Raw genomic sequence first — 57,671 nt, 5'->3', positions numbered from 1 at the left:
TCTTGACATAAACCTGCAGCCGTAGCCCGGCCTGTTGCAGGTGCGCGAAGGCGGCCTTGCCCATGAGACGGATGCCCATCAGACGCCCGGCAATGCGCACCTCGACCCTGCCGGCCTCGAGTGCCTCTGCCGTCTTCGCCGAGTATTCCGTGACGATGCCGGGGATGGCGTGCGTGGTGGTGAACTTGTGCGGGTACGCCGGCTGGCCGAGGGCTTCGATCTGGGCCAGTTTGTCGCGGCGGAGCTGGTAGATTTTTTCGTCGAGTGCCAAGGCGGTTCAACCTTCTGCGCAGGAAACAACGATTATAAAGGAAGGCCGTGGTCGCCCCCTTTCTCAGGATGTCACATGCGCGCCTGATGCATGGGCAGGGAATCACCTCACGATGAAAACAACCCACATCTGCCAAAGGCGGGCAGATGTGGGGCACCGCGGAATGGCGAACATCGCCAGCGTTTATCGGTCACAAATTGCTGGGACCGCTGCGCGCCTCGCTTGTCCGGCGGCGCAAACGGCTGTAGTATGTTGTGTTTTCCAGAACTGAAAAGTACGCCAGGTGGGTCCAGGGAATCATGCCGCAAAATTACGTCCCAATTTTTCTGTTCGTTGCCCTTGTCGCCATTGCCATCCCGGCGACGCTCATGGTCGCCAAGCTGGTGCGGCCGAATAACCCGGAAAAAGCCAAGCTGATGCCCTACGAGTGCGGCATTGACCCGGTGGACAACGCCCGCGGGCGCTACACGGTGCGGTTTTACATCGTCGCCATCCTGTTCGTGGTCTTCGACGTGGAGACCATTTTCCTGTTTCCGTGGGCGGTACAGTACCGGGCGCTGGGACTGTTTGGGCTGGTGGAGATGCTGGTGTTCCTGGCCATCCTGATCGTGGGATACGTGTGGATCTGGAAAAAGGGCGCGCTGGAGTGGGTGTAGGCGCCGCCGCTGGATGTCCCGCCGTCTGCCGCTTGTCCATAGGGTAAACCTTGCAGGCGCGAGGTAGCGCACCGGGCATGGTTTGCGCGGAGGCGGTTCCAGCCGGAAAGTGATTTTGGTCACAACTTGATGTGAGCGGTGCACGTTGCAGGGCCGCTGCCGGACTGTTACAAGAAAGTCTTCCAGCAAATTGCAAGCGCACCGGTGAGGACTGAGCAGGGAAATTCATGGCCGACGAGACAACCCCCAAAGACTCGCCCAAGCCGCCGGAGACCAAGCCGGCGGCAGAAAAGCCCGCGGCGCCACCACCGGCGGCAGCCGCCAAGCCGCCCGCGGCCGCGCCGCCACCGGCGGCCAAGCCCGCAGCTGCCACTCCGGCGGCGCCACCGAAGCCGGCCGGCCCGACCCCACAGCCGTGGGAATCGGAGATGGTGGCCAAGTTCAAGGCGCGCTTCGGCTCCGGCGTGCGCGAGGCCAGCACCTACGTGGGCCAGCCGTACATGGTGGTGGACGCCTCGGTGGTCTACCAGGTCCTGCAGGTCCTGCATGACGATGAGGGCTTCGACTACTGCGTGGACATCACCGCGGTCCACTACCCCAAGCGCGAGGAGCAGTTCGACATTGTCTGGATCCTTTATTCCTTCCCGCACAACCAGCGCATTCGCGTGAAGACGCTGCTCAAGGACGGCGCATCAGCCCCGACGGTGACCGCGCTATGGTCCACGGCGAACTGGCTGGAGAGGGAAGTGTTCGACATGTTCGGCATCGGCTTCGAAGGTCATCCCGACCTGCGGCGCATCCTGCTCCCGGACGGCTGGAAGGGCTACCCGCTGCGCAAGGACTACCCGATCCTGCAGCAGGATACGGAGTGGGTGAAGATCAACCTCGGCATTGAGAGCGGCCAATGACGGATTCGACCAAATCAGGTTTTTACGAGGAAACCGCCCCTGGCAAGGACCAGACCTTCCTCGACGCAAACGAGCTGGTGCTCAACATGGGCCCGCAACACCCGTCCACGCACGGCGTGTTGCGCGTCATTCTCAAGCTGGATGGCGAAAAGGTGCTGGGCACGGAGTGCGTGATCGGCTACCTGCATCGCGGCGTGGAGAAGATCGCCGAGAACCGCACCTACGCGATGTTCAATCCGTATGTGGACCGCATGGATTACGTCGCCGCGGTGTCCAACGGGCTGGGCTATTGTCTGGCCGTCGAGAAGCTGCTGAACGTGGAAGCGCCGCCGCGCGCCGCCTACATCCGGGTGATCCTTGCCGAGCTGAACCGGATGGCGAGCCACCAGCTCTGGCTGGGCACGCACGCGCTCGACATCGGCGCCATGACGCCGCTGTTCTATACCTTCCGCGACCGCGAAGAGATCCTGAAAATCTTCGAAAAGTATTGTGGCGCCCGCCTGACCACGCACGCCTTTCGCATCGGCGGCACGCAGTACGAGACCTACGAAGGTTTTGAGCAAGAGGTCAACAACTTCGTGAAGTTCGTCACGCCGAAGATCGTCGAATACGAAGAGCTGCTGACCACCAACCGCATCTGGGTGGAGCGCACCAAGGGCGTCGGCATTCTGAGCGGGCCGGATTGCAAAGACTTCGGCGTCACCGGGCCAGTGTTGCGCGCCAGCGGCGTGAAGTGGGACCTGCGCAAAGCGCAGCCGTACTCGATGTACGAGAAGTTCGATTTCGAAATTCCCACCGGCGAAAACGGCGACACCTACGACCGATATATCGTGCGCATCGCGGAGATGCGCCAGTCGCTGCGCATCATTGACCAGGCGGTGAACTCGATTCCCGAAGGGCCGATCATGGCCAAAGTGCCGAAAGTGATGAAGCCGCCGGTCGGCGAGGTTTATGTTTCCATCGAGGCGCCCAAGGGCGAACTCGGCTACTTCGTGGTGAGCGACGGTTCGACGCAGCCCTACCGCGTGCGCGTGCGTCCGCCCTCGTTCGTCAATCTGCAGGCGCTGGACAAGATGGTGCGCGGCTCGCTGGTTGCCGACGTGGTCGCCGTCATCGGAACTCTGGACATCGTTTTGGGCGAGGTGGACCGCTAATGCTGGATTACGTCACCTCTTATCTGCATTCGAGCGTTACGCCGGGCCAGGCGGGCAATTGGCTGTGGGCCCTGATTTACATTCTGCTGATTTTCGCGGGCGTCTCCGGCATCGTCATCGTAATGAACTGGGGCGAGCGCAAGGCGCTGGCGCACATGCAGGTGCGGCTGGGCCCGATGCGCGTGGGCCCGCACGGCCTGATGCAACCCATCGCCGATGCCATCAAGCTGCTCACCAAAGAAGACATCATGCCCTCGGAAGCGGACAAGCCCATCTTCTGGATGGCGCCGGTTTGGGTGGTGATGATCGCCTTCAGCGTGTTCATCGTGGTGCCTTTCGGCCCGACGCACGCCGTCACCGACATGAACATCGGCATCCTGTTCATGCTCGGCGTATCGTCGCTGGGCGTGCTTGGAGTGGTGATGGCGGGCTGGGCATCGAACTCGCACTTTCCGCTGATGGGCGCGCTGCGCTCCAGCGCGCAGATGGTGAGTTACGAAATCGCCATGGGACTGGCGGTGATTTCGGCGGTGGTGATGACCGGCTTCACCGGCCTGGGAGCGTACGGCATCGGCGACGCCTCGGCCAGCGGCACGCTGAGCATGATCGGCATCGTGCAGGCGCAGGCGCAACAGCACGTGTGGTTCATCTTCAAGTTCTTCCCGGTCGGTCTGGTGGCATTCTTCATTTTCGCCGTGGCGATGGTCGCGGAGACCAACCGCGCGCCTTTCGACCTACCGGAAGCGGAGTCGGAACTGGTCGCCGGTTTCCACACCGAGTACAGCGGGCTGCGCTGGTCCTTATTCATGCTCGGCGAATATGCGGCGATGGTGGCGGTCAGTTCCATCGCAATCACGCTCTGGCTCGGCGGCTGGCTGCGGCCCTTCCCCAGCGTGCACGGCCCGGCAATCAACATCCCATTTTTCTGGGAGCATCCGGAACTCGGCGCCGTTGACTTCGTGTTCTCCTTCGCGCCGGCGATGGTGCTGTTCGCGCTCGCCTTCTTCTGCTTTTTTAATGCGGTGCGCATGCCGAAACACCCACTGCTGAAAATCCAAACCATGGGCCTGTACGGGTTCGGCCTGGTGCTGGGCGGAGTTGGCCTGATCCTGCTGGCGCCGCCGGTGCGCGACCGCATCCAGGACATTTTCTGGTTCGTGTTCAAGATCGCCTGCTTCATGTACATGTACATCTGGTACCGCGCCACCTGGCCGCGCTACCGCTTCGACCAGTTGATGAAGGTCGGCTGGAAAGTTCTTCTGCCGCTGGGACTTGGCGTCCTGCTGGTGACCGGAATCATCGGCCTGGGCCCGGAGATTCTCGCGTGGCTGAAAGGGGTGGTGTAGTGAGCATCGCTCCCCTGCTGAATAAGGTCTTCATGATGGATTTGATCAAGGGCCTGAAGGTCACGTTCAAATACCAGAACCCGAACGAGGTTTACACGGAGCAGTACCCGCTGGAGCGTCCGGCGATCGCGGAACGCTACCGCGGGCTGCCGCGCCTGAACGTGAACCCGGACACCGGCGAGACGCTGTGCATCGCGTGCAACCTGTGCGCCACCGCCTGCCCCGAGCACCTGATCGTGGTGCAGAGCGAGCGCAACCCGGTGACCAAGCGCAAGGAAATGACCAGCTTCTCTTACGACGTCAGCCGCTGCATGTTCTGCGGCTTGTGCGTCGAGGCCTGCTCTACCGATTGCCTGGAGCTGAGCCAGGACTATGAAATGGCTCTCTACAGCCGCGAGGGCCTGGTGCTCGATCGCGCGAGGCTGGAACGCGGCTCGGAACCGACGGTGTACACACGATGACGCCTGTAGCCCCAACATTTTTCTTCTATATGCTGTCGGCGGTGGCGGTGGTGAGCGCCATCCTGGTGATCACCCGGAAAAACCCGGTGCACTCGGCCATTTCGCTGATCTTTACCCTGCTGGCGCTCGCCGGGCTGTACCTGATGCTGTACGCGCCGTTCGTGGCCGGCGTGCAGATCATCCTTTACGCCGGCGGCATCATGGTGCTGTTCCTGTTCGTGATCATGCTGGTGAACATCGAGCGGGCACAGCGCGAGGAGCAGTTCAACCATCAATGGCACATCGGCATCGTGGCCAGCCTGGCGCTGGGGTTCCTGTTCCTGTTCGTGTACAAGCGCGGCAGCTCGATTTTCCCGGTGAATCCGGTCAGCATGCCCGAGCCGATGAACACGCAGCAGGTGGGAATGGCGCTGTTCCGCAATTACCTGTTGCCGTTTGAAATCGCGTCGCTGCTGCTGCTGGTGGCCATCGTGGGCGCGGTGGTGATGGCCAAGAAACGCATCTAGCGGTCTACGGTCGACGGTCTACGGCCGGCGGCCGCCAAGGCAAGGATTTTGAAGTCGACCGTCGACTGTCGACCGTCGACAAATGAGAAAAAGATGGCTCCTATTGGCACTTTGCATTACTTGGTAGTCGCGGCGGCGCTGTTCGTCATCGGCACCATCGGCGTGGTCACGCGCCGCAACGTGGTCATCATCCTGATGTCCATCGAGCTGATCCTGAACGCGGTGAACCTGAACCTGGTGGCGTTCTCGCGCCTGTGGAACCTGAACGGGCAGATCTTCTCGATTTTCGTGATTACCGACGCTGCCGCCGAGGCCGCCGTCGGGCTGGGCATTTTGATCGCCTTCTTCCGCAATAAGGAGACGGTCAACGTGGACGAGGTGGATTTGCTGAAGTGGTAATCGGTCGACGGTCGACGGTCGGCAGTCGACGGCCGAAAGCTGATAGCTGATAGCTGAGAGCTAAAATGTTCTTTCTCGATCACATCTGGGTCATTCCGCTGCTGCCGATCTTCAGCGCGGCGGTGATGTTCTTCGTCGGCCGCAAGCTGGACAAGAAAGCGGTGAACGCTTTCTGCGTCGGCACGGTCGTGATCGCCTTCGCCTGGTCGTGCCTGGCGGTATGGCAGTACACGCAGACCTGGCAGCCGGCGCACAATAACGGGCCGTACCAAACCATCCTCTACACCTGGCTCGGCAGCGGCGATGCGCAGCACCCAATCCTGCTGCCCGGCGCGCATGGGCCATTCCAGTTCAACGCCGACGCCGGCTTCCTGCTCGACCCGCTCTCCGCCATCTGGCTGCTGTTTGTGACCGGCGTGGGCATGCTGATCCACATCTACTCCATCGGCTACATGGCCCACGAAGGCGGCTACTACCGCTTCTTCGGCTACATGAACCTGTTCATGTTCTCCATGCTCACGCTCGTCCTGGGGAACAACTACACGATGCTGTTCGTCGGGTGGGAAGGCGTGGGCCTATGCTCGTACCTGCTGATCGGGTTCTGGTTCAAGAAACATTCCGCTTCGACCGCCGCCAACAAGGCATTCATCGTCAACCGCATCGGCGACGCCGGGTTCCTGATGGGCATGCTGACCCTGGCCTGGTACTTCGGCTCGGTGCGCTTCACCGACATCACGCACACGCTGCAGACCAGCCACTTCGCGGTGGGCGATCCGGTGATTACTTTCGCCACTCTGATGCTGTTCATCGGCGCCTGCGGCAAATCGGCGCAGTTTCCTCTTTATGTCTGGCTGCCCGATGCCATGGAAGGCCCAACGCCGGTTTCCGCGCTCATCCACGCGGCCACGATGGTGACCGCGGGCGTGTACATGGTGGCGCGTTCCAACGCGCTGTTCATGCTGGCGCCGACCAGCATGAAGACCGTGGCCATCATCGGCGCGCTGACCGCCATCTTCGCCGCCTCCATCGGCCTGGTGCAGAACGACATCAAGCGCGTGCTCGCCTACTCCACCGTGTCGCAGCTCGGATACATGTTCCTGGCGCTGGGCGTGGGTGCGTTTGCCGCCGGCGTGTTCCACGTGTTCACGCACGCCTTCTTCAAGGCGCTGCTGTTCCTCGGTTCCGGCTCGGTGATCCACGCGCTCAGCGGCGAGCAGGACATGCGCAACATGGGCGACCTGTCGAAGCGCATTCCGACGACGTACAAAACCATGCTCATCGGAACGCTGGCCATTGCCGGCATTCCGCCGCTGGCGGGCTTCTTCTCGAAAGACGAAATTCTGTGGCAGGCGTACTCGTCGCACGGCGGCGGCTTCCGCGCGCTGTGGTATGTCGGCTTTTTCGCCGCGCTGATGACCGCGTTCTACATGTTCCGGCTGATTTACCTGACGTTCTGGAGCCCCAGCCGGATGACCCACGAGGTCGAGCACCACGTGCACGAGTCGCCGAAAACCATGACCGTGCCACTGATCATCCTCGCCATCGGCTCCGTTACCGCGGGGTGGCTCGGGGTCCCCAAGGCGCTGGGCGGAACCAACGCCTTCGAGCGTTTCCTGGAGCCGGTGTTCGCAACCGAAAGCGTCACCGCCGAAGCCGGGCATGCACTTCCTGCGCTGAGCGAGCATGCCGAGCAGGCCGGCGCGCGCACAGCCGAGACCGCCGCTGCCATGCCCAAACCCGAAGGCAAGGAAGAAAAGACCGAGGCAATCGAGTACATCCTGATGGCGCTTTCGGTGGCGCTCGGATTCATTGGGTGGGGGGTCGCGAAGTACTTTTACAAGAAGGCTGAGAAGGGATTTGTCGAGCCCATCAACGCGGTCGCTCCGCCGGCGTATGCGCTGTTGCTGAACAAGTATTACGTGGACGAAGCCTACGATTATGCCTTCACCGGCCGCCGTCCGATCGGGCCCATACGCCTGGGCGCGATGGGTCTCGGGGAGGCGTCATTCAAGTTCGACGCCAACGTGATTGACGGCGGCGTCAACGGCGCGGGCTGGCTGACGCGCGCCATGGGGACAGTTTCGAAGTGGTGGGACACATGGATCATTGACGGCTTGCTGGTCAACGGCCCGGCGATCTTGACGCGACTGCTTTCCTACCCGGTGCGCCTGGTGCAATGGGGCCTGGTGCAGTGGTACGCGCTGGTCATGGTCGGCGGCGTTGTCGGTTTCGTGATTTATTACGTCGCCCGCTGATTGGCGGCGGGCAACGATGAAGTCAACGGCTGAAGGCTGGTAGCTGATAGCTGAGAGCTAAAAAGAAATGTTTAACGACCACATCCTCTCCATCATTCTGTTCACGCCCGCGGTGGGCGCCGTCGTTCTCCTGTTCATGCCTAAGGAGAACAAGAATGCCATCCGCTGGGTGGCGAATATCTTCGCGCTGGCCGGGCTGGCGGTGTCCATTCCGCTGATCCCGATGTTCTGGGCGGTCAAAGACCAGCCGGGGTTCAAGTTCATCGAGGGCGCGGCCAACACCTGGATTCCGTCCATCGGCGCCGGCTATTACCTGGGCATCGACGGCATCAGCTTCCTGCTGATCATCCTGACCACGCTGCTGGGATGGATTTCCATCCTGTCTTCGTGGGAAGCGATTCAGGACCGGGTGAAGGAATACTACATCTGGTTCCTGTTGCTGCAGACGGGCATGCTCGGCGTCTTCATGGCGCTGGACATGTTCCTGTTCTTCGTCTTCTGGGAAGCGATGCTGGTCCCGATGTACCTGCTGATCGGCATCTGGGGCGGCCCGCGCAAGCTCTACGCGGCGATCAAGTTCTTTTTGTACACGTTGTTCGGCTCGGTGCTGATGCTGTTGGGCATCCTGTTCCTCTACTTCCACCACCACACCGTCACCGGCGTGTACACCTTTGCCATTCCTGAGCTGTACAAGACGGCGCCGCAGATCACGGGTACGGCCGCCATCGTACTGTTCTTCGCCTTCTTCGTCGGCTTCGCCATTAAGGTGCCGATGTTCCCCTTCCATACCTGGCTTCCGGACGCGCACGTGGAGGCGCCCACCGCGGGCTCGGTGATCCTGGCGGGCGTCCTGCTGAAGATGGGAACGTACGGCTTCATCCGCTTCTCGCTGCCGTTCTTCCCCGGCGTCGCCATGCAACCCAAGGTGCGAAGCTTTGTGATTGGGCTGTCGATCGTGGGCATCATCTACGGCGCGCTCGTCTCCCTGATGCAGAAAGACATGAAGAAGCTGGTGGCGTACAGCTCGGTGAGCCACCTCGGTTTCTGCACGCTGGGAATTTTCGTGGTGAACCAGGCGGGGCTGGCCGGGTCGGTGATTCAGCAGATCAATCACGGCATCTCGACCGGCGCGCTGTTCTTGATCGTCGGCATTCTTTACGAGCGGCGCCACACCCGCGAGATCTCGGAGTACGGCGGCATTTCCAACGTCATGCCGGTGTACGCCACCATCACCATGATCATGTTCCTGTCCTCGATGGGCCTGCCGCTGCTCAACGGGTTCATCGGCGAGTTCACCATCCTGCAAGGAACGTTTATCGAGAGCAAGGCGTGGGCGGCGTGGGCGGTGCCGGGCGTGATCCTGGCGGCCGCGTACCTGCTCTGGCTGTACCAGCGCGTCTTCTTCGGAGCGGTGACGAATCCGAAAAACGAGAAGCTGCAGGACCTGACGCCGCGCGAAATCCTGACGTTCGCTCCGCTGATCGCCGCCGCGCTGTTTATCGGAATTTATCCCAAGCCGATGTTCCAGATCCTGCAGCAGCCGGTGGCGCAACTGGTGCAGACGGTTCGTCCGGATGAGATGAAGCCGGTGCTGGCGGTCCAACCGGCTCCGGCAAAAATTGAGCCAGCTCCGGCAAGCAAGCCGGCCGCTCCGGCGACAACCAGCTCCAAGCCCCTGCCCCCCGCGATTGCGGCGGTCAGGACGAATTAGGGGAAGCAAGAGTGCCTACCTCATTCTTTACCGGCACCGACTACGCGCTGTCGCTGCCCATGATTTTGCTCTCGCTGTTCGGCCTCGGCGTGCTGATCATCGACCTCATGCTGCCCGCCGAGTGGAAGCGCTGGAACGCCATCACCGCGCTGCTCGGCATCGGCTTCTCGACCGCGGCGGTGATTCGCATTCACCTTGGCCACTTCGCCGACGGACGTTCGCTGGTCGGCAGCTTCGCTTACCTGTCCAACGTGGGCGGCCAGGTGGTCGGATCGGTGCTGATGGACGGCTTCGCCATTTATTTCTTCTACCTGTTCCTGGTGGGCGCCGCGATCGCCATCCTGATGTCGGCGCATTACCTGGAAATCGAGCACGAGCACCACGGCGAGTTCTACGCGCTCATCCTGTTCTCCGTGGTCGGCATGATGTGCATGGCCAGCGGCTACGACGTGGTGCTGCTGTTCATCGGCCTGGAACTGATGGCCATCTCCACCTACGTTCTGGTCGGATTCCTGCGCCGCGACAAGCGGTCCAATGAAGCCGCGCTGAAGTACCTGCTGCTGGGCGCGTTCTCCAGCGGCATCTTCGCCTACGGGCTCTCGCTGCTCTACGGGCTTTCCGGCAGCACCAACCTGCACGTGATCGCGCAGGCGCTGCAGCGGCACTACAACGTGAATCCCAGGGACCCGATCGCCATCGTCGCCATGATTACCACCGCGACCGGGCTGCTGTTCAAGATCGCCGCTGTCCCGTTCCATCAATGGGCGCCCGACGCCTATGAAGGGGCGCCCACCAGCGTCACCGGCTACATGTCCGTGGCGGTGAAGGCGGCGGCCTGGGCGATGCTGCTGCGGATTTTCCTTTGGGGACTGTATCCGCTGCGCCCGGTGTACCTGCCGCTGCTGGTGTTTGTCGCCATCGCCACCATGACCGGCGGCAACTTCGCCGCGCTCACCCAGACCAACCTCAAGCGCCTGCTCGCCTACAGCTCCATCTCGCACGTCGGCTACATGCTGCTCGGCCTGATCGCCAGCGACAACATCACCAACAAGACCGGCATCCAGGGCATCCTGGTGTACCTGCTGGTGTACACGTTCATGAACCTGGGCGCGTTCGCGGTGGTTACATCGCTGCGGCGTCGCGCCATCATCGGCGACGAGATTGACGACATCGCCGGCCTCTACTTCAAGGCGCCCACAGAAGCCGTGCTCATGCTGCTGTTCCTGCTGTCGCTGGCCGGAATCCCGCCGCTGGCGGGCTTCTACGGCAAGTACTTCATCTTCCTCAGCCTGATCCAGACGCAGCATTATGTGCTCGCCAGCCTGGCCGTGCTGTACGCGGTGCTCGGGCTCTATTACTACATGCGGATCGCAAACGCGATGTTCATGCGCCCGGCGACCGATGCCGAGCCGGTGGTGATCAGCCCGGGCATGCAAGTCGCGCTCGCCGTGACTGCCATCGGCACCGTCGGCATCGGAATATTCCCGGAATTTTTCATCCGCGCCGCCGGCTGGTCGCTCGGAATCCAGCAGGTGGGAACGGGGTTGCTCGGCTTCCTGCGGTAGTTTTTTGCCACAGAGGACACAGAGGAATAAGAAGGCGCAAGACCCCGGTGCAAAGCCGGGGTTTTCGTTTTCCGCTGGAAACGGGAAAGCGGAAACTGGAAACTGGATTCGGCATGGCCAACGACAAACGACCAACGACTAACGACGACGGCACGGCCAACGACCAACGACCAGCGACTAATGACGACCGCGCGGGCAAGAGAAGTTTCTTCATTGCTGTTGCCCGCTACAGCCAGCTTGCCTTCGTGCTGCCGGCGTGCACGGTGGTCGGATGGCTGGCCGGGGTGGCGCTGGACCACTGGCTGCACACGACCTGGATTTACCTGGTGGGCCTGATCGCCGGCATCGCCGCGGGATTTGTTGAGCTGATTCGCACGGTCATGTCGTCGGAATCGAAGCAGTGAAGTCTGATTTGCTGCCATCTTCGAGGAGAAGTACGGCATAACAGGGATTTAGTAATTTGGTAAATTCGTAATTTGGTAATTTGAAAACCCAAGGCGAGATCAGCAGGCATGGCGCTCGCCGAATTTTCAAATTACCAATTTACGAACTTACGAAATTACCAAATTGTCTAACGATTCCAGCGCCGCAACTTCGGACGCGGCCGCCGAGCGGTTCTACTCCGGCGCCCTGGACCGCATTCGCCGCTTCATGGCCGCCATCGGCGTGGTCGCCACCGCGGTCGTTTCGATCTTCTTCGGCTGGAAGGTCGGCGCCGGCTTGGCGCTGGGGTGCGGGATCGCGTGGGTGAATTTTTACTGGCTGAAGCAGGCGGTGAGCGCGCTCGCCGACCGCGTCACCAGCACCGGGCGCAAGCAGTCGAGCGGCGGCGTGGTGGCGCGTTTCCTGCTGCGCTACGCTTTAATCGCGCTCGCCGGCTATGCTATATTCAGAGTTTCCCGGGACAGCCTCTACGGGCTTCTGGGCGGCCTGTTTCTGACCGTGGCGGCGATTCTCTGCGAAGCGGTATATGAAGTTGTGGTCTCGCTGCGCCGCGGTTTGTAGCCGTTTTTTTCTAGAAACTAGAAACCAGCAACTCATAACTTCTTTTCATGCCTGAACAGCTTCCGTTTACCGCGCTGCTGAACCGGATCTTCGCCGGGCCCGTGGACGCGCTCTTGCGCGCGCTTCACATTCAGCCGGAGTTTTCGCAGGCGCCGATCCCGAATACCGTCGCCATGGAAGTGCTGGTCGTGGGCTTCCTGATTCTGGTCTTCCTGCTGCTGCGGGCGCGGCTGTCGGTAGAAAATCCCGGTGGAATCCAGCACATCTTCGAAGGGCTGCACGGATTCATCACGCAGCAGAGCCGCGAGATCATCGGCCACCACAGCGAGGGCTACACGCCTTTTCTGGTTGCGCTCGGCTTGTTCATCCTGACCTGCAACCTGATCGGCCTGATTCCTGCGTTCGAATCGCCGACCGGCCTCAGTCCGACCGTGCCCCTGGGCTGTGCCATTACCGCGTTTCTCTACTATCACATTCAGGGCGTGAAGCGGCAGGGCGTGCTGCACTACGCCAAACATTTTGCCGGGCCGATGCCGGCGCTGGCGCCGCTGATGATTCCCATCGAGATCATCAGCCACCTGGCGCGCATGCTCTCGCTGACCATCCGTCTGTTCGCCAACATGTTCGCGGGCGACATGGTCACGCTGGTGTTCTTCTCCCTAGTGCCGATCGGCGTGCCGGTAATTTTCATGGGGCTGCATATCGGCGTTTCGTTCCTGCAGTCGTACATTTTCGTTCTGCTGGTGACCGTGTATCTGTCCGGCGCGGTGGCGACCGAGCACTAGTTTCTAGTTTCGAGTTTCTGGTTTCTAGTCGGCTGTCGCGGTGTGAGCACTAGAAACCAGAAACTGGTAACTAGAAACTGCCGTTGCAGCGTGAGGGCCTCTGCACGGGATGAGGTCAACCACCTCCTGGCGGCAACTGATAAGGAGAAACACGCATGCGTAAGACAATGAGCTTCGTATTCCTGATGCTGGCGATCATGTGCTTCGCCGTGCCGGTACTGGCGCAGGGTGCCGCGACCGCGCCCGGTACGAATTGGGTAGCAATCACCTCCGGCTTTGCCATGGCGATCGCGTCCGCCGTCTGCGGACTCGGCCAGGCGAAGGCCACCGCGGCTTCCGCCGAGGCGCTGGCCCGCAACCCTGCCGCCCGTCCGGGCATTCAGCTCGCGCTGATTCTGGGCCTGGCGCTGATCGAGTCACTGGCGCTGTACACGCTGGTGATCATCTTTGCCAAGGTGAAATAACCGCTTTCGATACCAGATTTCGCCCCTGTTCGGAACTCCCGGACAGGGGCGATGCTTTTGGAGCAATTAGCAATTAGCGATTAGCAATTTGCTATTAGCGTACCGAGTAACGCGCTGGCGGATGCGATGGTCCGCTTCAGCCTGCGGGCGTGGCACGCGCCGTGGGCGGCAGCCGGATGGGCGGTAGCGCAAGCGTTGCTGTTCGGGGTGCTAGCGACGCTGGTCTTCTCGCGGCGGGATATTGCGGTTGCGATTGAGTAGCGAACGCCTGCGTTGTTACGTGGTGGTGACCTGCTTCAGTCCGAGCGTCGTCAGCAGCAGCCTATCGGCCAGAAACACGACTGAGAGGTTGAATTGATTCCTGGCCCGCATCGTTAACTGGTGTTCTGTCAAGCTATTGGCCGAATCGTCCGCCTCACCGTGGAGGAGTATCCGCCACTGACGCAGTGCGGAACAAAGTTGACGGACCTGCGGTTCGCTGAACGCTAGACCCAGATGACTGTGTGCGAACTGATTCCGGATTTTTCCAATTGTGCCGAGATCTTGATGATGATACTTGCTGATCAATCCAAGGCAGTACGCTAAGTCAGCCCGCATAGCGAAAGTACCCAAAGCGCCATTCGGCGACAGTATCTTGTCGGTGATGCTGGATGTGACCAAGCGCCGCTTGAGCAAGCTCGCTAGAGCAGTGTCAAGAAACGCCGCCCCGATGATTACACAAGACACATCTGGCCCGCTGTTCACGATATCGAACAGCTTTCGCGTGTCCTCTGACAGCTGCTCGACAGGTATAACTCGGCGCACTGTATTTACCGCACCAAGTCCCTTGCGCCCTGCAGCGCGTAGTTGAGCACGCGCCCGGGCAGCACGCCGAGGTAGATGGTCACCACGACGGCGGCGGTGAGCGAGACGCCGAGCGCAAATGGCATGGGGACCATGGGCGCGTCTTCCTTGGGCTCGCGCATGTACATGACAACGATCACGCGCAGGTAGTAGTAGGAGGCGATGGCGCTGTTGACGACGCCGATGATGGTGAGGCCGACGAGGTCGGCTTGCAGCGCCGCGCTGAACACGTAGAACTTGGCGAAGAAGCCGCCGGTGATGGGGATTCCAATCAGCGACAGCAGGAACACGGTGAGCACGGCGGCCAGTCCGGGCGCGCGGCGGCCCAGCCCGGAGTAGTCGTCCACGTTGACGTAGCGCTCGTTGTGGCTGGCGAAGTGCGCGATCACGATGAATGCGCCCGCGTTCATCACGGCGTAGGAGGCGGCGTAGAAGATCGCCGCGGAAATGCCGATGTTCTTGGCGGCGGCGAAGGCACACAGCAGGTATCCGGCGTGCGCGATTGAGGAGTAAGCGAGCATGCGCTTGAGGTTGGTCTGCACCAGCGCGCCGAGGTTGCCTATCGTCATGGAGAGCGCGGCCGAGCACCACACGATCCAGAACCATCCCGGGGCGGCGGCGGCGAACAGGATGCGCAGCAGCACGGCGAAGGCGGCGGCTTTCGGCGCGGTGGACATGAGCGCGACCACCGGAGCGGGCGCGCCTTCGTAGACGTCGGGCGTCCAGACATGGAACGGCGCCGAGGCCACCTTGAATCCCAGGCCGATGAACATCAGGGCTACACCGGCATAGGCGAGCGTGGACGTGCCGGCGCGCAGCGAGGCGGCGATCGGGTAGATGCTGGTGGAGCCGGTGGCGCCGAACATGAGCGCAACGCCGTAGAGGAAAAATGCGGTCGCGAACGAACCCAACAGGAAGTACTTGAGCGAGGATTCGGCGCTGGCGGCGGAGTGGCGGCGGAAGCCGGCGAGTATGTACGTGGAGATCGAGGAAATTTCCAGCGCGATGAAGATCAGCACCAACTCGATGGCCGACGACATCAGCATCATGCCGACCGCGCCGAGCAGGATCAGCCCGTAGTATTCGCCCAGCCGGATGCCCTGCACCGCCAGGTACTCGAACGACGCGAGAATGACGGTCGCAACGACGAATCCGACGATCAGGTGAAAGAAGATGCTGAAGCTGTCCACCTGCACCATGCCGAACCACGCCTGGCCCGGAGAAGTGGATTGGTAAAGCGTGGCGGCGATGGCGAGCAGGGAACCGATGAGCGCCAGAACGCCTATTCCCTTGCGGTCATTGTGCTCGGGGAGGAGCGGGTCAATCAGCATGACGAGCATGCCAAAGACAGTAAGCACCAACTCGGGCAGGATGCGGATGTAGTCGGAGGCGCTCATCGTCCCACCACCTGGCTGGTGAACTGCGCGGCGGTGGCGAGCACATTGCGGACGGCGGGTTCTACGGCATTGATCCAGATCAGCGGCGCCACACCCATGACCAGCGCCGCCAGCGCCAGCGGCCACAGCGCGATGCGCTCGCGCAGGTCGAGGTCGGGCAGCTTGAGATTGACGTCGTGGCTCACCTTGCCGAAGAAAACGCGCTGGTACATCCACAGCATGTAGCACGCGCTCCAGATCACGCCGGAGGCGGCGAGGATGCCCCAAAGCGGATGCGCCAGGAAAGCGCCGCTCAGCACCAGGAACTCGCCGACGAATCCGTTGAGCAATGGCAGCCCGATGGATGCCAGCGTAATGATCAGAAAGAAAGTCGCGTAGATCGGCATGGGCGTGGCCAGGCCGCCGAATTCGGTGATCTCGTATGTGTGGCGGCGCTCGTGGAGGATGCCGGCCAGCATGAACAGCGCGCCGGTGGAGACGCCGTGCGCCAGCATGACGAACACCGCGCCCACCTGTCCCGCCTGCGTGAAGCTGAAAATGCCGAGCACTACAAAGCCGAGGTGGCTGACCGAGGAATACGCCACCAGCTTCTTCAGGTTCGGCTGCACCATCGCGACCAGTGCGCCGTAGATGATGCCGATGATGGCCAACACGGCAATCCAGGGCGCGTTGTGGCGGGCCTCTTCGGGGAACAGCCCGACATTGAAGCGCAGCAGGCCGTAGGTGCCCATCTTCAGCAGGACGCCGGCCAGCAGCACCGAACCCGCGGTCGGCGCTTCGACGTGCGCGTCGGGCAGCCAGGTGTGCAGCGGGAACAGCGGCACCTTAACGGCGAAGGCGACAAAGAACCCGAGGAAGAGCCAGCGCGCCGCGTCGGCGGCTTCCGTGGCATGTGCTCGCAGCCACTGCTGGGTATCGACGAAGTCAAACGAGCCAACGTGCGCGTAGAGCCACAGGATGGCGGCCAGCATGAAGACCGAAGCGATCATGGTAAACAGGAAAAACTTGACGGCGGCGTAGACGCGGCGTTCGTGGCCGAAAACGCCGATCAGCAGCGCCATGGGGATCAAGCTGGCTTCCCAGAAGAAGTAGAAGAGGAAGAGATCGAGCGAGACAAAGACGCCGATCAGCGCCGTTTCCAGAACCAGCAGGAGAATGAAAAATTCTTTGACCCGGTCGTGCACCGACTTCCACGAGATCAGCACGCAGAGCGGCGTGAGGAACGTGGTCAGCAGCACCAGCCACATCGAGATGCCATCAATCCCGAGGTGGTAGTGGATGTTCGGCGTCGAGATCCACTGCACGTTCTGTTCGAACTGGAATCCGCCGTGGCCGCGCGCGAAGTACACCGGCAGGTGAAGCGAGAGCACGAAGGTCACCAGGGAAGTGGAGAGCGCGAAGACGCGGATGTCGTGGTCGCGGCGTGGGAACACCAGCAGCAGCAGCGCCCCGGCGAGCGGAACGAAGGTGACGATGGTGAGAATGCCGGTGTTCAGCGTGCTCATTTCACACCCAGCCAAACCATGTACGCGACCACGGCGGCGCCGCCCAGCGCCACCCAACCGGCGTAGGAGCGAATGTTGCCCGACTGCATGCGGCGCACGCTGTTGGAGACGTCGCGCGCCGCCTCGGCAGATTCGTTGAAGGTGCCGTCGATGGCGCCGGCGTCAATCACCCGCCACAGGATGTTGCGCGAGCCTTCGATAATCGGCCGCACCAACAGCCAGTCATAAATTTCGTCCACGTAATACTTGTGTTCCAGCGCGGTATAGACGCCCTGGAAGCGCTGGCGCAATTTCTCCGGCAATTCGCGGCGCCTGTAGTACATCAACCAGGCAAGCGCGATGCCGAGCAGCGCCGCGCCGGTGGCGGCCATCGTGAGGGTGATCTCCGAGGGCGCATGGCCCGCCACAGGGCCGGCGGCAGCGGATTCGGGCGCGGTGGCGTGCGCTTCAAAAACAGGCGCGAGGAAGTGCTCGAAATGATTGCTCCCGCCGAGCGCTTGCGGCCATCCGATCCAGCCGCCGGCGAAGGAGAGCACCGCCAGCACGACCAGCGGAATCAGCATCACGCGCGGGCTCTCGTGGATGCGACCTTTATGTGCGTCCTGGCCGGCACGCTCCTGGTCTGCATATCGAACGCTGATGGAAGCCTTGTTCTCGGTGATGGCGCGGATCTCCGCCTCGAAGTACATCATCTTGGCGGCTGGAACCTGCGCCCGGATCGACTTGCCATCACCCTGCGGAGTGGCGGCGAGGACGTGCGCTCCCCGCTCCTGCAATTCCTTCAACACGGCGGCGACATGGGGTTCGGGCACGATCAAATCGATGTCCGCGAGCCCGGGGTCGTGCCGGGCCGCCGGCGGAGCGCTATTCCCGCCGCGGGTTTCGCCGAAGAAAGTCAGGAACCACAGCCGGAACATGTAGAACGCGGTCAGGAAGGCGGAGAAGACGCCGACCGCCCAGAATCCCCACCAGCCGCCATGGTTTGTCCAGGAGCGGTAGAGGATTTCGTCCTTGGAGAAGAAGCCGGAGAGCGGGAAGATGCCGGCGATGGCGAAGGTGGCGACCGTCATCGTCCAGAAAGTTCCGGGGATGTGACGCCGCAGGCCGCCCATCTTGCGCATGTCCTGCTCGCCGCCCAGCGCGTGGATGACGGAACCGGCGGCGAGGAAGAGCAGCGCCTTGAAGAACGCGTGCGTCAACAGGTGGAACATGCCCGCCGAATACGCCGCCACGCCGCAGGCCAGCACCATGTAGCCGAGCTGCGAGATGGTGGAATAGGCGAGCACGCGCTTGATGTCGTGCTGCACGCATCCGATAGTGGCGGAGTACAGCGCAGTGGCGCAGCCGATGATGGCAACCGCGGTGAGCGCGATGGGTGCGCGGTCGAAGATGGCGTGCGAGCGCGCGATCATGTAAACGCCCGCGGTCACCATGGTCGCCGCGTGGATGAGTGCGGAGACCGGCGTGGGGCCTTCCATCGCGTCCGGCAGCCAAACATACAGCGGTAGCTGCGCGCTCTTGCCGCAGGCGCCGACCAGCAGCAGCAGCCCGATGGTGGTCAGCAGGCCGGCGGTCGCTTCCGAGGGCAGCCCGGAAACTTTTTCGAAGACGCTGGTAAAGTCGAGCGTGCCGAAATTCTTGATCAGCAGGAACAGAGCGATCAGGAACCCGAAGTCGCCGATGCGATTGACGATGAATGCTTTCTTGCCCGCAGCGGCGGCCGAATCGCGCAGGAAGAAGAAGCCGATCAGCAGGTACGACGCCAGGCCCACGCCTTCCCATCCCACGAACATCAGCAGGTAGTTGTTCGCCAGCACCAGCGTGAGCATGAAGAACATGAACAGGTTCATGTAGGCGAAGAAGCGGTAGTAGCCGCCTTCGTGCGCCATGTAGCCGACGGAATAAACGTGGATGAGGAAGCCGACGCCGGTGACGATGAGCGCCATCAGCAGGGAAAGCTGATCGAGGTAGAGGCCGTAGTTGATAACGAAATCGCCGGCGCTCAGCCACGGACCGTAATTTTCGATGTGCGGGATGGCGCCGGCCGGGAGTTGCGCGAATTGCAGCGCCGCCTTCCACGCCCACAGCATGGCCGCGCCGGGGAACGCCAGCCCGATCGCCGACACCACGTTCTTCGAAAAGCGCCGCCCGAACAGGCCGTTGATAATTGCGCCGGCCATCGGCAGCAGCGGAATTAACCAGAGGTTCATTTGAGTTCTGAGTTGCGAGTTCCGAGTCGCGAGCAAGTCATGTGCTCGCAAGACCGAAAACCGATAACCGACAACCGAAAACCCTTCTTACAATTTCAGCAAATTCACCCGGTCCACGTTCAGCGTCTCGCGGGTGCGGAAAACGGAAATGATGATGGCCAGTCCGACGGCGGCTTCCGCGGCCGCGACCACCATGACGAAAAACACGAACACCTGTCCGTTGAGCTGGCGCCAGTGGGCGGCGAAGGCGACAAACGCCAGGTTCACGCCGTTCAGCATCAGCTCAATGCACATGAAAATGGTGATGATGTTGCGCTTGATCAGAAAGCCGGCGACGCCGCAGGCGAACAGCACCGCGCTGAGCAACAGGTAGTAGGCGAGCGGGACCATCAGCGCTCCCTCCTCGCCAGCACCACGGCGCCCATGATGGCGATCAGGATGAGCACCGAGGTGATTTCAAAGGGCAACAGGAAATCGCGGAAGAGCAAGCGGCCGATCTCCGGCGGGGTGCCGGGCAGCGCTCCGGCGGAAACCGAGCCCGATGCCGGGTTCTGCCGGATCAGCACCCATGCGATGAGTCCCATCAGCACCAGCATTCCGGGCACGCCGAAGATAAGCGCAATGCGGCTTCCGGGGCTGCGTTCCTCCTCGCCGGCATTGAGCAGCATGATGACAAAAACGAACAGCACCATGATCGCGCCCGCGTAAATGATCACCTGCACCACGGCGACGAACTCGGCGCCCAGCAGCATGTACTCGACCGCCAGCGAGCCCATTACCACGATCAGCGACAGCGCGCTGCTGATGGGGTGCCGCTGCGCCAGCAGGTTGATGGCGCCCGCCACACAGATGGCGCCGAAAAACGCGAAGATTGCGAAGTGAAGCATGTTTGAGTACCGAGTACTGAGTACCGAGAACTGGTTTCAAAAATACATTTTCGCCTCAGGAAAAATGTCCCTCAGGGGCTAAAGCCCGCCATTCTTGCGGCCTCGAGCGGCACGGCTGAAGCCGTGCCCTTCCCAGAAAACCGATTCTTGAAACCAGTGCTAGTGCCGAGTTGTACCGAACAATCAGTCATAAGAACCGAACAGCCAGTACCAACGTCACGAGCGCAACGCCACCACGAGACTGGTGATCACCACGTTGGCGACCGACAGCGGCAGCAGGACTTTCCAACTGAACCCCATCAACTGGTCATAGCGAAAGCGCGGCAACGTTCCGCGCACCCAGATATAAACAAACAGGAAGAACACGACGCGCAGGAAAAACCACAACACCGGCAGCAGCGCGCGCAACAGGGGTGGACCGAAGACCGGCCCGCCCCAACCCCCAAGGAACAGCACGCTCGCCAGGCAGGCGACCGTCACCATGTTGGCGTACTCGGACATGAAAAACATGGCGAACTTCATGGAGCTGTACTCGGTGTGATAGCCGGCCACCAGTTCGGTCTCCGCTTCCGGCAGATCGAAGGGGATGCGATTGGTTTCGGCGTACGCGGCGCACAGGTAAATGAAGAAGGCCACGATCTGTCCACCGCCGAAAATATTCCAGTGCCAGAATCCGCCGGACTGGTGTTCCACGATGCTGCGCAGGCTGAAGGTCCCGGAGAGGATGAGCACGCCCACCAGCGACAGCCCAAGCGCAACCTCGTAGCTGACCATCTGCGCGCTGGCACGCAGCGAACCCAGCAGGGAGTACTTGCTGTTGGACGACCACCCCGCCAGCGCCACGCCGTACACCCCCATCGAAGTGATGCCGAGGATGATGAGCAGCGCGACGTTGACGTCGGTGATCTGCAGCGGAATGCGCGCGCCGTTCAGCGTGATCCAGCCGCCGATGGGGATGACCGCAATCGAAGTCAGTGCCAGGGCCAGCGAAAGGATCGGCGCCAGCAGGTATAACGTCTTGTGAACATAAGGAGGTGTGAGGTCTTCCTTAAAGAACAACTTTAAGCCGTCGGCGATCGGTTGCAGCAGCCCGAACGGGCCCACGCGCGAGGGTCCCCAACGGTTCTGGATGTGGCCCACCAGCTTGCGTTCCAGCCACACAGTGTAGGCCACCACAGTCAAAAGCAGGCCCATCGCGATCGCGACCTTGATCACGGAGATCAGGAGAAACGTTCCGAGGCTGAGATTGCCAGATGGCATAGAAGCTTTTAGCTCTTAGCTCTTAGCTTTTAGCTACAGAAAACCGAGAACCGACCACCGAAAACCTAAAACCTACACCGCCACTTCCTGATCCTGTTCATCCTCCGGCAGCTTGCGTTCGTTTTCGACCACCGCATTCAGCGTTTTCGAATATCGTCCCAGCGTTCCCGAGGTGAACAGCGTGTCCTCGGAGGGCACGATCAACTCGGGATGGCTCGGCAGACTGCTCGCCGGCACGATGCGGGTGTGCTCATCGTTTCCCGCGACCAGGTTCAGGCGCGAGACGTCGTAGCCGGGGACGAGGCGCTGAATTTCGTCGAGCATGGCCAGCGGGTCAAACGGGCTCATTTTCGGCTCCAGCCCGTGACGCTCCAGCCAGACGGCGTGGCGGTCGGCCTCGCCGGATTGAGCGCCGCGTGATTGTCCCATGTCGGCGCGCAGCGGGCGCCCGAACGGCACCAACTGCCGGATGTCGTAGCCAATCTTGCCGGCGATGCGCACGATGATTTCGAAATCCGACTTGGCGCCCTCGACCTCGCCGGCCTTGCGCAACATCTGCAGATCGCCGCAGGTGTTGGTAAACGTCCCCGATTTTTCGTAGGCGCAGGCTGCCGGCAGAACCACGTCGGCCGGCAACGCGGTCTCGGTCAGGAACATGTCCTGCACCACCACGAACGGCTTGGACAGGACGAAGGCGTCAATTCCGTAACGCGCCACCGGGTTGGAGCCGACGATGTACAGCGCCTTGATGCGTCCGTCGCTGGCGGCTTCGAACATCTGGCGCAAGTTAAGCCCGGGCTGGTTCGGCGCCGACGCGTACCACTCTTCCTTCGTTGCCGCGTTCGCGACCGGCACGTACCCGGGCAACAGGTCGGGATACAGGCCCATGTCGGCGGCGCCGCGCGAGTTGGCGTAGTCGCCCAGGCAGATGAACTTCGCCTGGGGCAGCGCGCGCACCAGTTCAGCGATGCCGCCGGCCCGCAATTCCGAGCCGAAGGCCACCACCAGTTGCTGCTCGCCGCGAAGTTTGTCGCGCAGTTGCGCCAAAATCTCGGCCGAGGTCTCGCCGGCGGCCAAGCCCGAAGGCGCGGCCTCGTTACCGGCGAGGAAATGCGCGAACGCGCTCTCGCCGTTGTCTTCGGAAATCTGCGCGAAGATCGCCGCCTGGCGGCGCAGCTTGATAGGAGCGGCATTCACCACGTACAAGCGCGCGCGGTGCAGGCGAACATTGTTGCGAATCTGCCATGCCAGCAGGGGATGCTGGTCGGTGGGGTTGTTGCCGATCACCAGGATGGCCGGCGCCGAGAAGACGTCGCGCATGCTGGCGGTGCAATCTTCCACCCCGCCGCGCACAAAATCGGCGCGCGTCTGGGACCCCGGTTGTCCGGCTAGCGCGCTCACGAACCCGGGGAAATCGGCGGTGCGTTGGTGGTCAATGTTGTTGGTGCCCAGCACGGTGCGCGCGAATTTCTGCAGCAGATAGTTTTCTTCGTTGGTGGTGCGATTGGAGCCGATCACGCCGAATGCCTGGCCGCCGTCGGCGTCCTTGATCTGCTTGAATCGTTCGCCAATCAGGTCGATGGCTTCTTCCCAGGTTGCGGGCTGGAGCTTGCCCTCGCGGCGGATCATGGGTTGCTTGAGGCGGCGCGGGTCGTCAGCAAAATCGAAGGCGTAGCGTCCCTTGACGCACAGGAAATCGCCGTTAATGCCGCTCTTGTCGCGGTTGTCGCCGCGCACGATGTCCATGCCGGTGTCGGCGCGCCGCACCCCCAGCGTGGTCTTGCAGCCGTCGCCGCAGTGGGCGCACATGGTGCCGACGTGGTGCATCTCCCAGGGGCGCGTCTTGTAGCGGTAGGCCCCGCTGGTGAGCGCGCCCACGGGGCAGATGTCAATGCACATACCGCACTCTTCGCACCACAGGTAATCTTGCTTGTTGGGGGCGATTACCTGCGCGGAGCCACGGTTCTGGATGCCCAGCGCCCACACGTCCATACCTTCGCCGCAGACGCGCACGCAGCGGTAGCACATGATGCAGCGCGGCCGGTCAAAGTAGACCACCGGCGACCACTGCTGCTCGTCGCGATGGTTCTTGATGTCAATCAGCTTGGACTCGGCGGCGCCGTAGGTGAACGTCATGTCCTGCAACTCGCACTCACCGCCGGCATCGCATACCGGGCAGTCCAGCGGGTGATTGCCGAGCACCATCTCCAGCATCGCCTTGCGCGCCTGCCGCACCTCGTCGTTGTCGCTGCTGACCGTCATGCCCTCGCTGATCACCGTGGTACACGCGGTCTGCAGCTTCGGCATCTTCTCGATCCGCACCAGGCACATGCGGCACGCGCCCTGCAGCGACAGCCCCGGGTAGTAACAGAACGAGGGGACCTCGATGCCGGCGGACTTGCAGGCCTCGATCAGCAGCGTCCCCGCCGGGGCCGTGATCTTCTTGCCGTCAACCGTGATGTTTACGTCTGCCATGATTTGTAATTTGCAATTTGTAATTTGCAATTTGCTTTGCAACCCAGCGCCGCAACGACCACATCCACAGCGGCCCCAATTGCAAATTACCAATTACAAATTACCAATCCCGCTACGCCAGCACCGGAAGTTGCTGCACGCTCGCCGCCTCGTACGGACACGGCCTTCCTTCCAAATGCGCTTCGAACTCCTCGCGGAATTTCTTCACGATGGAAATGATCGGCATGGCCGCCGCGTCGCCCAGCGGGCAGAAGGTGCGGCCAAGCATGTTTTCCGCCAGGTACTGAATGTTGTCGATGTCCTTCTTGACGCCGCCGCCGGCGTGAAAGCGGTTCAGGGTTTTCTTCAGCCAGTCGGTCCCCTCGCGGCACGGGATGCACCAGCCGCAGCTCTCGTGCTGGTAGAACATCATGATGCGCTGCGCGTACTTGACCATGCAGGTCTGGTCATCGAGCACGACCACGCCGCCGGAGCCGAGCATGGAACCGGCCTTCATGAGCTGGTCGAAATCCATGCCGACATCAATCTCGGCGGCCGTGAGCACCGGGGTGGACGATCCGCCGGGCGTGACCGCCTTCACCTTGCGGCCCTTCCAAATGCCGCCGCCTACATCGTCAATCATCTTGCGCAGGTTGTAGCCGAGCGGAAGCTCGTACACGCCGGGTTTGTTGATGTGCCCGCTGAGGCAGAACAGGCGCGTGCCGCCGTTCTTGGGCGTGCCCAGGTCGGCGAATCGTTGACCGCCGCCATGAATGATGTGCGGCACGCAGGCCAGCGTCTCGACATTATTAATGATGGTTGGCCCGCCCCAGAGTCCCACCACCGCCGGGAACGGCGGGCGGATGCGCGGAACCCCGCGTTTGCCTTCCAAGGATTCCATCAGCGCCGATTCTTCGCCGACCTCGTACGCGCCGGCGCCGGTGTGCCAGTAGACGTCGAAATCCACGCCGCTGCCGAAAATGTTCTTGCCGAGACAGCCACGCGCGTAGGCGTCGGCTATGGCCTTGCGCATGATGTCGACCAGGTAGCGGTATTCGCCGCGGATGTAGATAAACCCGACCTTCGCCCGAATCGAGAGGCCCGCAATCACCACGCCTTCGATGACCGCGTGCGGATCGTGCTCCAGGATCAGACGGTCCTTGCAGGTGCCGGGCTCGCTTTCGTCGCCGTTGCAGAGGACGTACTTGGGTTTCGGCGAATCCTTGGGCACGAACGACCATTTCAAGCCGGCGGGAAATCCGGCGCCGCCGCGCCCGCGCAGGTTCGACGCCTTGACCTCGTTGATGATCCCGTCCGCACCCAGCGCGAGCGCCTTCTGCAGCGCCTTGTAGCCGTCGAGCTCGATGTAGCGGTCAATGTCGGCCGCACCCTTCCCGAAGCGCCGCGAGACGACACGAACCTCATCGGGATGTGATACCAAGTCAGCCATTCTTAAGCTTCGCCCTTGTACCACCGCTGATAAAGTGCCATTGCATCCGGACTCATTCCCGCCGTATAGCTGCATTTCGGAAACCGCTTGCAGCCCCAGAAGGGACCGTACTTGCCTGACTTCGCTTTCATGGTGCTGCCGTGGTCCGGACACTCAGGAGCTAACTTGTTGACCTGCTCCAAGAGCTCTTCCATCCTCTGCTGCTTGTGTTCTGCTTGCTCGACTTTTCGTACCTCAGCGTCGGTGTCGATGGCTGGCTTTCCAGACGCCGCGCTCTTGTACTCAGCCTCGGAAATCTGCTGTTCCGAAACCTTGCGAACCTTTCGTCCACCACGAGGACTAAAATCTTTTTTTTCATGAAGCTCAACCCGAACGAACCCGTCGCCCTTGCGAGCGACAACCCATTCGGTCGTGTACTCGTTCTGAAATCCGCTGGATTCCTCGCGTTCATCGCGGCCAACGACAACGATGTCGGATAAGCCCCAGTTCAAATACTCCGGGAGGAACTCTGACATGCGTACCTACCTTCAGATGGCCTCGTCACTTGCAGCCTTGTAGCGTGCCAGGACCTCGTCCACCTTCTCCGGCGTCAGCTTTTCATGAAAGTCGTAGTTCACCTGCATGGCCGGCGCCCAACTGCAAGCGCCGATGCACTCCACCTCTTCGAACGAGAACATTCCATCCGCCGTGGTGCCCTTGTGAGGAATGCCGAGGCGCTGCTTGACGTGCGCGCTGATCTCGTCGGACCCGCGCAGCATGCAGCAGATATTGCGGCACACCTGCACGTTGTACCGGCCGCGCGGCTTGGTGGTCAGCATCGAGTAGTAGCTGATCACGTTGCGGATCTCGAGCTCGCTCAGGTCAACCTTTTGCGCAATGTATGAGATCGCCTCGTCGGACAAGAACCCGAGCTCATCTTGCGTGTACAGCAACATCGGGACGAGGAAAGAGCGGCGGGTCGGATAGTCCTTCATCTTCTCGGTGAAGAACGAGTCGAGTTGTTCGGAGACCACCATTGTTCGTGCCGTCCCTACGGGACTCTGTCGTTTTCTTCACGCTTACCCAGGGCTTCCGCCCTGGGCTAACGAATGCCGCCCGCTTCGCGGGCTGAATCAGCGATCAACGTCGCCGAGCACAATATCAATGCTTCCGATCGCCGCGACCACGTCCGCGATCAAGCGGCCTTCGCACATTTTCGGCAGCGTCTGCAAATTCGCGAATGAGGGCGCGCGCACGTGCACGCGATACGGCTTCGGAGTGCCGTCGCTGACGATGTAGAAACCCAGCTCGCCGCGCGGCGATTCCGTCGCCACGTACACCTCGCCCGGAGGAACCGTGAAGCCCTCGGTGATGATCTTGAAGTGGTAGATCAGGGCTTCCATCTGCGTCTTCATCTTCTCGCGGTCGGGCAGCACTACCTTGGGCGCATCGGCCTTGATCGGCCCCTCGGGCACGCCCGCCAGGCACTGCTGGATGATTCCGGTGGACTCGCGCATCTCCTGCACGCGGCAGATGTAGCGCGCGAACACGTCGCCAACGCTGGACACCGGGACCTTGAATTGGAATTTCTCGTATCCGGAGTAGGGAGCGTCGCGGCGCAGGTCAATGTCCACGCCGCTGGCGCGCAGCGTCGGGCCGCTGGCGCCGAGCGCGATCGCGTCCTCGGCGGTCATGTGCGCGATGCCCTTGGTCCGCCCTACCCAGATGGGATTGCCGGTCAACAAGTCTTCGTACTCATCCACTTTGGAAGGGAAGCGATCGGCAAAATGCTTCACCCGGTCGAAGAAGCCGATGGGCGGCTCCAGGCTGAGCCCGCCCACGCGGAAGTAAGAATCGAACATGCGCTGCCCGGCCAGCGCCTCGAACAGCCGCAGGATGTCTTCGCGCTCGCGGAAGCAATACAGCATCATGGAGAGCGCGCCGATATCCATGGCGTGCGTGCCCAGCCAAACCAGGTGCGAGTTCAGGCGGGTCAGCTCGTTCATCAGCACGCGGATCCACTGCGCGCGCGGCGGCGCCTCGATGCCCAGCAACTTCTCCACCGCGAGCACGAACCCGAGCTCATTGCTGAACGGCGCCAGGTAATCCATGCGGTCGGCCAGCGGCACGCATTGCTGGTAGAACTTGGCTTCGTAGGTTTTCTCGATGCCGGTATGCAGGTAGCCGATATCGGGCATCATGCGGACCACGTTCTCGCCATCGATCTCGAGGATGAGGCGCAGCACGCCATGGGTGGACGGGTGCTGCGGGCCCATGTTCAGGACCATGGTCCGGTCGCTGGTTTCCTCCAGCGAGGCGATGTGCGGAAGGTGGCCCATCAGCGGTAGCCCTCGACGGGATAGTCCTTGCGCAGCGGGTGGCCTTCCCAGTTTTCCGGCATCAGGATGCGCCGCAGGTAGGGGTGGCCCTCGAAGCGGATGCCAAACAGGTCGAAAACCTCGCGCTCGAAGTAATTTGCCGCCGGCCAAACCGAGGTGATCGAGGGCAACGACGGGTCGTCGCCGCCCAATTTGACCTTCAGGCGCACCCGGGATTTTTTGGGGATCGAAAACAGGTGATAGACGACTTCGAAGCGCGGATCCGACGGATACCAGTCCACGCAGGTGACATCGGAAAGGAAATTGAACTGCAGCCCGGGATCGTCGCGCAGGATGGCACAGGCTTCGCGAATGGCGTCGCGCCGGACGTAGATGCTGAGTTCGCCGCGGTCGAACTTGGCTCCTTCCACGGCGTCCGCGCGCCAGGCCAGCATCCGCGCCAACTCCGGCCGGTCCTGCAGTTGGCTCACGTCAGTGATGGCGGGCGTCGGCGGCATGTTCAGGGCCTGCTCCCCTCCACCGGCCCGGAGAAGACCGGCGTGGCGTCAGGCGCTGCCGCCGGTTCGGCCATCACGGCCGAAGTCCGCCCAGCCCTCGCGCCGATGCGCTCTGTGCCCGACCAGTCGAGCACGCCCTTGTTCCACACGTAGAAAAGCCCCACCAGCACGATGCCGATGTACACCAGCATCTCCCAGAAGCCGAACATCTTCAGCTCCCGCAGCAGCACCGCCCAGGGATAGAGGAAGACGGCTTCCACGTCGAACAGGATGAACAGCATCGCGACCAGGTAGAACTTCACCGAGAAACGTTCGCGGGCGTCGCCCACCGGGGTCATGCCGCATTCATAGGGCGACATCTTGGCGCGATTGTAACGATGTTTGCCGACGAAGGTGGAGAGGATCACCATCGCGCCCGCCAGCGCCAAAGCGGCTCCTAGCTGAATCAAGAGCGGCAAGTAGCGGGCAAAGTAGTTGTCCGGCATAAGGGGAGCTGTATATAATTCGCGCCCAAGCGCGGAATAAACCATCGAATATAGATTTCGTTGCTGTGCAGTGTCAAGCACGCTCGGCAGGGCCGTGGGAAGCGGGTTTGCAGCCATTGCGAGCGGGTTCAGTGCGGCGTTCCATCCATGCCGCAAGGCCGAAAATCAGCGGCAGTTCAGCGCCAGGAATCTCCTAAGGTACGTGCGTGATCTTCGGCTTCAATACCGACGTCAGGTTCGCTGACACCGTGTACCACGTGCAGAGCGAAGCTCGACAGCACGAACTCGTGCTGCAGACCCTGGTATTCGTGAAAGGCCGATGTATCGGCAAACGCACCGCCTCCTACGCGGAACAAACCAAGCAGCCCGGCTTTTCCGAAGAGCACATGCACGAGATGCTCAAGGATCAGCACAAGCACTTCGTGGCCGCCGTCCGCGAAGGCAGAATCGAAGCCGAACTCGGGGAGCGCTCCGAGCATGCGCAGGCGGAAGCGCCACCGCCCGCAGCCGCGGCGCACATCGCCGAATTCGCCATACCGGCTGTGGCGGCCGCTGACACCGCCTCTCAACCGGAGGAGCCCGATACCGTGGTGATCGAACCGGAGATGATGCCGGCGGCGGTTGCTGCCGCACCTGACACGGCCCCGGTGGACGATCTCGCCGCCCAGTTTGCCGCCGCCGTAGCCAGCAAGCCGGTGGATCCCGGATTGAGCTTGATCCCTGCCGGCACATTGATGGGAAAAGGCCTCTCGCTGGAATGTCGGCCGCCGGCGGCCGGCGCCGACGCGAGTGCGCTCACCATCGGCGTGGAGATTGGCGATGAAGACGGTCCCGCCGCCGGCGCCCAGATAAGCTGCCGCATCACCTCCGGCAAAACCCACGCTAACTACCTCTATGCGACCACCAACGCCGATGGAGTTGCCGACGTACAGCTCGCCCTCAAGGATCTGGACCTCAGCGCTACCGCGCTGCTCATACAGGCCAGCCACCGCGGCAAGTCCGCCAGCCGCAAGTACAAGCTGCAAACTTCGTCGTAGGAGCAGGACGGCCGCCTGAGCGCTTGGGTGCGAGACCACCTTTTGCTACACTACGGACTGTGCCGCAAGGCGCCCCACATCTGCCCAAAGTTGGCCAATAGGGGAGTTTCGTACTGCAGGCGCGGGCGGGGTTGGTATATCGGTCGTGCCCAGGTTGAGCCGCTTTGCGGGCGTGTGAGCCCGCAGGCGAAATCCCGAGCGAGGCCCGCAGGGCCGACGAGAGACCTCTGAAGCGGACGCCTTTTTGACGAGCGGGGTTGGTATATCGGTCGTGCCCAGGCTTCCCAAGCCTGTGAAACGGGTTCAACTCCCGTACCCCGCTCCAAGTTTTCAATCAGTTACAGACGCGGTTTGGACTGCCACAGTCCACGTTCACTGAATCACCATCCTGACCACCTTGCTGTGCGCACTCCGGAGTGAATCCGGGATGGCGTCTCCATAAATGTTCATGGTGGTGCGGATGTCGGAGTGCCGCATGAGGTTCTGCTGCACCGTCATCGGCGCCCCGGTTTCATCCAGCCATGAGCGGTACGTGTGTCTCATCGTATGCCAGCCGATCGCACCCAGGCCGGCGCTCTTGCTGGCTTCCTTGAGCGCCTGGTAGAGCTTGCTGTAGGCGTACGGCTGGCGGCCGTTGCGATATGGTGATGCCCACACCCAATCCTCGGGACCGGCAAAAGCAGTTGCGCGGTACCAGGTGAGCATTAGCTCGGCGAGTTGTGGGTCCATCGGCAACGGTTTGCGTGAGCGGCTGGTTTTCACCTCGCCTACGCGCTGGCGTACCGCGCCGCGGCGAATGTGGACCTTGAGGTTTTTCCAATCGAAGTCCGACCACTTCAGCGCGATGAGCTCAGAGAAACGGAGTCCGAGGCACATAACGAACAGCAGCATCGTGCGAAGTGGTTCGTCGGAAATCTTCGACAGCAATTCATGAAACTCATCGACGGTCAGAATCTGCGGTTCTTTCTGGCGAATGGTACAGCCGCGGATTTTAACCAGTTCCATAGGATTCCGTTCGATCTTGAGATATCCCCAGAACTGTGCGGCCTCGATGAGTATTCGGAGAACGCCTTGGATGTTGGCCTGGGTTTTGGGCGCGAGCCCGAGGCTCTTCAGCCACGCTTCTACCGGGGCGGGGCGAAGGTCAGAAATCAGCGCGTCTCCCCACTGAGGTAAAATGCGAGCCTTCAGAAGGCGCTTGTAGTCACTTGCGGTTGAGAAATGCGGCGGTAGCTTTTCCGCGATGTAGCGTTCAGCGATCGCCGTGACCGTGATACCCTCTGGCTCCGCCGGCTGATTGATCCTCTCCCGCATGCGCACTGCGGCACGGCAGAGTGAGGCTTGCTCTCTGGCGCTGTATTGCTCCTGTGTACCGATCCGAAAAGCGCGGCGCCGCCCATCGGCGTCGCGCCACCGGAGGTACCAGGTGCGGGTTCGTTTATCAAAAGTCACGGAACCTGCTTGATTGGTTTCTCGCGTTGCCATCAGTTTCTTTCCTCCGATTCAGCAACGCGCGGGTGGCCGTTGCACTTTAATCGAGAAATACAGTTGATTCCCGATGTAATCAATGAGCCGGGCAAGCTCTTTGAAATCATTCTGCCATTGCTCCGACCTGTCCTTGACCGCGACGCCATGGATCAACTTGTTCATCCGAACCGAAGCGGAACGGATGATGGTCTCAATCAGGCCAAAGGACCGTTTCCTGATGTCAGCGTCACTTTCCTTCGGCACATCTGACGAAAATGTTAGCGCTCCCCGAATGTCATTCAGACATTGTGCCGAGCGCCGCGGACGGAATGCCTCACCGTCGATTACCGGCTGAATCACTGCGTAAGCAGAGGCATCTCCCTGCCAGAGGTAAAGACCGGTCGCGATGCGGTAACACCACTCGGTGGCATCACCGCCGTCGTTCGGAAGATCGTTTCTGGACAGAATTGTATTCAGAAGATCAATTACTTCGCTCTTGCAGCGGCCAGACAACGGGTTCACCACCGCGTACAACGCGCTGCCCAAGACGCCTGTGCTTCTCTCAGATCTCGCTAGATCACGCAGGATCGACCAGAGCGAGGCGAGATCGGCGTCATGAAGAGGCAGCAACCGCGTGACGACCTGAAATCGCACGGCGGGTACAGGATCGTTCAATGCACGACGAGCGTTTTCGAGGATTTCCGGATTGAGACATTTCTTGTTTGCGAGCAGACACCCTATGCCAGCCGCCGCCTCAATTCGCTGAAGGGGTGCCCCCCACGACGGCGCGCGATCAAATTGGGCATCGTATTCAGGATGGTGTTCTGGCACTGGACTATTTAAGCCAGAAAACAAGATCGATTTCACCGTCTCCCCAAGAGACGTGGAACAATCGAGATCCTTCCATTTCGCCACGACTGCACACGCAGCAATCCAGTGTGCTTCGGCAGAATTTCTCACTTCTACGTGCACGCCTGGATCGTTCGCGGAGAGCGCGTTACTGACGAATGTCAGTCCAGGCATAATACTTTCCACATCGCCGCTTTTGGGGATGCTGTTGGTGAATCTTGATGCAAAACTCCAGAGCTTATCTCCCGCTTCGCGCAGCGTCGCGTTGGGTTCAGCATCATCTGGCACACCGTGCTCCCGCATCCGATCCACGTCCGAATACTGAAAAGCCTGGGCACCACGCGAGACGAAGGGGGGCGATTTTCCGGCGCACCTCCGGCGCGAGCCAGTTCATCCCTTCTCGCGATCGATTCCGGAAGCATCAAGAGCTCTTTCGGAATGCAGCCGAGCAGCCGGTCACGATAGTGCGCTTTCGCCTCAGCAACCTCACCGATCGCATCATCGGAGAGATGGTGAATCGCCGCTTCAACTTCTCGCCGGTGATTCTGGTCCAGTGCCTCGAAGCCGATGCTGAGCAGATCGCCGATTGCGGAAGAAAGATCGTAAGAGAGCAAAGCAGATTCGCTGACCAGCAACGGATACACTACTTTCGTCATGCCAGCACCGGACGCCATTGCTACCGTGAGAATCTTGCGCGGCACATATGCGTATTTGGCGTCGTCCAACAACCGCAGAACCGCTTCGTCCGCGTCCGAAGCGGTTTCTGGCGACCTTGCAAGCTCTTCGAGCTTGCGAAAGTACGTATCCGCTATATTCAGCACATCGTCACGAACGGTTGAACCATCCCAGATTGCCGAATAGTCCACAAGAACCGTGTGTTCCTGTTCCCCGATTTGATAAGTGATGACCTGCTCAGCATTACGCGGCTCGTGCTTGCGCGGGATATAGTCATTCACGGCCGCAAGCACGATCTCAGTGCACCGATCAAAGTTCTTTTCCAGATAACGAGGGAATACCTGGGCGAGCTGCCAGTACGTCTGGTGGTAGTCCTGCCGCCTATTGGCAGTGAGGGCCATAATGCGGCTTTCGCTCATCGACGTTTGCTGTTCGGATTCCTCTTCGTAACTGAAGAACGCGATGTAGATGTCTGCGACAAGCTGGGGATCGATATCAAAAAGAAGCGAGACCTTACGTGAAATCCAGTGCCCCTGTTCCGCTCCTTTGTTGCGGATCTCTTCGGGTGCAATGAGTTTTCGTACGGCTCGGGCCGACTCCTCACGATTTACCCAAAACAGGTCCATGACATTGCTGATAGCCCGACCAACAAGCCAACCGTCGCGAGGTTCCATTTCGAGGAAGCGGTCTAGTAATAGAACTGCAGCGTGGCTGAGAGCGAGCGTGCCTGCGAGCGAGTTCGTCTTTGCCTCATTCATCCTCTCTACGATGTGGTCTACCAGCGATTGGCAGACCGCGACGACGCGCAGAGAGCACTTCGACAAAGCAAGCCGGTGGCAAAAGTGGGACCACAAGCTGAGAGTCGAAGTGGGTACGCCGGCAAGCACGGCACCTACAACGTGAACAATCCACTGTTCCGCCAAATCAACTTCTTTCGCATTGGCTGATTTCAGAGCCTCAATCAACGGCAACAAATCTTGCTCGTTCTCGGCCAGCTCAGGAATGACCGCAGGACCAATGATCTTCGCGATGGCGGGAACCTTCTCATGAGCAGAAAGACTCCGCAACAGACGCCAGAATGCGTCCCGATTCTTCAACCACGCTTCTTTGAAGAGCAAATCAATGCTGGGGCGAAGGAACAGTGACAGATCCCGCTCCGACGCCAGGGACGTCAGAAAGCGGTCGAAGTCTGCGGCGAGAAGGAGACGAGACGCCGCATAGTCGAACAGCAAGTGATGCGAGAAACCAATGATGTAGCGACCGTGAAGATTTGCAATTTGTTCGACAAGCACATCGTCTGAGCAAAGCGACGAGAATTCCTTGGTTGCGGCTGCATCACGCAACTGAAGTTTGGAAACGGTGAGACGTCGCTCCAGAACCAGGGCCGAAGCACATCGACCAAAACCAACTCCCGTGCTGTGCCTTCGCTAGCTGACTTCACCACTCGATGCAGCCAGTATTGGCTGAGTAGCCCGACCTGCGTCTCGATCGCGGTGAGCTCCGAATTGCTCAGATCGCTCGAAAGCATTTCCGCCACCAGACGGAGGTTGAACGGAATCTCCAACAGCTCTTGAAGCGCAGGTGTCGCGGACTCGAACACCGGGTCCAATTCCGGCGCTTGCGTGCGGATATCCTTCAACTCCAATGGGCTGAAACGCGGTACTTAGATGTGTCGGAAATCGAAGAAGGAAGAAGAATCTTGAAAATACTCCGGTGCGGCGTCACCGATTGGTCTCCTTTGGCGACAATACGTCCCGAACCGCGGCAGGACCGCCCTCACAGAAATGTGTGACGTCCATCACAGCCTGAGGTGAGAGTGGTGCGCAAAACTGGCCTCGCTGCCGCCGGTGAGGGTGGAGGCCATCCATATCAAGATCACCTGCTGCCGCAGCTCCGGCTCGACCTATCGCGGCCGGCGCAAGCGCCCAATGAGCAGGTGAAGCTATGCAATCTCTGCTGTGGCACGTGACCAACCGCACAGCCGAAACCTTGCTCATCTTCAACCTCTTTCACCTGCTGCTGGCCGGGTTGGCGTTCATGGTGCTGGTGCACCAGCGCATCAACCGGGGGGTCCGGGGCCGGCCGGAACGATTGATCACGATTGGGTTCGCCACCCTGGTACTGCACTTTGCGCTGCTGACGCTGCGCTTCGCGGTGGCATTCTTTCTCCATCAACAGGTGCGGCTGGCAGGCGTCGAGCGGTTTTCGCACGGATTGCTGGTGGCCGGCGTACTGATCATGGTGGCCGCCTACCTGGACGCGGCCAAGCGCAAGGTTTTTCCCGGACTCATTGCCGGACTGCTGACGGTGCTCGCCTTGGTGGTGATTGACCTGGTGGCGGCTGGGGCCGCAAACGGCACGGCTGACGGCACACATTCCTGGGCGACGCTGGTGAGCGATGGCCTCGCTGTAGCAGCGCTGCTGCTTCCCATCCGGGCGGTTGTGCGCGGCGATGTCGGTTGGAACGGCCGCGTGTTTCGGCTAGTGGCGCTGATCAGCCTAACCATGGTCTTCGTGCTGCACGCGGCGCCGACGGTGGCGCCGGCGAATAACAGCGTGTTCCTGTGGAACCTGCAGGAGCAACTGATGTCGCTCTCCCTGTTTGGGTTTACTTGGGCGGTGGGCGAGCGTTCGCAACATTTGCTGGACCGGGTGTTTGTGCGCCTCAACCTTACGTTCCTCATTCTTGCCAGCCTGATCATGATGATCACCGCCGGGATGGAAAAGTACCAGTACTTCCGGCTGGCGGAAGAAAGGTCGGTGAACCTGGCCGAGTTCCTGCGCGGCCACTACATCTACTACCACGAGCGCGGCGAGACCATGCCGCAGATCTTCGATCATCCCGAAGTGCTGCGGCGGGTGGTGGCGGAGTTCGGCAGCCTGCCGGAATTGCGCGAGGTGAACGTTTATGCGAACGGACAGCGCGCCGCGTTTCGCTACCTGCCGGATTGGGAGGTGAAGGAAACCATCACCACCGACGATGCGTCCACCAGCGCACAGGCTGACAGCGCGCTGCGCAACAGCTTCCAGATGATCTGGCTGCCGATCCGCGAAGGAGGCAGGCGCGAGCACATCGAGTTTGTGGGAACGCTGGATTACGTGAACGCCTATATCGGCAAGTACATCATCTTCATCTACTGCGCGTTCACCGTGATGCTGGGGCTGGGGACGGTGATCATCGGGATCATCGTGGTGGACACCGACCGTCAATTGAAGCGGCGGTATGCCGAACTGCAGCAGACGCAGCAACAATTGGCGCAGGCGGCGAAACTGGCCTCGATCGGCGAACTGGCAGGCGGAATGGCGCACGAGATCAATAATCCGATTACCAGCATCCTGGCGCTGTCCAGTCACATGGCGGAGCGGGAAGATGGCGCCCTGACGCCGCGCAGCCGAAAGAGTCTGCAAACCATCGTCAAGCAGGCGGAGCGGGTTGCGAACCTGGTCGCGGGATTGCTGAGTTTTTCGCGTCAATCGCAGTTGCACATCGGCGAACTCCAGGTGCGTGAGTTGCTGGACACCGCGCTCGACCTGGTGCATTTCCGCATCGAGAGCAGCTCCATTAAAGTGGTGAGCGAAATTCCCCCGTCTTTACCGGCGGTGCCAGGTGACGCCAGCCGGCTGACGGAAGTATTCGTCAACCTGCTTACGAATGCGGTTGACGCGATGCCGGGAGGAGGCACGCTTACGGTGCGCGCGCTGCACTGTACGGAAGACGGCGCCGTACGCGTCGAGGTACAAGACACCGGGTCGGGCATCGAGCCCGAGAACCTGCCTCGAATTTTCGATCCCTTCTTTACGACCAAAGCGCCGGGACGCGGTACCGGGCTGGGACTGTCCATCAGCCATGGCATCGTCAAGGACCACGGCGGGGAAATCTGGGCTCGCAGTGAGCCGGGAGTGGGCACTACCGTGGTGGTTTCGCTCTCCGTAGGGGTGAATCAGTATGAATCAGCATGTGTTGATCATTGACGACGACGAAGCCGTGTTGCAGACCTGCGCAACCATATTGGAAGACGCGGGTCACCGAGTGACGCTGGCGTCCACGCCGGAAGCGGGGCTGGACTTGATCCGCGAGAACAGGTTCGATCTGGTGCTGCTCGACTTCAAGCTGCCCGGCATGAGCGGTCTGCAGGTGCTGGAGCGCGCCTGCAAGATCGATTCCGGCCTGGTGGTGATCATGTTCACCGGCCACGGCACGTTTCAATCGGCGGTCGAGGCGGTGAAGAAGGGCGCGTTCAACTACATCACCAAGCCCTTCACGTCGGCGCAGTTTCTGGTGGAGGTCGAAAAGGGCCTGGATCACCGGCGCCGGATGCAGGGCGATTCGCCCGAGATGCAGCATCTGGAGCAGTGCTGCCCGCTGCACCAGATCATCGGGCGCAGCGAAGCCCTGCAGAAGGTCCTGGCCACCGTGGCCAAAGCAGCGCCTTCCGACGCCGACGTACTGGTCACGGGTCCGAGCGGAACCGGAAAGGAATTGATCGCGCGCGCCATCCATGCCAACAGCGCGCGACGCGACAAGGCGTTTGTCCCGGTGGACTGCGCGGCGCTGCCGGCGAACCTGCTGGAAAGCGAATTGTTCGGCCACGAAAAAGGCGCCTTCACCGGCGCCAACCAGGCCAAGCGCGGACTGCTGGAGATGGCCAACGGCGGCACCGTCTTCTTTGACGAGATCGGCGAAATGAATGCCGAGCTGCAGGCGAAGCTGTTGCGCGTGCTGCAGGAGCGCGCGTTCCGGCGCGTCGGCGGCGAGAAGCTGATCGAGGTCAACATTCGCGTCGTCTGCTGCACGAATCGCAATCTGGAAGCGGAAGCGCGCCAGGGCCGTTTCCGCCAGGACCTGCTGTACCGGCTCAACGTGGTCACCATCGCGCTGCCGCCGCTGCGCGAACGCGCCGGCGATGTCGCCATCCTGACGCAACATTTCATGCAGAAATTCTGCCAGGCCGCGAACAAGGGTCCGGTCCAGATCAGCCCGGACGCCCTGCAGGCCCTGGAACATCACGATTGGCCGGGTAACGTGCGCGAATTGCGCAACGTGGTGGAGCGCGCGATCGTGATGTGCGAGGACCACGCGGTACGCCTGCGCGATTTGCCGGAAGCGCTGCGTCAGCGCAGCGAGGATGCGCACGCCGGGCCGGGATACAAGGCGATGCGCGAGCAGTGGGTTGATGTTCAGGGCCGGCAATACCTGGTGTCGCTGCTGCAGCGGCACAACGGGAATGTGTCGGCGGCCGCGCGCGAGGCGCAGATCAGCCGCAAGTCGCTCTACGAGCTGTTGCACCGCTTCGAGATCGAGCCGCGGCAGCCTGGCAGCGATCCGCCCGCACGAAGTGTTTCCTCCGCGTAACACCCACTGTGGGCTGTTACCTCCACGTAACACTTCCCATCGTCGGGAAGGAGTGCGTCCTTCCGAAGATCGCTGCAAGCTGATGAAAATGTAGACCGTTTTTAAGTTCTCCTCGGCGGCGCCGCCCGGCACGCAACGTGCAATTCATTTTCCCGACACACAACCCTACAGGAAAGGGCCGGATGCGATTCGGGCAGCAACGCGGTTTCGGGTGGGCAGCGATTCTGATTCTCGCTGCCGGATCCGCCACCGCCGGGACCCTCGAGGGCCGCGTGCAGACGCACGATGCGAAGCTCGATTTGGCGGGATTCGTAGCGTACGTGGACGACGTTGCAGGGCCCTTTCCTACCCCTGACCGGGTGGTCCTGATGGACCAGAAGAGCCTGCGGTTTGTGCCGCACGTTCTGCCGATCCAGGTGGGTACGACAGTGGAATTCGCCAACAGCGATCCGCTGGCACACAACGTGTTTTCCATCTCCAGCCCGAAACGTTTCAACCTCGGGTTATACGGACGCGGAACGAGCCGGCGCGTGAAGTTCGACCAGCCCGGTGTCGTGCAATTGCTGTGCAACGTGCACCAGGAGATGTCGGCGTTCATCGTGGTGGTAAAGAGCCCGTATTTCGCGCGCACGGCGGCCGACGGAAGTTTTCGGATCGACAACGTGCCGGCGGGTCGCCATCGGGTGCGCATCTGGCACGAAGCCATGGACGAGCACAGCTACGACGTCGAGGTGGCGGCGGCGGGCATAACCAGGAAAACGATCCGCCTGGATTGAGCAGGAACAGAGATGACATCGGAGAGTCGCAAACGCGAAGCGTTGCATAGCGAAAGCGAGGGGCAGGTTTTGCTCAATCCGCAGCAACTGCTGCCGGGTGTGGATTACCTGTACTGCCCCGACTGCGGACATCACGTGGGCAGCATTCGCCTGCAACCGGGAGTGTGGGAAGTGCAGTGCTCGCGCTGTGTCGGCGAGTGCGGATTGTGCGGCTGCAAGACGACCGGGACCTGCCACGGCAAGGACGGCGCGCCGGTACAGACGCACACCTACGTAAGCGGAAGCAAGTAACGCAAGCAAGCGACGAGCCCAACCCGGGGCGCGAAAGTAGCGGTTGAGTCAGGTCGTAAATGGAGGCGCTCATGCGCAAACAACCTGCGGCAATCATGATTGTGGTCGTATTTGCCCTGCTCTTGTCCGTGGCGCTGGTAACACCACCGCAGGCGAACGGGATCCCGGCGTTCGCCCGCAAATACCAGACCTCTTGCACCACGTGCCACGATAACTTTCCGCACCTAAACGATTTTGGCAAGGCGTTCAAGGATGCGGGATTCAAGTTCCCCACCGATGACGAGAGCTTCATCAAGGTGCCGCCGGTACTGCTGGGCGCGCCCGCGCAGAAGGAGCTTTGGCCGAAGACGGTTTGGCCCGGAGTGATTCCCGGCATGCCGCCGATCGGACTGCGGATGAACAACTTCTTCCAGGTGGTGGGGAAAAATCGCGGGAATCTTGCCCCGGTGGGCGCAGGATTTGTTCCGCGAACCGATTTCGAGCCCGGCCTGTTCAGCATCTTCACCGCGGGCAACTTCGGCAGCGACATCGCCTTCTGGGTGGACGACGACCTCAGTGTCGCCGGTTCGGGCGGCAACGGCGGGCTGGGCGACGGCTACCTGAAATTCGTCAACATCGGGCGCTTCCTGCATCTGCCGAAAGACAGCCTCCACATGCGCGTTGGCCAGTTCGAGCTGGAACTGCCTTTCTCGCCGGCACGGAGCTGGAACCTCAGCCCGTGGGACATTTACGACCAAGCCGCGATCGGGGCCATTAATCCGAACCTCGGTCAGCACAACGTGAACAACGGATTTGCCATGTCCAGCGCCGCCCAGGGGGTGGAGTTCAGCGGCGGGCATCACTACGGCGGCTACTTCTGGGCGCTGGCGATCGTGAACCAGACCACCGGTTCACAGGCGATTGATGTCAGCGGCCTGGTGCCGTCGGCGACGGGCGCGAACAGTGGCGGCCTGGGATTCTTTTCCGATGCCAACTTCAAGGACATCTACGGACGTGTCGCGTACCGGTTCAACCTGGAGCGGGATCGCGAAAGCCGCCGGGCAATCCAGGCAGCGGGAGCGACGGGGCCGCGCACGCACACCTATCTCACGCTTGGCAGTCTCTACTACTACGGGCGCTCGGTGCAGCGGTTCGTGGGCGCGGATGCGCTGGGCAACGCCGTGGCTCTGACTGCACGCGAGCCGTTTTATCGCGTGGGCGGTGATTTCGATTTCACTTACCGCAACTTCAACCTCTTCGGCCAGTACCTCTACGGCCGCGACCACAACCTGCTGCCCTTCGACTCGGAAGGAGCGCTGATCCCGCTGCCGGTGGCGACGGGAGCAGAAGCGGTGCCGGTGGGATTCGTGCGCAGCAGGCCGGCAACCTTCAGCGGCGGCTTCATACAAGCCGATTACATGCCCCTGCCCTGGATGATGCTCATCATGCGCTACGACGGCGTGAACTCCTGGGCGGATTTTGCCAACGGGCAGGAGTCCATTCCCGGCGGGAACTTCTTCGGCCCGGCGCAGCACACGCGCAACCGCTTCACACCCGGCGTGCAGTTCCTGATTCACGCCAACATCAAGGCCTCGTTTGAATACCAGTTCCGCCCGCAGCAGCAGGTCGCAGCCGGCACCAACCCCTTGACGGGCTTACCGGTCACGATTGCTCCGTTCCGGACCAACACGGCCACGGCCGGACTGGAATTCGTGTACTGAACCGCAGAGGTGTGACGCACCAGCGTGCGCCGCACCTCCCACAAAATTTGGAGGAATGACACGCATGAAACGCACTCTTGCAACTCTCCTGGCAGTCCTGATGGTTTCCGCGGTCGCTCTGGCAGGCACGCTGAGCGGCAAAGTGAGCGGCGCCTCCGGCGTATCGGTTGTCTACGTGGACACGATCGCGGGCAAGACATTCCCCGCACCGGAAAAACACGTGCTCATCGATCAGAAAGGGTTGATGTTCCAGCCGCACATCGCGGTTGTGCTGGTCGGCACGACGGTTGACTTCCTCAACAGCGACACCGTGGCCCACAACGTTTTCTGGCCTAACATCTCCGGCGACAAGAAGGCCACGCACAATCTCGGCACTTGGCCCAAGGGCGAGAAGAAGGCCTTCAAGTTCGACAAGGTCGGCGTGGTGCCGCTGCTGTGCAACGTCCACCCGGAAATGTCCGGCTACATCATCGTGTCGCCGACTCCGTACTACGCGGAGACGGACGCGCAGGGCAACTACAAAATCGCCAACCTGCCGGACGGCGATTACAAGGTGGTGGCCTGGCACGAGGGCGCGAAGCCGGCTTCGAAGCAGGTTGCCGTCAAGGGCGACGCCAAGGCGGACTTCACGGTCACCAAGTAGGAAACGAGACGATAGGGCGACGGCCATGGAAAAGCGATTCAGCGAAAAGAAAGTGGACCGGGATTGGTTGAACACCAATTTCCCGTGCATGATGGCGTGCCCGGCGCATACCAACGCCGGGCGCTACGTCTCGCTGACCGCCGAAGGCCGGTTCGAAGATGCCTACCGTGTCGCCCGCGATCCCAACCCAATGGCTTCCATCTGCGGCCGCGTCTGCGCGCACCCGTGCGAGACCGCGTGCCGGCGGGGCGAGATCGACAAGCCGATCGCGATCCGCGCCCTGAAACGTTTTCTCACCGAGCGCTATGGACCCGAGTCGCGGCATCGCAGCGACCTGGCGCCGGTGGCCGCCGAGCCGAACGGTTTCAAGGTGGCCATTATCGGCAGCGGGCCGGTGGGACTGTCGGCGGCGCACGACTTGGCGCTGCTGGGGTATTCGGTCACCATCTTCGAGGCCGCGCCCGTGCCGGGCGGCATGCTGTATCTCGGGATTCCCGAGTACCGCCTGCCGCGCGACGTGGTGGAAGCGCAGGTGCGCGAGATCCTGGAGACCGGCGACATTACCTTGAAGCTCAAACACGCGGCGGGGCGCGATTTCACAGTCGGAGATCTCCGCCGCCAGGGTTTCGACGCGGTGCTGATCGCGGTGGGCGCCCACCGCAGCCGCGACCTCAGCATCCCGGGCGTGGACCTGGACGGCGTGCACAAGGGCATCGATTTCCTGCTCAACGTCAACCTCGGCTACAAATTCACCATCGGGAAAAAAGTGATTGTGGTCGGCGGGGGAAACGTTGCCATGGACGTTGCCCGTTCCGCCGCGCGCGAGGTGGTGAAACAGCACGTTGAGGGCGAGATTGTCCCGTCGGACGACAGCATCGCCGCCGTGGCCACGCGCGAGATGGTGGACGTCTCGCTCTCCGCGCTGCGCATGGGCGCCAGCGAGGTCCACATCGTCTGCCTGGAAAAGCGGCACGAGATGCCGGCGGCCCTGGAGGAGATCGAAGAAGCCGAGACCGAGGGGATCATCATGCACCCCGGGTTCGGGCCCAAGCGCATCCTCGGCCGCGACGGGAAAGTGATTGCGCTGGAGACGCTGGACACCAAGTGGGTCTTCGACCAGTCCGGCCGTTTCAATCCCGCGTTCGAGGAAGGCAGCGAAAAGCAGTTGGAGTGCGACACCATCATCATGGCGATCGGGCAGGCGGCCAACCTCGATTTCCTGCGTCCCGAAGATGGCGTGCAGACATCGCCGCGCGGGCTGATCGCAGTGAACCGCGAGACCCTGATGACGAGCGCTTCCGGAATCTTCGCCGGCGGCGATTGCGTGTTTGGCCCGCGCCTGATCATCGACAGCGTTGGGGACGGCAAGCGAGCCGCGATTGCGATGGACGAGTTCCTGCGCGGCCGCAAGCATCCCGAGCCGCTGATCGAAGTCAACATTCTCGACCGGCACCGCATGTTTGCCGACTTCATGGACATCGCTCGCCAGGATGTGCCCATGCTCCCGATCGAGCGGCGCACCGGAGTCACCGAGGTCGAGATCGGCTTTGACGAAGAATCGGCGATGGCCGAGGCGCGCCGCTGCCTGCGCTGCTGGATCAACACCGTGTTCGAAGGCAATCCGGAAGACGGCACCGAGTGCGTTCTCTGCGGTGGCTGCGTGGATGTTTGTCCCGAGAACTGCCTCAGCCTGGTATCGCTCGACCGCATTGACTTTGAGCCGGGCGTGCTGGAAACGATTCGCGACAACTCCCAGGTTTTCGGAGTCGAGCTGGACGACGTGGCGGCCGACGAACTCGGCATCATCACCGGCTCCGCCATGATTAAGGACGAGACGCGCTGCATCCGCTGTGGACTGTGTGCGCTGCGCTGCCCGGCGAACACCATCACCATGGAAGCGTACCGGCTGGCATCGGCGGAACCCAGCGGCCTCATCCCGCTGCAAACGATGGACGTGAAACCGGCCGGCGCGCCAACCGCAGGTAAGTGAAGGATGGTTATGTCGGAGAACGAGAAAATAAAAGAGGCGGGCCTCGACCGGCGCCAGTTCTTTGTCAAGATCGGCCTTGGCTCGGTTGCGGTCGCGGCGGCGGGTACGGCGGCGTTTGCCTACCAGTTTCTCTCGCCCAACGTGCTCTACGAGCCGTCCCCGATAGTGAACGCCGGCAAGCCCGACCGTTACCCGATGGATTCGGTGACGCTCGACCCCCAGACCGGCATTTTCGTGGTCAACAGCGCACAAGGTTTCTACGCCCTGCAGGCCACCTGCACGCACCTGGGGTGCCTGACCGCCTGGAAGCCGGAACTCGGCATCATTGCCTGCCCGTGTCACGGCAGCAAGTTCAAACGCGACGGCGCCAAGATCGAGGGTCCCGCTCCCCGGCCGCTGCCTTGGCTGCGCATGTGGCTCAGCGATGAAGGCGACCTGATGGTGGACCGCGCCGTCCTGCTTTCGTCGCGGCAGTTGGTGAAGGTCTAGTTATGGCGAAGACGCTGGGCACCTATTTCGAAACCCTTCGCGCCAGCCGCGCGTGGCGCTCCATCTTCCGCAGCGGGCGCGGCGGCACCCGGCTGCACGACGTGCTCGCCATCCAGCAGAACGTTTTTCTGCACCTGTTCTCCGCAAAAGCGCGGCGGCGCGCGCTGGACTTCAGCGTCACCTGGTATCTGGGGGCGCTGACCTTCGCCTCGTTTCTCATTCTGGTGATCACCGGAATCCTGCTGATGCTGTACTACCACCCGTCGGTGCCGCAGGCCTATGCCGACATGAAGGACTTGCAGTTCGTAGTGTCTTCGGGAGTTTTTCTGCGCAACCTGCACCGCTGGTCGGCGCACGCCATGGTGTTCCTGGTGTTCGCACACATGTTCCGGGTCTTTTATCGCGGCGCGTACCGGCCGCCGCGCGAATTCAACTGGGCGATTGGCGTGGTGCTGCTGCTGATTACCCTGCTGCTCAGTTACACCGGCTACCTGCTGCCGTGGGACCAGCTTTCGTACTGGGCGGTCACGGTGGGCAGCAACATCGCGTCGGCGGTTCCTGTGTTCGGCGCAAAAATCCGCTTCCTGATGCTCGGGGGCAACCTGGTGAACGCCAACGCGCTGCTGCGGTTTTATGTCCTGCACTGCATGATCCTGCCGCTGACGGCAATCGCATTCATCGCGGTTCACTTCTGGCGCATTCGCAAGGATGGCGGACTCTACGCCGGCGCGCCGCGCGAGCCGGAGGCGAAATGAGCGACAAGGATTTCATTGCCGGCATGAACTCGGATGCGCGGAAGGCGCCGGTGCGGGTGGCGTTCGTCACGCGCCGCACCTCGCCGGCCGTCGTGGTGCAGGACGAAGAGCGGGTCATGACCTACCCGGAAGTATTCTTCCGGGTGGCGGTGGCCGTCATGGTCGGCGCCATCGCGCTCGTCTGGATGTCGCTGCTGTGGGACGCTCCGCTCGAGGGGCTTGCCGACCCGATGCACACGCCTAACCCCGCCAAGGCGCCTTGGTACTTCCTCGGATTGCAGGAGCTTCTCCACTATTTCCCGCCGGTGGTCGCCGGCGTGATGATTCCCACGCTGGTGGTGATTGCGCTCATCATCATTCCGTACTTCAACGTCAACATCGAATCGGAAGGGCTGTGGTTGAACGATAAAGCGCGCCGGCTCCGGATCGTCGGCGTCGTTGTGGTTGCGTTCTCGATTTTTCTGGTGGTGTTCGACGTATTCGTCGCGCTGGCGCCGACGATTGTGGTGGCGGTCTTCATGGTGATCGCTGCGCTGGCTGCGCCCCATCCACCCGATCGCTTCCGCCGTTGGCTGGTCGCGAAGCCGATCTCGTTCTGGATCATGACTTGGTTCCTGTGCGAACTGGTGGTGCTGACCGCGGTCGGCACCTTTTTCCGCGGCCCGGGCTGGTCCTGGGTCTGGCCATGGCAGGGGTACTGAGATGAGCGCGCGAGAAATACTCACATCGCTGCGACGCCGCATCTTCGGCGACAGCGCCCGCACCTTCGGCATCATGAGCGTGGTGTTCCTGGTCTCGCTCGCCATCGCGCCCGCCAAGAATTACTTCAGCGAGTGGCGCCACTATCAGAAGCAGTACGTGAAGCTCATCCGCACGCGCGCCGACGCCGTCACCCTGCAGCGCCATCTGGAAACCGGCATTCAGCAGATCTGGATTCCCGAATACGGCGTCGTGGACCGTTGCACCACCTGTCATGCCGCGTTGCGCGAGACGAGCCTCTCGACCGTCAGCACCCAGCCATTCCGCCCGCATCCGGCGATTCCACACAAGCTCACCGAGTTCGGCTGTTCCACGTGCCATCGCGGCCAGGGCGCCGCCACCACGGTGGAAGAAGCGCATCGCAGCACGCTGGCCTGGGAACAGCCGATCCTGCCGGCGAAGTACATCGAGTCTTCCTGCGGCCAGTGCCATCTCGGAGACCTGCCCGGAACGCCGCAACTCAACTACGGCCGCAAACTGCTGGCGCGCGAAGGTTGCGTGCGCTGTCACGCAGTTCGTCAACCGGACGGCGTGCTGATGCAGGGGACGGACGATCCTCCGTCGCTGGTGCACATCGCCCAGAAGACCACGCGCGAGTGGGTCTACGCCTGGATCAAGAATCCGCAGGCGTACTCCTCCACGGCAACGATGCCGAACTTCAGCCTGAGCGACGATGACGCGCGCGATGTCACGGCGTTCCTGATGGCGCAGAGCACGCCCATCGTACTGCCCGGCGCCGAAAAATCCGCAGCGTCAGCACGCGCCCCGGCCGACCCCACCGCCGGCGCTTCGCTTTACGGTGAATCTTTCTGCGCCTCCTGCCACGCGGTGCAGAACGCCGCCGGCAGAATGGTGGGTGGCGATGTCGGCCCTGAGCTGACCAGGATCGGCACCAAGGCGAAGCCGGAGTGGCTGGAAGCGTGGCTGCGCAATCCCGGCGCCTACGATCCCGACACCGCGATGCCGCACTATCGCTTTGGTGAGCAGCAAATCAAGACGCTCGCCAGATTCCTGGAAGCGAAGACGGATTCGGACCTCCTCGCCAACGTGCATCTGCCCGATCCCACGGCGCAGCAGACCGCGCACGGCAAGCAACTGGTAAATGAATACGGCTGCGCGTCCTGCCACGAGATCAACGGCGTGCGCAAGCCCGACAACTTCGCGCCCGACCTCAGCCACGTGGGCAGCCGTTCGCTGGCGCAACTTGTGTTCGCCCCAGGCGTCTCCCACACGCTGCCCGACTACATCGCCGCCAAGGTGCGTAACCCGCGCGCTTTCGGCCCCAGCCTGAAGATGCCGCAGTTCACTCTCACGCCGCCGCAGGTGGATGCCATGACCACCGCGCTGCTGGCGCTCACCGACCGCGCGCAGTCACAGCCGGCGTCAATGCGCATCGCCTCCCGTCAGCCATCGCATTACAAGCCTGCCGGACACGCCGGTCAGCTCATGGGCGACCTGCGCTGCTTCAGTTGTCATGCCATCAATGGCCGCGGCGGCGACATGGCGCCCGACCTCACATGGGAGGGCAGCTCGGTGCAGGCGAAATGGCTGGCTGATTTCCTGAAGAACCCGAACACGCTGCGTCCGGCGCTGATCCGCCGCATGCCAAAGTTCAACCTCACGGAGGCGGAAATCAAAGAGCTCACCGACTACATCATGACGGTGTATCAGACGCCCGCGTTCGAGCGCGACTCCGTGCCTGCCACGTACCCGCCGGCGACGGTGGACCAGGGGCGCCAGCTTTTCTACTCCAGGTACGCATGCTCCTCATGCCACATCGTGGATCCAGCGAAAGACAAGGGTTACATCGGACCGACATTGACCCAGGTCGGCTCACGACTGACGCCCGCCTGGATCTACCACTGGCTGAAGAATCCGCAGGAGCTGCGTCCCGGCGCCATCGAACCCAACCAGCACATGAGCGACGATGACGCGCGCGCGCTGACCGCCTATCTCATGTCGCTCAAAGGGCAGGCGGCGAAAACGAAAGTGGCCGGCGCACCTCATGCGCAAGCGGAGGCGGGACGATGAAGCGGATTGCATTGGTCGCGCTCTGGTTCGTCATCCTGATCGGCTGCAGCCGCCGGCCGGTGAAGCCTGCCGCGCCCGCTGCCACTGCCTATGGCACTGCGATCGCCGAAGTCAGCGGCGGAAAACAGATTGCTCCAGCGGGCACGTCCCTCGATCAGCCGGTGGTTGTCCAGGTCAACGACGCTCAGGGCAACGGCGTCACCGGCGCGTTGGTCGAGGTGCACGCTCCCTCGGGCGTGACGCTCGATCCCGCCGCCGGTCTCACCGATTCCAGCGGGCAATTCACCGCCAAGGTCACGCTCGGTGGCGTCGCCGGCCGGTACCAGCTGACCGCGATCACGCGCGACAAGGGCGATAAGAGCTACGAGCTCAAGCTCGAGGAAATTGCGCTCGACTACCAGCAGGTGCTGGGCCGGCAAATCAACCAGCAATACTGTTCGCGCTGCCACGATCCCGAGTCCACGCCGGAACGCGTCTCCAATATGGACAACCTCGCCACCAAGCCGCACGGGTTCACCGACGGCGAGACGCTGAACAAAATCAGCGATGCCGACCTCACGGCCATCATCAGCCACGGTGGCGCGGCGCTGAACAAGTCCGCCGAGATGCCGCCCTACGGCTACACGCTGTCCAAGACGGATATCCAGGCCCTGCTTTCCTATATTCGCGCCGTCGCTGATCCGCCGTACCCGACGAAAGGAGTCGTTTATGCGAAGAATTAGCCTGGTCCTCATCCTGTGGATGGTTGCCGGCTGCATCGCCGCGTCCGCGCAGGTGCTCAGCCCGGGCGAGATTGGCGACGACCAGCAACGCGCGCTGCAGGAAAAATATTTCGACCAGCTCAAGCAGTTCGGCGAGGAGGCGCGCGCCCACAAATTTCCGTACGCGTTCTACTTCAGCCGCGTGCTCGACCTCGAGCAGCCGCAGCAGGCCACGGTGGACCAGCGTTCCATCCGCTTCGACTCTTTCAACCGGCAAGTGGTCCTGGAGATCACCGGCAACTACTTCGCGTCCTATTCCTCGCTGCTAATGGATTACAACCACCGGGTACGGCAGGATTTTAACGACGTCGTTTTGCCGCTGTTGAAGATGGCCGCGCCGCGACTCGCCAAGGCAGAGGGATTCCAGGCGTACGCATTCGAGATTTCGCATCACGTGCGGCACAAGGTGATCGGCGTCGAATCCGAGACGGTGGAAAACGTGGTCTACGTTTTCCCTCGCGCCGCAGTTGAGCGCCTGGTCAAGGCCACCACCGCCGAGCAGCAGCAGGCCGCCGTGCTGGATAGCCAGATCCTGGTGGATGGCGAGCGCTTCTCCATGTGGCTGACCGGCGATCCGCCGCCAGGCTCCGAACGCCCGCGCAAAATTGAGAAGCCACGGAACAAGGAAATCGCATCCCTGCAACCGACGATCGGCGCCGCCGATCCGGTGGAGCCGACCGTCAGTTCCAGGCTGCTCGGCTACAAGGAGCCGGCGCCGCGCATCGTCACCGACAAAACCCTCGGCTCATTGCAGGTGGAGCACGATGCGACCCTAACGCGCCTGGTTCGCGATCTGGATCCCCAGGCGCACTTTGTCTCCTACGCTCCGCCCAGCTTCATCACGTTCCACAACGGCGCTTACCTCCAGTTGGCGGTCAATACGCCGCTGAACGCCGCGGTCGCGGGCAGTTCGCGTTACAAGCTCGCTGCCCTGGCCTTCGACGAGCACATCGCACATCTGGTCCGCCCGGTGCTGGCGTACTTTGCCAAGGACACGGATTTTGATGGCATTGATTTCGGCACGTCGGTGAAGCTCTCGACTTCTGCGAGTCCGCTGGCGGTGGAATTCGTTTTTCCATTGAAGGCGCTGCGCTGCTACGCCAATTACGACTGCACCGGACAACAATTAGTCAATGCCGGAATCGTTCTTATGAACGGCGATCGTGTGACGCTGGAGCTACAATCGGCAGAGAAATAGCAGCGGGATTGCAGGATAGACCACCCAACATCACGTAGGCGAACTTGCAGTAATTCCGGTACGCAAGACCGCCGAATAAAGATTCTCTACATTGTTCCCGAATCACGGGCAAACCGGAAGTTATCGGTTCGTCCACGCTGCTGCGTTTCCTCCTGGTGGCGGCAGCGCAAGCTACGGTGCGCAGTGATCCCCACTGGCGGCAAAGATATCTGCACCTGGCGATGCGCCGCCAACGACCCATCGCCAAGATTGCCATGGCGCGCATGTTGGCAGTCCGCCTCTACTGGATGTGGCGGAACCAGTGGGATTATGCGCAGCTGCCGAAGCTTGGTTCGCACGCGGGACAGCCCGGAAATCGCCTTGGTCTGCGGTAGAAGACCGCGTTAATGATTGGGCATCCCGCTCCCCTCCTGCGAGGGGAGTCCGAACAAAGTAATCATGATCGCCGCTGCGATCGAAGAGATGTTTGGGTCGGGCCAAGTTCCCGACCGACGGATTACAAGCGAGCCTTTGGCTTGGCGATGGCAATTGTTTCCAATAGAGCGAAATGGCGCGCCTCTCCTGCGTGCAGGTTGAAGTGCGCTCAAACCGTAGGCGACAGCGCCGACATTGTTAGAGAGGCAATTTATCGCAAGTTATAGGCGATGGCGTCCGCCAATTTGTGGCGTGCGGAGCACGGGAATCGCTCTGGAGCGGCATTACTCCAAGGTCGCTCCTACTTGCTTGTCTGTCCCCCTTCCCGTTATTTCCGGCTCTGCCAGCGCAACCCGCCTCGCACCAGGATCGGCTGGCCAAGCGTCACAACCGGTGTGCGTCCGATGTTGTATTGATCGTTGGTCAGGTTTTCACCTTGGACAAAAACGTCGAACCCCCTGGGCAGCGGATACGAAACCGTTGCGCTGAGCACGAAGTAGGCGCCGAGTGGCAACACGTTCTGATCGTCATCGAATTCGTTGCTGGCGGTGCGTCCCTGAATCGCGACGAAAATCTTCTGCGGAGCAGCCCAGGTCCCCTGGAAGACGAACTCGTTCTTTGGCACGAGCGGAACCTGGTTCCCAACCAGAGCTGGGTTCACAGGAAACGAAGCGACGGTGGAATTGATGAACTGATAAGCGCAGCTCAGCCAAATGCGCTTCGTTACGTTGAGGTTGATGCCAGCTTGGAGTCCGGGCGCTTGAATGCGGCCCAGGTTCTCACGCATGCGCACGATGAGCTGCGGAGTCGTACTGAGTGTTACATTGGCGGCCGGATCGGTGACAAGGCCCCAGAATCCGCCGCCGTAAAGTGTGATGCGGTCCCGCAGCATGGTAGCGCGCACTCCGCCTTCGCCACCGGTAAAGTGTTCGCCCCGCAGGTAAGCATTGGCCAGAGTCTGCACGTTGCCGACCCGGAAGCTGCGGTAGAGTTCGTTCAGTGTGGGAGCGCGAAACGAGCGATACGCGGAAGTATAGAACACGGTATGTTCGCTGGCGCGATAGGACATCGTCAGCCGGGGGCTGAAGGCATTCTGACCGCGGTCAGGGTAGACAGTCTGCGTCGGTTGGCCGCTGGTCGGAATTCGCGTCGAGCTTGCGTCAGAGTTGCTCCACAGGTCTTCACGCGCGGAGAACGTCACCGACCACTTCGGTGTGATCTGCAAGATTGCTTCGGCGAATGCACCCAGCGACTGCTGCGTGCCTCCGTTCGACAGGCGCGCTGTAGGCTGGCCACCCGAGTAGCTGGTTTCGTTGCTGAAGCCGGTGACCTCCATACCGTCAAGTCCTCCCAGCAAGGTGAGACGGCGCGCCATCTGCTTCGACCATTGCGCGATGAGGCCCATTTGCTGCACCGGAACACGCTGCACATTGGTCAACGATTCGCTGTTGCGATTCGTGGCGATCGACGAAAAAGTCTGGTAGTAATTCTGAGTTCCGCCATACAAACGCAGCGTGAACAAGCCAGCGGCCTTGCTGTTGTAATCCGTACCGAAGGCCAGTTGCCGAATCGTAGTGTCGTTGACTTGCAGCGGCGTGCCGTTCTGCCGGTCCTCACCGTAGCTGGAGCCGTTAAGGAAAATGCGTCCGCGGTCCGTGAACAAGCGCTCCAAACGCAGGTTTCCGCTGCCGTACTGTGAGGCGACCGGCATGTCGACCGAGCCGCGAACGGTTTGCGGCACGGCAATGTAGCCGTTGGTGCGAAATCCTTCTCCACTAGCCGATATTGCCCATGGCCCCAGGCGCAATGCCCCCCAACCGGAGCCGAAAGGCTCGTTCTTATTCCCGTATGATCCCTGGACGAATGCGTCCGTCTGCACCGCTGAACGCGTCTCCAGATTGGCCACGCCACTCAAAGCATCGTTCCCATACAGCGCCGAAATGCCTCCGGGCACAACCTGCACCTGGTCCAAGGACGCCTGCGGCACGCGCGCCCAGTAGATCCAGCCGCCGAAGGGATCGTTGAGCGGAATGCCGTCCGTCAGAATGAGTGCACGGCTGGCGCCACTGGCGCCCAGTCCACGCAGCGAGACGCCCTGCGACGTAGGGTTTGCAGTGTGGCTCCCCGATCTGCGCAGGAGCGAAAAGCCGGGCACTTGACGCAGCTTGTCATCTGTGGCCAGCGTGCCCCATTGCTGCAACTGCGTCGAGCGGACGACCGCCGCATCGGGTTGCGCCTCAACATCGTCAGCCCCGGTCGGCAGGATCGAGGTGCGCGTCGTCGTCACATCGAGGCTTCGTTGCACCGTTGCCAGCGTCAGCGTGATTGACAGATCATTCTGTCCCGCTTGCCAGGCGGTAGTGCTGGTCGCGAAACCCGGAGCGTTGACAGTCAAACTTCCGCTCGCGCCCGTCACGCCGGTGAAGACGAAGGTGCCGTCGGGTTGGGTCACTCGGTTGAACTTCTGTCCGTCGGCGTCTAGCACAACCAGCGCTCTGGCAATCACGTCCCCGCTGCGATCCTTCACCGTCCCTCGCAGTTCCTGCTGTGGAGCGCTCCAAGCTTGCAGCGGAACCAGGGTGGCCAGGATTGCCAACACGGTCGCAGACTTAACGCTAACTATGTAAGACATGCGTGCCCTTTCGTGCCACATCGAAAAGGTTACGATCGGCGGCGCGGCCTTTCCGTCTGCCATGCTGGCTGTGGGACGCCGTTGTCCTAAAAGCTGCTGCTATTTGTATCCCCGGTCGCAGCAGGGGACAAGTTACGAAAGGAAACATTTTGGGCTTCCTTGGCCGGGCCCCGGCCAGCTAAGGCAGTCCCTGCATCTCTGGTTCAAGAGCCAACGATTTTCGGACACCAGTCGGACAGAGCCGGTGTCCTGGAATGTCAAGGTGGGGGATCTTCGGAGTGGTGCCGAGGAAAGCCGCATAAATACTGGCTATCTTGAGATTTATGCCAACGTGTTCGGGCCTACATTGCTGGTCAAGCCTGCCGGGTTCTAGTGGCCCTCGCCGTGTTGCTGCAACTCATCTCCGTGACAAGACTGTTCTGCCACAAAACCGCAATTCCTTGCACCGCGACCTAGGGGGGATGACTCCGTCTGAGCCTAAGTCACTGAACACAAACAACATTTTCAGCCTCGCCCAGCATCAACTTTGGCAACCGAAATGCTGATTAATAGCCTGGGGGAGGCGCCCCCAGTCATTCTTCCGTTTTTCTCTTGGAACCCCAGTCCTACCACCTCGGAGACGTGGATTGCTTGTCGTTCGCAACAATATGAATGCTGCCTCGATCCAGAGCCGGCGCATTCTGGCGTGCTTCTTCGTGATCGCGATCGCTTTGCTCGCGATGCCCGTCGCGACCGCACAAGCGCAAGTCTCGTTCGATGCGGTTGGGCCAAGTGCTGGCGGAGCTTCGGTGTTGAGCGGTTCCAGTTTGAGCTGGAGCCACACGTGGGCGTCGCGGTGGGTACGATGCCGGATACGGGGAAATTGCTCGCCGTCACGTATAACGGCGTTCCCATGACGTCCGTGGGCATCGTGCACAGCAATAATCGAACCTTGGGGTTTGTACAGTTGTTCTATCTGAAGGCTCCCGCGGCCGGCACTCATCCGGTCCAGGTCACCCTCAGCGGAGGGACTGCATCACTCGAAGCAGGGTCAGTCAGCTTCACCGGCGTGGATCCGACCACTCCGGTTCGAAATATCGCGACCAGTTTCGGCAGCGGCGTGTCGCCAAAGGTTACCGTCACGAGCACACCAGGGGACATGGTGGTGGATGCTCTCGTCACCGGCTGCAATGGCACCATCACCTCCGGCAAGACTCTCCGCTGGCTCAAGCAAGTGAATTGCGCCACAGCCGGCGGCAACGGCGCACAATCAACGGCGGCCGGAGCTAGCTCGGTCACGATGGGGTATACCGTCCCGTCCGATTCGTGGGGCATGATCGGCGCGGATATCGTCGCGGCAGGTGGACAAGCACCCATCGATTTCACCTTGGGCAATGAAGGGGACAAATCGGTAGTGCAAGGCTCTGCGGTCACAAACACGCTGACGGCAACCTTGTCGTCCGGTATTGCTCAAACCGTTGCGTTCAGCGCGTCTGGTCTGCCCGCGGGAGTAGAGTAACGGCATCCTTCAACCCGGCGGGTTGTTCGCCAACGTGCGGCACGACCTTGACGATTAGTGCCGGCACTTCGGCTCCTTTAGGTACGGCACCAATTACGGTGACGGCGACTGCTGGTTCGGTCAGTCGCACGACGACCTTTACGTTAACCGTCACGCCCGGTACACGCGCGACCTACACGCTTTCCGGAAACGTTTCTCCTGTGTCGCTTGGCAGTGGCACCACGTTGACTCTGAGCGGCGCAGGCACAGGCACCCAAACTGCGGACAGCTTGGGCAATTACACCTTCGGCAATTTGCCGAATGGCACGTATACGGTGACACCCAGCAAGAGCGGCTTCAGTTTCACTCCGGGTTCGGCCACAGTCACCATCACCAACGCTTCTCTCACCGGCGTTAATTTCACCGCCTCTTCTGTTGTCTCTTCTGTGCTCATCAACCCCATACGTGCGGTCGTAACCTTCGGTACGACCCAGCAGTTTACCTCCAACACCGCCGTCACGTGGACGGTGGACGGCGTCACCGGCGGCAATTCCAGCGTCGGCACAGTTTCGACCTCCGGCCTCTACACTCCGCCTCCAGCAGTCGGGCAGCACACCGTGACCGCGGTCAGCAAGGCCGACGCCTCGCAGACCGCCAGCGGCACCGTGTGGGTCTCCAATTCCGGACCGATCCTTACTCACAAGTACAACAATTATCGTGCCGGCCAGAACACCAGCGAGACCGTGCTCACGCCCGCCAACGTGAACCCGTCCACCTTCGGGAAGCTGTTTTCTTATCCGGTGGACGGCTACAACTACGCCGAGCCGCTCTATGTTCCTAACCTGAACATCGCTGGCGGGACGCATAACGTCGTTTTCGTCGCCACCGAGCACGACAGCGTCTACGCCTTTGATGCCGACGGCAAGCAGAGCACACCGCTATGGCAAGTCAGCTTCATCAATCCTTCGGCCGGCATACTACCTTTCAGCAGCTCAGCAACAGCCTACATCGGGCCGGAAATCGGCATCACCTCCACCCCGGCCATCGACCTTTCCACCGGAACCATGTACGTCGTTGCCGACACGCAAGTGAATGGCACCGGCGCGCGCTACCAGCTCCACGCGCTCGACATTACAACCGGCGCCGAAAAATTCGGCGGCCCGGTAACCATCTCCGGCAGCGTCTCCGGCACCGGCGCCGCCTCCCGCGGCGGGACCGTAACCTTCGATCCCGCGCAGCACCTGCAACGCGCCTCGTTGTTGTTGGCCAACGGCGCCATCTACATCGCCTTCGCTTCCTTCGGCGACACTGATCCCTACCACGGCTGGATCTTCACCTACTCCGCCTCTACGCTGGCGAGGCTCGGCATCTTCTGCGACACGCCCAACGGTACTGAAGGCGGCATCTGGATGGCGGGCGCCGGCATGTCCGCTGACTCCAGCGGTAACGTTTATGTCAGCACCGGCAACGGCACGTTCACCGTGCAAACCGCCGGCAGCGATTACGGCGACAGTGTCATCAAGTTCAGCTCCAGCCCGTCGCTCACCGTCACCGACTGGTTCTCACCGTATGACAACTCATCTCTCTCCGTGCTCGACCTCGATCTTGGCTCCGGCGGACTGCTGTTATTTCCCGACGGCACCGGCGGCGGCAGCCTAATGCTCATCGGCGGCAAGAACGGCACACTCTATCTGCTCAACCGCGCCAGCTTGGGCCACTGGCAATCCGGCAGCAACAGTCAGATCATCCAGTCAATCCAGAACGCCAGCCCGGGCGAGATCTTCGGCACGCCGGTCTGGTGGAACGGATGGGTGTACGTCGGCGCCCTGAACGACTCCATCAAGGCTTTCCAGTTGCAGAACGGCAAATTGACCACCATCCCGACTTCTGCAACCTCCACTTACTTCCCAGATCCCGGTGCTCCTGCACCGTCCCTCAGCGCAAACGGCAGCAGCAACGGCATCCTCTGGGCCCTGGAATACACCGGCGGAACGAGCGAGGTGCTGCATGCCTGGGATGCCACCGACCTTTCCCGCGAGCTCTACAACAGCTCGTCAAATTTGGGTGACGATCTCGGCCCTGGCGTCAGGTTCACGGTCCCGACCGTCGCCGACGGCAAAGTCTTTGTCGGGACCGCGGCATCCCTGGCGGTGTACGGCCCGGCGAACAGGTGATTTGGGGAGGTGAGAGGTTGCTGACGTGCACCTGATCCAACACACTCTCTGGATTGCCACCGGACCGAAATCTTGTGTTTCAGGAAACATCGAACCACAGTCGGTGGCGTTATCCAGATCAGCAAGTTACGGCTGCCGTTCGGCAAAGGTTTTCGGAACGGTGCTCTAAACAACAGAGCGCCAGCATACATCACGGGGTAGGATTCCCCGCTGGTTCCGCTTTCCGCCCTCAAGAGCAACCGCAGGCATCGCTAACCTTAACAAGCCTGGTGAGCCTTAGTGCGCCGTCACCGTGCATTCGCCTGAAACCGCGCTTCGCTGATCTCAGTTGCTCTGAGCAGGTTTCTCCAAGCTGTGAAACAGAATCAAATTCTTGCTGTCAACGGCAGGCGGCAACATCGGCACCAAACCCGCGATTTTGCAGGATAAAACGCGGATTTTGCGCCCTCGCGCAAGGGCCGATTTTGCTGTAGCTATGATGTAGCTAACTCCCCCTGCACTTCGAGGGCCTGTATGGCTCGGCACTGCGGAGCTGGTCACTCCTCAGGGCACTGCTGGAGTTCCCAGATCCTGCGCGCCTTGGCTTTCGCCAGTTGCGTATCGAGCAGGGCGCTTTCCAGTAGTTGCATAGGTCAGCAGTTCATCGTCGTTCCAGCCGCGGAAGAATTCGTCCAAGTTAACCTGGCGGTCGATCAGCATGCCCATGATTTTGGCCAGGCCCATGTAAGCCGATACCTGGCCACTAATTCCGTGAGTGACCATGGGGTGAATCTTGGCCAGTCTCGCCAGCCCGCCGATGATCTCGTTGCGGGTAATGTTGACGAATTCGGAGACACGCCGAGCGTCCTCTTTGGTGATCTCGACTTTCAGGGCCTGGAGGTGTTCCTGGACGAGAGGCCGCTTGATGATGTGGCCGACGTTCTTTTCATGCATGCCGCACAGGCGTGCGGCTTCGCGCAAGGAGACGCCCTGAGCGACGAAGGCGCAGAACTCGCGCTCTACGGGGGTGAGGACGTGTTTGCGGACCTGCTTCCTGCGGGTACGGGCAGGGTCGTCGAGCTTAGACGTCGGCCACTTGCGTGCGGACATTACGAAACTCCTGCTGGTACTAGCCGAGACCGGACATTTCTCCATTTTGTCGCCTGGCCGTGCCGGGAGACTCCGGCACGGGCTCGATAGATCCGCCCCCCTCCGATTACCGTCATGGCGAAGCTGGCAACCCCCCGGCGCGGCCTGGGGACACGATGAATTGAGGTGCCCCGTGCGCCGGCTAAACGAAGCAGCACCGGCCGCCGTCCCCCCGAGTCGGACGCCGCAGTAGTGTCCTGAGCTGAGGACAAGCACCGACGGCGCCGCAAGCATATCATGTGTCAAAAAAGACACAATGGCGATTTACCGAAGCGCCTCC

At 61.4% G+C, this 57,671-nt stretch carries 50 protein-coding genes and 1 tRNA gene (1 of these 51 running past the window's edge); 31 read left to right on the top strand and 20 right to left on the bottom strand.

Annotated features, from left to right (window positions below):
- Positions 1–271: the start of a lysine--tRNA ligase gene (gene lysS, locus LAN70_16590; GenBank protein MBZ5512767.1), read on the bottom strand. 1,349 nt of this gene lie to the left of the window's left edge; only the first 271 of its 1,620 coding nucleotides appear in the window; it begins with the start codon at positions 269–271; its stop codon lies off the left edge, out of view.
- 299 nt (positions 272–570) lie between these two features.
- Between lysS and LAN70_16585 the strand changes: the two genes are divergently transcribed.
- From LAN70_16585 to LAN70_16520, 14 genes are all read left to right on the top strand, one after another.
- The gene (locus LAN70_16585; GenBank protein ID MBZ5512766.1) at positions 571–927 is read left to right on the top strand and encodes an NADH-quinone oxidoreductase subunit A; all 357 of its coding nucleotides are present in this window, start codon (positions 571–573) and stop codon (positions 925–927) included.
- Between the two features lie 227 nt (positions 928–1,154).
- A complete protein-coding gene (locus tag LAN70_16580) occupies positions 1,155–1,835 on the top strand; it encodes an NADH-quinone oxidoreductase subunit C (protein ID MBZ5512765.1) in 681 nt (226 codons plus the stop codon).
- Positions 1,832–2,989 carry an NADH-quinone oxidoreductase subunit D gene (locus LAN70_16575; protein ID MBZ5512764.1) on the top strand — a complete coding sequence of 386 codons (1,158 nt, stop codon included), beginning with the start codon at positions 1,832–1,834 and terminating at the stop codon, positions 2,987–2,989. The genes LAN70_16580 and LAN70_16575 overlap by 4 nt, the downstream gene beginning before the upstream one ends.
- Positions 2,989–4,335, top strand: coding sequence for an NADH-quinone oxidoreductase subunit H (locus LAN70_16570; GenBank protein ID MBZ5512763.1), 1,347 nt, complete (start codon positions 2,989–2,991; stop codon positions 4,333–4,335). Before LAN70_16575 ends, LAN70_16570 begins: the two co-directional genes overlap by 1 nt.
- A gap of 5 nt (positions 4,336–4,340) precedes the next feature.
- Positions 4,341–4,796 (top strand): NADH-quinone oxidoreductase subunit I, encoded by a 456-nt coding sequence (locus LAN70_16565; protein ID MBZ5512762.1) that lies wholly within the window; start codon positions 4,341–4,343, stop codon positions 4,794–4,796.
- A complete protein-coding gene (locus tag LAN70_16560; protein MBZ5512761.1) occupies positions 4,793–5,302 on the top strand; it encodes an NADH-quinone oxidoreductase subunit J in 510 nt (169 codons plus the stop codon). The genes LAN70_16565 and LAN70_16560 overlap by 4 nt, the downstream gene beginning before the upstream one ends.
- Positions 5,303–5,395: 93 nt before the next feature.
- Positions 5,396–5,701 (top strand): NADH-quinone oxidoreductase subunit NuoK, encoded by a 306-nt coding sequence (gene nuoK, locus LAN70_16555; GenBank protein MBZ5512760.1) that lies wholly within the window; start codon positions 5,396–5,398, stop codon positions 5,699–5,701.
- Between the two features lie 65 nt (positions 5,702–5,766).
- Complete coding sequence (gene nuoL, locus LAN70_16550) at positions 5,767–7,956, top strand: NADH-quinone oxidoreductase subunit L (GenBank protein ID MBZ5512759.1); 2,190 nt, start codon at positions 5,767–5,769, stop codon at positions 7,954–7,956.
- A 67-nt stretch (positions 7,957–8,023) separates the two neighbouring features.
- Positions 8,024–9,667, top strand: coding sequence for an NADH-quinone oxidoreductase subunit M (locus LAN70_16545; protein ID MBZ5512758.1), 1,644 nt, complete (start codon positions 8,024–8,026; stop codon positions 9,665–9,667).
- Positions 9,668–9,726: 59 nt separating this feature from the next.
- On the top strand, positions 9,727–11,232 hold the full coding sequence (locus LAN70_16540) for an NADH-quinone oxidoreductase subunit N (GenBank protein MBZ5512757.1): 1,506 nt from the start codon (positions 9,727–9,729) through the stop codon (positions 11,230–11,232).
- Between the two features lie 113 nt (positions 11,233–11,345).
- Positions 11,346–11,636: an AtpZ/AtpI family protein gene (locus tag LAN70_16535; GenBank protein MBZ5512756.1), complete on the top strand. Its 291-nt coding sequence runs from the start codon at positions 11,346–11,348 to the stop codon at positions 11,634–11,636.
- A 163-nt stretch (positions 11,637–11,799) separates the two neighbouring features.
- A complete protein-coding gene (locus LAN70_16530; GenBank protein ID MBZ5512755.1) occupies positions 11,800–12,237 on the top strand; it encodes an ATP synthase subunit I in 438 nt (145 codons plus the stop codon).
- A gap of 47 nt (positions 12,238–12,284) precedes the next feature.
- Positions 12,285–13,022, top strand: a complete 738-nt coding sequence (gene atpB, locus LAN70_16525; protein MBZ5512754.1) for a F0F1 ATP synthase subunit A — start codon at positions 12,285–12,287, stop codon at positions 13,020–13,022.
- Between the two features lie 155 nt (positions 13,023–13,177).
- Complete coding sequence (locus LAN70_16520; GenBank protein ID MBZ5512753.1) at positions 13,178–13,486, top strand: ATPase; 309 nt, start codon at positions 13,178–13,180, stop codon at positions 13,484–13,486.
- Positions 13,487–13,762: 276 nt separating this feature from the next.
- On the opposite strand, the gene LAN70_16515 is transcribed toward LAN70_16520, so the two are convergent.
- The 14 genes from LAN70_16515 to LAN70_16450 form a co-directional block, all read right to left on the bottom strand.
- The gene (locus LAN70_16515) at positions 13,763–14,146 is read right to left on the bottom strand and encodes an MltR family transcriptional regulator (protein ID MBZ5512752.1); all 384 of its coding nucleotides are present in this window, start codon (positions 14,144–14,146) and stop codon (positions 13,763–13,765) included.
- A gap of 149 nt (positions 14,147–14,295) precedes the next feature.
- Positions 14,296–15,726, bottom strand: a complete 1,431-nt coding sequence (locus LAN70_16510; GenBank protein ID MBZ5512751.1) for an NADH-quinone oxidoreductase subunit N — start codon at positions 15,724–15,726, stop codon at positions 14,296–14,298.
- Positions 15,723–17,231, bottom strand: coding sequence for an NADH-quinone oxidoreductase subunit M (locus LAN70_16505; GenBank protein ID MBZ5512750.1), 1,509 nt, complete (start codon positions 17,229–17,231; stop codon positions 15,723–15,725). The genes LAN70_16510 and LAN70_16505 overlap by 4 nt, the downstream gene beginning before the upstream one ends.
- Positions 17,228–19,441 carry an NADH-quinone oxidoreductase subunit L gene (nuoL, locus tag LAN70_16500; GenBank protein MBZ5512749.1) on the bottom strand — a complete coding sequence of 738 codons (2,214 nt, stop codon included), beginning with the start codon at positions 19,439–19,441 and terminating at the stop codon, positions 17,228–17,230. The genes LAN70_16505 and nuoL (LAN70_16500) overlap by 4 nt, the downstream gene beginning before the upstream one ends.
- Positions 19,442–19,528: 87 nt before the next feature.
- On the bottom strand, positions 19,529–19,831 hold the full coding sequence (gene nuoK / locus LAN70_16495) for an NADH-quinone oxidoreductase subunit NuoK (GenBank protein ID MBZ5512748.1): 303 nt from the start codon (positions 19,829–19,831) through the stop codon (positions 19,529–19,531).
- On the bottom strand, positions 19,831–20,328 hold the full coding sequence (locus LAN70_16490) for an NADH-quinone oxidoreductase subunit J (protein MBZ5512747.1): 498 nt from the start codon (positions 20,326–20,328) through the stop codon (positions 19,831–19,833). The genes nuoK (LAN70_16495) and LAN70_16490 overlap by 1 nt, the downstream gene beginning before the upstream one ends.
- A gap of 216 nt (positions 20,329–20,544) precedes the next feature.
- Positions 20,545–21,588, bottom strand: coding sequence for an NADH-quinone oxidoreductase subunit NuoH (nuoH, locus tag LAN70_16485; protein MBZ5512746.1), 1,044 nt, complete (start codon positions 21,586–21,588; stop codon positions 20,545–20,547).
- 72 nt (positions 21,589–21,660) lie between these two features.
- A complete protein-coding gene (locus LAN70_16480; protein ID MBZ5512745.1) occupies positions 21,661–24,063 on the bottom strand; it encodes a molybdopterin-dependent oxidoreductase in 2,403 nt (800 codons plus the stop codon).
- A 112-nt stretch (positions 24,064–24,175) separates the two neighbouring features.
- Positions 24,176–25,492, bottom strand: coding sequence for an NADH-quinone oxidoreductase subunit NuoF (gene nuoF / locus LAN70_16475; protein ID MBZ5512744.1), 1,317 nt, complete (start codon positions 25,490–25,492; stop codon positions 24,176–24,178).
- A gap of 2 nt (positions 25,493–25,494) precedes the next feature.
- The gene (locus tag LAN70_16470) at positions 25,495–26,007 is read right to left on the bottom strand and encodes a topoisomerase DNA-binding C4 zinc finger domain-containing protein (GenBank protein ID MBZ5512743.1); all 513 of its coding nucleotides are present in this window, start codon (positions 26,005–26,007) and stop codon (positions 25,495–25,497) included.
- Positions 26,008–26,019: 12 nt separating this feature from the next.
- A complete protein-coding gene (locus tag LAN70_16465) occupies positions 26,020–26,508 on the bottom strand; it encodes an NAD(P)H-dependent oxidoreductase subunit E (protein MBZ5512742.1) in 489 nt (162 codons plus the stop codon).
- Positions 26,509–26,604: 96 nt separating this feature from the next.
- Positions 26,605–27,810 (bottom strand): NADH dehydrogenase (quinone) subunit D, encoded by a 1,206-nt coding sequence (gene nuoD / locus LAN70_16460; protein MBZ5512741.1) that lies wholly within the window; start codon positions 27,808–27,810, stop codon positions 26,605–26,607.
- Positions 27,810–28,307 carry an NADH-quinone oxidoreductase subunit C gene (locus tag LAN70_16455; GenBank protein MBZ5512740.1) on the bottom strand — a complete coding sequence of 166 codons (498 nt, stop codon included), beginning with the start codon at positions 28,305–28,307 and terminating at the stop codon, positions 27,810–27,812. Before LAN70_16455 ends, nuoD begins: the two co-directional genes overlap by 1 nt.
- A 2-nt stretch (positions 28,308–28,309) precedes the next feature.
- Positions 28,310–28,792 (bottom strand): NADH-quinone oxidoreductase subunit A, encoded by a 483-nt coding sequence (locus tag LAN70_16450; protein ID MBZ5512739.1) that lies wholly within the window; start codon positions 28,790–28,792, stop codon positions 28,310–28,312.
- Between the two features lie 206 nt (positions 28,793–28,998).
- Here LAN70_16450 and LAN70_16445 point away from each other — a divergent pair, with 206 nt between their 5' ends.
- Entirely contained in the window at positions 28,999–29,829 is an 831-nt protein-coding gene (locus LAN70_16445; protein MBZ5512738.1) for a hypothetical protein, read from the top strand.
- Between the two features lie 251 nt (positions 29,830–30,080).
- Positions 30,081–30,154: transfer RNA gene (locus LAN70_16440), tRNA-Gly, on the top strand.
- A gap of 47 nt (positions 30,155–30,201) precedes the next feature.
- Here LAN70_16440 and LAN70_16435 read toward each other — a convergent pair.
- The 3 genes from LAN70_16435 to LAN70_16425 are packed head-to-tail and all read right to left on the bottom strand — an operon-like array spanning position 30,202 to position 34,163.
- Positions 30,202–31,314, bottom strand: a complete 1,113-nt coding sequence (locus LAN70_16435; GenBank protein ID MBZ5512737.1) for a site-specific integrase — start codon at positions 31,312–31,314, stop codon at positions 30,202–30,204.
- 18 nt (positions 31,315–31,332) lie between these two features.
- Positions 31,333–32,319 carry a hypothetical protein gene (locus tag LAN70_16430; GenBank protein ID MBZ5512736.1) on the bottom strand — a complete coding sequence of 329 codons (987 nt, stop codon included), beginning with the start codon at positions 32,317–32,319 and terminating at the stop codon, positions 31,333–31,335.
- A complete protein-coding gene (locus LAN70_16425) occupies positions 32,307–34,163 on the bottom strand; it encodes a hypothetical protein (protein ID MBZ5512735.1) in 1,857 nt (618 codons plus the stop codon). The genes LAN70_16430 and LAN70_16425 overlap by 13 nt, the downstream gene beginning before the upstream one ends.
- Positions 34,164–34,764: 601 nt before the next feature.
- Between LAN70_16425 and LAN70_16420 the strand changes: the two genes are divergently transcribed.
- The 13 genes from LAN70_16420 to LAN70_16360 all read left to right on the top strand — a co-directional run bounded on the left by LAN70_16420 (position 34,765) and on the right by LAN70_16360 (position 49,566).
- Positions 34,765–36,792: a hypothetical protein gene (locus LAN70_16420; protein ID MBZ5512734.1), complete on the top strand. Its 2,028-nt coding sequence runs from the start codon at positions 34,765–34,767 to the stop codon at positions 36,790–36,792.
- A complete protein-coding gene (locus LAN70_16415) occupies positions 36,767–38,173 on the top strand; it encodes a sigma-54 dependent transcriptional regulator (protein MBZ5512733.1) in 1,407 nt (468 codons plus the stop codon). The genes LAN70_16420 and LAN70_16415 overlap by 26 nt, the downstream gene beginning before the upstream one ends.
- 182 nt (positions 38,174–38,355) lie before the next feature.
- The gene (locus tag LAN70_16410) at positions 38,356–38,949 is read left to right on the top strand and encodes a carboxypeptidase regulatory-like domain-containing protein (protein MBZ5512732.1); all 594 of its coding nucleotides are present in this window, start codon (positions 38,356–38,358) and stop codon (positions 38,947–38,949) included.
- A gap of 12 nt (positions 38,950–38,961) precedes the next feature.
- Positions 38,962–39,240 (top strand): hypothetical protein, encoded by a 279-nt coding sequence (locus tag LAN70_16405; GenBank protein ID MBZ5512731.1) that lies wholly within the window; start codon positions 38,962–38,964, stop codon positions 39,238–39,240.
- A gap of 71 nt (positions 39,241–39,311) precedes the next feature.
- Positions 39,312–40,940 (top strand): hypothetical protein, encoded by a 1,629-nt coding sequence (locus tag LAN70_16400; protein ID MBZ5512730.1) that lies wholly within the window; start codon positions 39,312–39,314, stop codon positions 40,938–40,940.
- Positions 40,941–41,004: 64 nt separating this feature from the next.
- Entirely contained in the window at positions 41,005–41,583 is a 579-nt protein-coding gene (locus LAN70_16395) for a carboxypeptidase regulatory-like domain-containing protein (protein MBZ5512729.1), read from the top strand.
- A 25-nt stretch (positions 41,584–41,608) separates the two neighbouring features.
- Positions 41,609–43,573, top strand: a complete 1,965-nt coding sequence (locus LAN70_16390; protein MBZ5512728.1) for an FAD-dependent oxidoreductase — start codon at positions 41,609–41,611, stop codon at positions 43,571–43,573.
- A gap of 9 nt (positions 43,574–43,582) precedes the next feature.
- The gene (locus LAN70_16385; GenBank protein ID MBZ5512727.1) at positions 43,583–44,062 is read left to right on the top strand and encodes a Rieske (2Fe-2S) protein; all 480 of its coding nucleotides are present in this window, start codon (positions 43,583–43,585) and stop codon (positions 44,060–44,062) included.
- A gap of 2 nt (positions 44,063–44,064) precedes the next feature.
- Complete coding sequence (locus LAN70_16380; protein MBZ5512726.1) at positions 44,065–44,817, top strand: cytochrome b N-terminal domain-containing protein; 753 nt, start codon at positions 44,065–44,067, stop codon at positions 44,815–44,817.
- Positions 44,814–45,518: a hypothetical protein gene (locus tag LAN70_16375; GenBank protein ID MBZ5512725.1), complete on the top strand. Its 705-nt coding sequence runs from the start codon at positions 44,814–44,816 to the stop codon at positions 45,516–45,518. The genes LAN70_16380 and LAN70_16375 overlap by 4 nt, the downstream gene beginning before the upstream one ends.
- Position 45,519: 1 nt before the next feature.
- On the top strand, positions 45,520–47,607 hold the full coding sequence (locus tag LAN70_16370) for a c-type cytochrome (GenBank protein MBZ5512724.1): 2,088 nt from the start codon (positions 45,520–45,522) through the stop codon (positions 47,605–47,607).
- A complete protein-coding gene (locus LAN70_16365; protein MBZ5512723.1) occupies positions 47,604–48,329 on the top strand; it encodes an Ig-like domain-containing protein in 726 nt (241 codons plus the stop codon). The genes LAN70_16370 and LAN70_16365 overlap by 4 nt, the downstream gene beginning before the upstream one ends.
- A complete protein-coding gene (locus LAN70_16360) occupies positions 48,316–49,566 on the top strand; it encodes a hypothetical protein (GenBank protein ID MBZ5512722.1) in 1,251 nt (416 codons plus the stop codon). The genes LAN70_16365 and LAN70_16360 overlap by 14 nt, the downstream gene beginning before the upstream one ends.
- A gap of 742 nt (positions 49,567–50,308) precedes the next feature.
- Here LAN70_16360 and LAN70_16355 read toward each other — a convergent pair.
- Positions 50,309–52,612 carry a TonB-dependent receptor gene (locus tag LAN70_16355; GenBank protein ID MBZ5512721.1) on the bottom strand — a complete coding sequence of 768 codons (2,304 nt, stop codon included), beginning with the start codon at positions 52,610–52,612 and terminating at the stop codon, positions 50,309–50,311.
- Between the two features lie 823 nt (positions 52,613–53,435).
- Between LAN70_16355 and LAN70_16350 the strand changes: the two genes are divergently transcribed.
- Positions 53,436–54,110, top strand: coding sequence for a hypothetical protein (locus tag LAN70_16350; GenBank protein MBZ5512720.1), 675 nt, complete (start codon positions 53,436–53,438; stop codon positions 54,108–54,110).
- 269 nt (positions 54,111–54,379) lie between these two features.
- Positions 54,380–56,263 (top strand): pyrrolo-quinoline quinone, encoded by a 1,884-nt coding sequence (locus tag LAN70_16345; GenBank protein ID MBZ5512719.1) that lies wholly within the window; start codon positions 54,380–54,382, stop codon positions 56,261–56,263.
- A 543-nt stretch (positions 56,264–56,806) separates the two neighbouring features.
- On the opposite strand, the gene LAN70_16340 is transcribed toward LAN70_16345, so the two are convergent.
- Positions 56,807–57,352 (bottom strand): hypothetical protein, encoded by a 546-nt coding sequence (locus tag LAN70_16340; GenBank protein ID MBZ5512718.1) that lies wholly within the window; start codon positions 57,350–57,352, stop codon positions 56,807–56,809.
- Positions 57,353–57,671: the final 319 nt, after the last annotated feature.

The sequence above is a fragment of the Terriglobia bacterium genome, from assembly GCA_020072845.1.
GTDB lineage: Bacteria > Acidobacteriota > Terriglobia > Terriglobales > Acidobacteriaceae > JAIQGF01.
Note: the sequence above shows the minus strand (reverse complement) of the source record. Positions and strands in the feature narration are given on the sequence as shown.

Coding starts and splice junctions, on each gene's coding strand:
- LAN70_16585 (MBZ5512766.1), top strand. CDS start 571: ATGCCGCAAAATTACGTCCCAATTTTTCTGTTCGTTGCCCTTGTCGCC.
- LAN70_16580 (MBZ5512765.1), top strand. CDS start 1,155: ATGGCCGACGAGACAACCCCCAAAGACTCGCCCAAGCCGCCGGAGACC.
- LAN70_16575 (MBZ5512764.1), top strand. CDS start 1,832: ATGACGGATTCGACCAAATCAGGTTTTTACGAGGAAACCGCCCCTGGC.
- LAN70_16570 (MBZ5512763.1), top strand. CDS start 2,989: ATGCTGGATTACGTCACCTCTTATCTGCATTCGAGCGTTACGCCGGGC.
- LAN70_16560 (MBZ5512761.1), top strand. CDS start 4,793: ATGACGCCTGTAGCCCCAACATTTTTCTTCTATATGCTGTCGGCGGTG.
- nuoK (MBZ5512760.1), top strand. CDS start 5,396: ATGGCTCCTATTGGCACTTTGCATTACTTGGTAGTCGCGGCGGCGCTG.
- nuoL (MBZ5512759.1), top strand. CDS start 5,767: ATGTTCTTTCTCGATCACATCTGGGTCATTCCGCTGCTGCCGATCTTC.
- LAN70_16545 (MBZ5512758.1), top strand. CDS start 8,024: ATGTTTAACGACCACATCCTCTCCATCATTCTGTTCACGCCCGCGGTG.
- LAN70_16540 (MBZ5512757.1), top strand. CDS start 9,727: ATGATTTTGCTCTCGCTGTTCGGCCTCGGCGTGCTGATCATCGACCTC.
- LAN70_16535 (MBZ5512756.1), top strand. CDS start 11,346: ATGGCCAACGACAAACGACCAACGACTAACGACGACGGCACGGCCAAC.
- atpB (MBZ5512754.1), top strand. CDS start 12,285: ATGCCTGAACAGCTTCCGTTTACCGCGCTGCTGAACCGGATCTTCGCC.
- LAN70_16520 (MBZ5512753.1), top strand. CDS start 13,178: ATGCGTAAGACAATGAGCTTCGTATTCCTGATGCTGGCGATCATGTGC.
- LAN70_16510 (MBZ5512751.1), bottom strand. CDS start 15,726: ATGAGCGCCTCCGACTACATCCGCATCCTGCCCGAGTTGGTGCTTACT.
- LAN70_16505 (MBZ5512750.1), bottom strand. CDS start 17,231: ATGAGCACGCTGAACACCGGCATTCTCACCATCGTCACCTTCGTTCCG.
- nuoL (MBZ5512749.1), bottom strand. CDS start 19,441: ATGAACCTCTGGTTAATTCCGCTGCTGCCGATGGCCGGCGCAATTATC.
- nuoK (MBZ5512748.1), bottom strand. CDS start 19,831: ATGGTCCCGCTCGCCTACTACCTGTTGCTCAGCGCGGTGCTGTTCGCC.
- LAN70_16490 (MBZ5512747.1), bottom strand. CDS start 20,328: ATGCTTCACTTCGCAATCTTCGCGTTTTTCGGCGCCATCTGTGTGGCG.
- nuoH (MBZ5512746.1), bottom strand. CDS start 21,588: ATGCCATCTGGCAATCTCAGCCTCGGAACGTTTCTCCTGATCTCCGTG.
- LAN70_16480 (MBZ5512745.1), bottom strand. CDS start 24,063: ATGGCAGACGTAAACATCACGGTTGACGGCAAGAAGATCACGGCCCCG.
- nuoF (MBZ5512744.1), bottom strand. CDS start 25,492: ATGGCTGACTTGGTATCACATCCCGATGAGGTTCGTGTCGTCTCGCGG.
- LAN70_16470 (MBZ5512743.1), bottom strand. CDS start 26,007: ATGTCAGAGTTCCTCCCGGAGTATTTGAACTGGGGCTTATCCGACATC.
- LAN70_16465 (MBZ5512742.1), bottom strand. CDS start 26,508: ATGGTGGTCTCCGAACAACTCGACTCGTTCTTCACCGAGAAGATGAAG.
- nuoD (MBZ5512741.1), bottom strand. CDS start 27,810: ATGGGCCACCTTCCGCACATCGCCTCGCTGGAGGAAACCAGCGACCGG.
- LAN70_16455 (MBZ5512740.1), bottom strand. CDS start 28,307: ATGCCGCCGACGCCCGCCATCACTGACGTGAGCCAACTGCAGGACCGG.
- LAN70_16450 (MBZ5512739.1), bottom strand. CDS start 28,792: ATGCCGGACAACTACTTTGCCCGCTACTTGCCGCTCTTGATTCAGCTA.
- LAN70_16435 (MBZ5512737.1), bottom strand. CDS start 31,314: ATGGCAACGCGAGAAACCAATCAAGCAGGTTCCGTGACTTTTGATAAA.
- LAN70_16430 (MBZ5512736.1), bottom strand. CDS start 32,319: ATGCCTGGACTGACATTCGTCAGTAACGCGCTCTCCGCGAACGATCCA.
- LAN70_16420 (MBZ5512734.1), top strand. CDS start 34,765: ATGCAATCTCTGCTGTGGCACGTGACCAACCGCACAGCCGAAACCTTG.
- LAN70_16415 (MBZ5512733.1), top strand. CDS start 36,767: ATGAATCAGCATGTGTTGATCATTGACGACGACGAAGCCGTGTTGCAG.
- LAN70_16410 (MBZ5512732.1), top strand. CDS start 38,356: ATGCGATTCGGGCAGCAACGCGGTTTCGGGTGGGCAGCGATTCTGATT.
- LAN70_16405 (MBZ5512731.1), top strand. CDS start 38,962: ATGACATCGGAGAGTCGCAAACGCGAAGCGTTGCATAGCGAAAGCGAG.
- LAN70_16400 (MBZ5512730.1), top strand. CDS start 39,312: ATGCGCAAACAACCTGCGGCAATCATGATTGTGGTCGTATTTGCCCTG.
- LAN70_16395 (MBZ5512729.1), top strand. CDS start 41,005: ATGAAACGCACTCTTGCAACTCTCCTGGCAGTCCTGATGGTTTCCGCG.
- LAN70_16390 (MBZ5512728.1), top strand. CDS start 41,609: ATGGAAAAGCGATTCAGCGAAAAGAAAGTGGACCGGGATTGGTTGAAC.
- LAN70_16385 (MBZ5512727.1), top strand. CDS start 43,583: ATGTCGGAGAACGAGAAAATAAAAGAGGCGGGCCTCGACCGGCGCCAG.
- LAN70_16380 (MBZ5512726.1), top strand. CDS start 44,065: ATGGCGAAGACGCTGGGCACCTATTTCGAAACCCTTCGCGCCAGCCGC.
- LAN70_16375 (MBZ5512725.1), top strand. CDS start 44,814: ATGAGCGACAAGGATTTCATTGCCGGCATGAACTCGGATGCGCGGAAG.
- LAN70_16370 (MBZ5512724.1), top strand. CDS start 45,520: ATGAGCGCGCGAGAAATACTCACATCGCTGCGACGCCGCATCTTCGGC.
- LAN70_16365 (MBZ5512723.1), top strand. CDS start 47,604: ATGAAGCGGATTGCATTGGTCGCGCTCTGGTTCGTCATCCTGATCGGC.
- LAN70_16360 (MBZ5512722.1), top strand. CDS start 48,316: ATGCGAAGAATTAGCCTGGTCCTCATCCTGTGGATGGTTGCCGGCTGC.
- LAN70_16355 (MBZ5512721.1), bottom strand. CDS start 52,612: ATGTCTTACATAGTTAGCGTTAAGTCTGCGACCGTGTTGGCAATCCTG.
- LAN70_16340 (MBZ5512718.1), bottom strand. CDS start 57,352: ATGTCCGCACGCAAGTGGCCGACGTCTAAGCTCGACGACCCTGCCCGT.